Source organism: Pedobacter sp. 01N310 (genome assembly GCF_056399805.1).
In genome coordinates this window covers 57672-115342 of sequence record NZ_JBFTSB010000010.1, presented here as the reverse complement: position 1 = coordinate 115342, position 57671 = coordinate 57672, and the positions used below count along the sequence as shown (strand labels likewise).

Here is a 57671-nt window from a genome sequence, read left to right as displayed (position 1 = left end):
AACCAGCCCATGCATTTGGTACGCAATGCCAATAGCTTTAATCTCTTTAGGATTAAATAAGCTTGTCGAATTTAATTTGAGAATGGCTTGCTGAACATTTTGCCACCAATCATCGGGTGATTGTTCTGCCCAGCCCGATTGCAAAGATTTAATTGCTGTTTCCTCTTCCGGGTATTGTGCTGTCGCAATGTTTTTCTGTGAAGCTACATCAACAACTGCAACTTTTATAGATGAGGTTCCTAAATCAATACCTAATAAATACATGGTTTTAAATTATTTTAATATTTGGCTATGCAAACGGTTGCATAAAGATAGTAGTTAAAATATAAAACGCAAATTTTTGTAACATTTATTCCATTTTATGCAATCGGTTGAATTGAATGCTATTCCTAATTTAAACTATAATTGAATTATTTTAATAATTTATATTTTTGCCGTTACATTAAAATTAAATTATGGAAGAGATTACCTGGAATGATTTCGAAAAGGTAGAACTGAGGGTAGGCACCATTTTAGAGGCTTTCGAATTTCCAGAAGCCCGGCGGCCTGCCTATAAAGTTAAGGTAGACTTTGGCGAATTCGGCATAAAAATGAGCAGTGCGCAGATTACCAAACATTATTCTTTGGACGAATTACCGGGGAAACAGATTGTAGGGGTGATCAACTTTCCGAAAAAACAGATCGGAAAATTTATGTCCGAATTTTTGGTAACTGGTTTTGCTGACGAAAACGGTGATATCGTATTGACTGCCGTACAAAGTAAAGTTCCTAACGGGAGTAAATTGGTTTAGTAAACATACTTCCCATTTTCCCGCAGATTTAAAAAGATAAGACACGCAAATCGACGCAGATTTCTAAGCAATTTAAAATGTTAAATTCTGCGGCTTTCATCAGCGCCGATCTGCGGGAAAATAGCCCTGATTGAAGTGAAAAGACCGGAGTGAGGTACGAATGAGGACTTGTAACGGAAAGCAGGACTGAGGTAACCGATTAGCACTGTAACTGCGCTCCAAAAACCTAATCAGAAAAAGTTTACCTATAGACTTCAGAAGTTTCGCCTGACTGTTACCTTTGGAAACTTAGGAAGTCTTACCCTATATTTGCCACATGAGTTTTTACAACTTCGAAAATACCGACCCTGAAGAAGAGGATATCCATTATATGAAATTGGCTTTGGAAGAGGCAAAAAAAGCTTTGGCTGAGGATGAAATTCCCATCGGCGCAATAGTGGTTAGTAAAAACAGGATTATTGGTCGTGGCTACAATTTAACTGAGCGCTTCAATGATGTTACTGCGCATGCAGAAATGCAGGCGTTTACCTCTGCAGCGCAAACGATAGGCGGGAAATATTTAAGGGATTGTACCTTATATGTAACCATCGAGCCCTGTGTAATGTGTGCCGGTGCAAGTTATTGGACACAGATCGGTCGTATTGTGTATGGTGCCAGAGAAGAAAAAAGAGGCTTTATCTCCAAAAACGCAAATCTGCTGCATCCGAAAACGGTGTTAAAAGGAGGGATAATGGCAGAGGAATGTGCAATATTGATGAGGGATTTTTTTGCAAAGAAAAGGTAGAAGAGACGAGTTAATGGCTCATGGTTTATAGTTCGTAGGGAAACGGGCTATTTTACTATCGACCATCAACTATCGACTGAAAAGTTAATTTTTCATTAAAACTGTTGGTTATCGTCCTGAACCTTACAGCTTTTAAATCCTCCCAACTTTACAACAACAGCGCAGAAAACGATTTGATGATAATAACATGAACAAATCTTAACGTTCTAATGTTATATTTGCTACAAGAAACATTTTTAAATCTTTAAACATAAAACATTATGGCTTTTGAATTACCTGCGTTACATTACGCAACCGATGCATTAGAACCGCATATTGATAAAACTACCATGGAAATCCACCATGATAAACACCATCAAGCTTACGTTACCAACCTAAATAAAGCTTTAGAAGGTAAGCCAGAAGCGACTTCTAGCATCGAGGAAATTGTAAAACACATTTCAAAATTCCCAGCTGCTGTGAGAAACAACGGTGGAGGTCACTATAATCACTCTTTGTTCTGGAACATTTTAGGTCCAAATAAAGGTGGTGAGCCAACTGGCGATTTAGCTAAAGCAATTAACGAAACTTTTGGTTCGTTTGCTGATCTTAAAACTAAATTACAAGAAGCTGGTGCTACCCGTTTTGGTTCAGGCTGGGCCTGGTTATCAGTAGGTGCTGATAAAAAACTTCAGGTTTCTTCTACACCAAACCAGGATAACCCTTTAATGGATGTTGCTGAAGTTAAAGGAACACCAATTTTAGGTATCGATGTTTGGGAGCATGCATACTATTTAAAATACCAGAACAAACGCCCTGATTATTTAGCGGCAATTTGGAATATAATTAACTGGGATGCAGTTGCTGAGCTTTACAAAAAAGCTTTATAAGCTAAACATTCAATAAAATTTAAGAAAGTCCCGATGCAAATCGGGACTTTCTTGTTTTAAGATAATTAAGTAACTTCGCAGATATAAAATGTTCGAAATGAAAAGGCTTGTAATTTTATTTTTAGTTATTGTTGGTGTAAATGGATTGGTGCGTGCACAGCAAAATAAAGTGCCTACTCCAGGAGAAATTGCACAGAAGAATGTGGAGGATCTGGATAAACGATTAAAACTAAATGGCACACAAAAAAGCGTAATTTACAGCTTTACCTATAACCAGGCGAAAGAGCAGGCAGATTTAATCAAAAGACAACAGGCAGGCAACTCACGTGAAGAGGATGTAGATAAATTTTATAAGCTACAGAACGAAACATCAAAAAATATCCGCAATGTTCTAAGGCCAGAGCAGCAAACCGAATATGATAAAATCATTGAGGAACGTTTAAGTGGTAAAGGCCTTAAAGCAAAAAATAAGAAAAAGAAAAAAGGCGAAGAGGAAGAAGTGGAGAGCGATATTAAAGGATTGTTATCAGCACCTCCAGTAGGAAAACAAGATCTCTAAGCAAGCTAGTGTTTTTGTAATCGATTAATTCAATAACAAATGCCAGAGATAATCGTAGGTACTATTGTACTCGGACTACTATTGTCGCCACAGTTACTTGCAGGTTTTTTGGCAAAGCGAACAGGCCGGGATTTTTGGTTCTGGTTTTTGATTTCCTTTTTAATCCCCATTGTTTCATTAATTATTTTAATCTTTTTAGAAGATAAAAACCCCGCTGCATCAGGCTACAAACTGGCTGATCATGTAGATAGGGAGAAGGGGTTAGTTTCCGGAGCTGTGAAATAATCAATTTTATAGAAAAGTCGTCATTGCGAGTTACGAAGATAACCGAACGATTGAGCTCATGAAGACCTTTAAAAACAACTGCAAAAATGAATAATCTTAATGCACTCGCTACTAACGATCGTTGTAAGATTGCTTCGTCGGCTGAAAAAGCCTTCTCGTAATAACGATCATATTAAAAGCTTTCGAAGTTTTTCCATCGCTTCGCCCTTTTAAACTTCGCAAGAAGAACTAAATCCCAACAATATCTTTTTTCTTTTTTTGCTTCATGGCTTTTGGGATAATTTCTAAAATCTCATCTTTTAAAGCATTAAGCATCCGTTTTTTAATAAAGTTTTTATGGGTTACCAGGCTGATCTCACGCACAGGCTCAGGCGATTTAAAATGTCGGATTTTACTAGTTTGTTTTGTATTTAATTCTGCTATGGCCAGCTCAGGCAATAATGTTGCGCCACCGTTTAAATCGACCATTCTAACCAGCGTTTCTACACTGCCTGTATTGTATTCCAGTCCCTGCAATCTGTTGTTTTTTGTAGAGCGGCAAATGTTCAAAACCTGATTGCGCATACAATGACCTTCGTTCAAAAGCCAGATGTTTTCGTCATTCAGGTCTTCCGCATCAACGGCTTTCTTTTTATAAAGTTTGCTGTTTTTGCTGATATAGCTTACAAAGTTTTCGTAATATAATGGAATTTCGGTAATGTTCGGATCGGTAAGTGGGGTGGCTAAAATACCACAATCCAGTACACCTGTTTTGAGGTGGTGAATAATATCTTCGGTGGTATATTCCCAGATTAAAAGTTTTAATTCAGGATATTTATCCAACATGGCAGAAATTACTTCGGGGAGCAGGTATGGCGCAACAGTTGGAATTACGCCTATTCTTAGTTCGCCTAAAACATCCTGTTGCTGACTGCTGATCAGTTCTTTTATTTTTCCGCTTTCCTGTAAAATAACCCTGGCCTGGGCAATAATCTGGGCGCCAATTTCGGTCGGACTTACTGGCTGTTTGCTCCTGTCGAAAATTTTAACGCTGATCAGTTCCTCCAGTTTTTGCACCTGCATACTTAAGGTAGGTTGCGTTACAAAACATTTATCTGCAGCGGTAACAAAACTTCTGTAAGTATCTACAGCAACAATATATTCTAGCTGAACTAAAGTCATATAGTTAAAATTTATTTATCTGATCAAATATATAAATTCTAACTATATAAAATTAATGAATGAGCGAATTAGTGAGTGATTGAATGGAAGGATTAAAGCATTCTGTCATCCAACCCTTCTCTCATTCAATTATTTTTTAGTACCGGCTTTCAAAATCCTGATAAGCCAAAGCAATACCTTCGCGAAGTTCTATTTGATGTTTCCAGCCTAAATTATGAAGTTTGCTTACGTCCATCAACTTACGTGGTGTTCCATCAGGTTTGCTTGCATCGAATACCAATTCGCCTTCAAAGCCCAATACGTCTTTGATTAATAAAGCTAAATCTTTAATGGTTAAATCGTGTCCCGTACCGACATTGATCAAATGTGGTTCGTTGTAGTTTTGCATCAGGAAATAACAGGCGTCTGCCAGATCATCTGCAAATAAAAATTCGCGCATGGGCGATCCTGATCCCCAAACTACAATTTCTTTTTCGTTATTTGCTTTTGCCTCGTGTACCTTACGGATCAAAGCAGGTAAAACATGCGAATTTTGAGGGTGATAATTATCATTAAAGCCATACAAATTTGTTGGCATTACCGAGATAAAATTACAGCCATACTGATCGCGGTAGGCATCGCACATTTTGATCCCTGCAATTTTTGCAATGGCATAAGGCTCATTGGTGTGCTCTAAAGTTCCGGTTAAAAGGTAGTCTTCTTTTAAAGGCTGTGGGGCCATTTTTGGGTAAATACAGCTCGATCCCAAAAACATGAGTTTCTTAACGCCATTTACATAAGCATTGTGGATCACATTATTTTGTATGGCTAAATTCTCGTAGAGGAAATCGGCCCTGTATGTATTGTTGGCTACAATGCCACCTACCTTTGCTGCGGCAAGAAATACATAATCTGGTTTTTCTGCTGCAAAGAAATCGGTAACCGCCTGTTGGTTGCGTAAATCTAGCTCGCTCGAAGTTTTGGTTATAATATTCTCGTAACCCTCTTTTTGCAGTTTGCGGTAAATGGCCGAACCCACCATACCACGATGACCCGCAACATATATTTTAGCGTTTTTTTCCACGGTATTTTTTATAGGTTACAAAAATACGATTCCTAAATAAGAATGACATTAATCTTTCTGGCAAAAGAAACTTCGATTATTGATTTAATTGTATTTTTGCAGAAAAAAAACTTTTGGGTAAAGATAAACTTAGGCGTTTTGCAGAAATTGAAACATTTGCAAACGTATATCAATTAGAACAAGGAAAAACTTTAAAGGGAAACTGGGCTTCAGAACATTTTAAAAATACGAATCCCATTGTGCTCGAGCTGGCATGTGGAAAAGGCGAATATTCGGTAAACTTAGCCAGGTTATTTCCTGAAAAAAACTTTATAGGTATTGATTATAAAGGTAACCGCATTTGGAGAGGCGCAAAAACAGCTATTGAAGATGGAATTAACAACGTTGCTTTTTTAAGAATCCAGATTGAAAATTTATTGGAGTATTTCAACGAAGGAGAAATTGATGAGATCTGGATCACTTTCCCCGATCCGCAACCACAAGATAGCCGTGAGAAAAAACGTTTGACTTTCCCCGCATTCCTGAACCGTTATAAACTTGTTTTAAAACCAGGCGGCAATGTTAATTTGAAAACGGATAATGACCAATTGTATGCTTATACTTGCGAAAAGGTTGCAGAATTAGGATTGCCTGTACATAAAAATACCGATCATCTGTATACTTCAGAACTGGTTGATGAAGTATTGTCGATCAAAACCTATTACGAGAAAAAATACTTGTTACACGATAAAAATATTAATTATATTCAATTTTCTTTTGAATAATGGATACCAATTTTTACGAACAGGTTTATGAGATTGCCCGGTTAATTCCGAAAGGAAGGGTTACATCTTATGGGGCTATCGCGAAAAGTTTAGGTGCAGCAAAATCATCAAGAATGGTTGGACATGCCATGCTTTATGCCGGAACAGCCCATCCTGGTGTGCCTGCCCATAGGGTGGTAAACAGTAGTGGCTTGTTAACCGGAAAGTTTCATTTCAAGCCGCCCGAACTGATGGAGGAGTTGTTAAGGAAAGAAGGCGTTGAAGTGAAGGACGATAAGGTGGTGAACTTTAAAAAAGTATTCTGGAATCCGCTCGAAGAAATTACAGTATAACGGGTAAACTTCGTTTATAATCGGTAAGGGTAAAAATAATCAGAATCAATAAACCTAAACAGGCGTAGAAAATTTCGTCGGTTAAATTCCCTTTAAAAAGCGTAAAGGCTAAGATAACAAAGATAATACTAACAAAAAACTCAATAAGACCATGAAGTTTAAGGTTAATGATCTTAAAAATACCCCCGCTGAAATTAGTGGTTATCGTTAATAAAAAATGAATGATGCCCAATGTGTAAGCCAATGTTGAAGCGGTTTTAGAAAGACCAAAAATATCGGGCGAAGCCAATAAAAGCATTACCAATAGGTAATCTAAAACGGCATGAAATTTTGGAGATATCATTTTCATAATCAAATGTTTATATCCCTAACAAATAACAGTTAAAAAAGATTTTAAAATATGGGAAAGCTTGTAGAAGAATTTAATGGCTATCGTGAAAAAATGAACGATAGAATTATGGAGACGGCGAATACAAATATTAAACGATTTTTTGCGCTCGATACAACCTCCTATGCTGATGGAGCCTTAGATGTTAAAACGAAAGAGATGTTAGGCCTGGTAGCCTCGATGGTTTTGCGCTGTGATGATTGCATTAAATACCACCTCGGAAAATGTTTCGATGCAGGTGTAAATCATGATGAGATGAACGAAATTTTCATGATCGCCAATCTCGTGGGCGGTAGTATTGTAATTCCACATTACAGGAGAGCGGTGGAGTATTGGGATGAATTGAGTTTGGAGGCGGGAGTTTAACTCATTTTGTACAGAAGAATCGTCATGCTGAACTTGTTTCAGCATCTGCTTGAGAAAATTATCTCAAGATAAAGACCCTGAACTAAATTACCTACGGTGAGCTCGCTTAAGGCTCGGTTTACTGTGTAGCTTTCCGCTGCGCTACAGGTCAGGGTGACGAGCGTATTTTATTGATCGCCATTTTAACAGTTTGTAAAGAATATTTAATTTAAATTTTTCGAAAGGTGAAACTATGCAAGACTCAAAAATACGCTGTAGTTGGGCCGGAAACGATCCGCTCTATATCAAATATCACGATGAAGAATGGGGAAAGCCTGTTTATGATGATAAAATTTTATTCGAATTCCTGATTCTCGAAGGTGCGCAGGCTGGCTTAAGCTGGATTACTATTCTCAGAAGACGGGAAAACTACCGTAAAGCCTTCGCCGATTTTGATGTTAACAAAGTAGCCGCTTTTACCGAAAAAGATATAGAGCGCTTAATGAACGATGAAGGCATTATCCGTAATCGTTTAAAAGTTAACGGAGCCATTACCAACGCTAAACTGTTTATCGAAATCCAGAAAGAATTTGGCAGTTTTTCTAAATACATGTGGGCTTTTGTTCCAGGTGGCAAACCGATCCAAAATCAGATTGAAAAAATGAGTGATGTTCCGCCAAGAACTCAACTTTCCGATCAGATTAGTAAAGACATGAAGAAACGTGGTTTCAAATTTTTCGGCACCACCATCTGTTATGCACATATGCAGGCAACCGGCATGGTTAACGACCATTTGTTAAACTGCTGCGCAAGGTAATGTTTGCTTCAGCTACAATACACACGGATAGATTTTTATTGAGGCAATTTTGTTCTGACGATCTAGCATTTATTTTTGAAGGATTATCCCATCCTGATGTGATTCGCTATTATGGTGTGCGCTATGCAAGCCTAGAGGAAACCAATGAGCAATTGATCTGGTTCAATGACCTTCAAAAAAATGAAACAGGTATCTGGTGGGCAATCTGTGATAAAGAAAACCTTGGTCTCTTAGGTGCCATAGGATTTAATGATTTAAGTAAAACAGATCAAAGTGCTGAAATCGGTTTTTGGCTGTTGCCCAAACATTGGGGAAAAGGCATCATTAAAGAAGTAGCAAATCCCATTTGTAATTATGCCTTTGAGAAATTAGGCTTAATAAAAATCGAGGCTATGGTTGAAACTCAAAATGAAAACAGCAAAAAGGTACTCCAAAAACTTGATTTTGATTATCAGAAAACAATGGAGAACTGTGAAATTAAAAACGATAAGCTGATCAGTTTAGCCATTTATATAAAGCTAAAGCGCGATGATATGAGTTAAAAGATCTTGCAATCCTAAAATCTATTTTTAATCCTAGCTCTATTTCTTTGTGGCGTTATACTCCTTAACCCATTCTATTACATCTCTGCTATTAAAATCTGTCCCAGCTTCAACTTTAGCTTTTAAAGCAGGTTGGTCGCCCATTTTTTGCAATAAAATATTTTTAACTTCAGTTTTTTTAGTGTCTTCGGTTATTGCTTTCATAGGTACTTCCTGTAAAGGACCAGCACCTGGTTTTTCAATAAAGTAACGAACAATAGGCGCACCCGCTGGTCTCTCTGGTGCAGCATTACGGCCACTGCCGATGCTAATGCCTCCACCCATACCCATGCCACCATAACCACCGGTTCCTGTTCCAATACCAATTGATGGCCTGAATTTTACTTTTTTCTCTTTTACTGCAGGAACCAAGGTACCTCCGCCAAAAGAATAAAGATTAACCGTTCCCATTTCGATTACCTTAACAAAACGGTATTCGAAATTGCGCCCATTTGCAAAACCCTTGCTCACAAAGCTATCACCGTTCCAGAAGAAGTTCTTAACATCCTTAGCAGGCAAAATCACATCGGTTTCATCATTGGCGCTAATAAAAACCGAAAAATAATCGGTGCCCTTTATCGTTCCACGGATGACATCATCGTTGTTTTTAACAATAAAATCCTGAGCTGAAAGTTGATTTAGCGTAAGTAAGAAAAGAAAAACAGATAATAGAAATTTCATATGCTCAATTGCTTTTCACAAATAACGGAACTTAATTCCAAAACATACTAATTCAGATTAATTTTGATATTTCCTGTCGCTACATCAGGATGCTCTTTTTGAAAATTAATAAATGATTCTTTCATTTTATTTAAAGCATAAGCTTTTGTATTGACAATATTCTTGCCCAATGCATAAAACTTATTCAAAATATAAAGCTTAAACAAATAATTCTTTAGCTCTGGATCAGCTTGGGTATCAGTCATCACTTTACGCAGACTTTCCCGATCAATAAAATTAACCAGTCCGATATTACTGGCAATGTAGTTGGCAATCTTATTAATAGTTTCCTGTTCATTGCTAAAAGCATCTTTAGCAGCGTTAATATCCTCGATTGATTTTAGCTGTACGGCAATTTCTTTTGCCAAAACTTCTTTGTTAACAGCAATCAATCCCTTTGGAATATAAAATATAGAATCGGTTTTATAAGGATCAACAAAGAGAAATAGCGTATCTTTTGTAGTTGGATTTATCAAAGTATAACGATCTACAATACCTGTATTTGAATGTTGACTATTTCTTTTAGTAAAGTCGATTTTTGATCCATCAGGCCAGCGGTAAGAATTTTCGAGTTTGGCCATTCTTACTCTTAAATTATCCCGATCGGAAATGTTTTTAAAGGCACCACTGCCTATTGGCCGATCGATTGACGCGCCATAACCATCATTGGGTCCTTTTAGGTTTTCGAAAGTGATATAGGTAATCAAGGTATCGGATGGAAGCTGAGCCTTGGTTAAGCAGGCAGTCATGCAAAAAATTAAGGTAAAGAAAGTTTTCATAAAAGCGTTTTTTATAAATGATGCTTAAAGTAAGAGATTTCAATAAATAATTTATTTTTTTTTGTTGACAAAGCATTTTAGTGATATGACTAACTTTGGTTACTTTTATCATCCGATAAATCTGTTTGTCGGTATAACATTAATCGGTGTAATCACATGAATAAAAAACTCTTTCTCCTAGATGGTATGGCGCTGATGTACAGGGCGCATTTTGCATTAAGTAAAAACCCTCGTTTCACCTCAACAGGCATTAATACATCGGCAGTAATGGGCTTTACCAATACTTTGTTAGATGTTTTGAAGAAAGAAAAACCAACACACATTGCAGTTGTTTTCGATACCGAGGCGCCGACTGAAAGGCATACTTCTTTCGAAGCGTATAAAGCACACCGCCAGGCTATGCCGGAAGATCTGGCTGCGGCGATGCCTTATGTGATTAAATTAATTACGGGTTTTAATATTCCAGTGATTACCTCTGATGGTTACGAGGCTGATGATATTATTGGTACACTGGCCAAAAAAGCAGAGCAAAAAGGCTATCAGGTTTATTGTATGACGCCTGATAAAGATTTTGCACAATTGGTTTCTGAAAATATTTTTATTTACAAACCTGCTCGTATGGGTAACGATATGGAAATTTTGGGTGTAAAAGAAATATTAGCGAAATGGGAGATCGAAAATGTATTACAGGTAATCGATATTTTAGGATTATGGGGCGATGCGGTAGATAATATACCGGGCATTCCAGGCATAGGAGAGAAAACGGCAAAAGCATTGATCAAGCAATATGGCTCTATGGAGAACATTATTGCAAACTCCCATGAGCTAAAAGGTAAACAGCGTGAAAACGTAGAGAATTTTGCAGAACAAGGTTTAATCTCAAAAAAACTGGCTACTATTTTATTGGATGTTCCTGTTGAATTAGACGAAGCCAGTTTGGAACTCTGCGATCCGAGCCGCGATTTATTAGAACCGCTATTTACTGAATTAGAATTCAGGACTTTAGGTCGCAGGGTATTTGGCGATGAATTTTCGGTTACTACAGCACGCTTTCAGGAAGGTACGCAGACAGATTTATTCGGAAACCAAGCAGGCGAAGCCATTCAATATACCAATACGCTTGAAGAGGAACCAGCAGAAAAGCTTCCGGCTAAAACCATAGAAAATACTGAACACGATTATCAGCTGATTGATACTGCTGAGCAACGTGCAGATCTAATTAAATTATTGCTTGCCGAAAAACGGATCTCATTTGACACGGAAACTACGGGTACCGATGCAAACATGGCCGATTTAGTTGGTTTATCTTTCTCCATAAAACCACGCACAGGTTATTACATTCCGGTTCCGGCAGTGAGAGAAGAGGCTCAGGTTATTGTTGACGAATTTAGAGTCGTATTGGAAAATGAAGAAATTGAAAAAATTGGTCAGAATACCAAATACGATATTTTAGTGTTGAAATGGTATGGTGTTCAGGTGAAGGGTAAACTTTTTGATACCATGCTTGCGCACTATTTAATCGACCCTGATACCCGCCATGGTATGGATGTTTTATCAGAGAACTACCTTGGTTATTCACCGATCTCTATTACCAAATTGATTGGTGCAAAAGGCAAAAACCAAGGCACCATGCGTGATGTGCCTGTAATAGATGTGGTAGATTACGCGGCCGAAGATGCTGATGTGACATTACAATTAGCGCACATATTTGAACCAAAATTAAAACAACTAAATGCAGCCAAGCTAGCCGAAGAAATTGAGAATCCGTTGGTTTATGTTTTGGCAGATATAGAAAAAGAAGGTGTTCGTATTGATATCGAAACCTTAAAAGCTTATTCTAAAGAACTCGAAACTGAGATCATCAAGTTCGAACAGAATGTTTACGATAAAGCAGGAATTAAATTTAATCTTGCCTCGCCAAAGCAATTGGGAGAAGTTTTATTTGATAAACTTCAGTTAGATCCGAAAGCAAAAAAAACAAAAACCGGTCAGTACCAAACAGGAGAAGACGTTTTAATGGCCTTAGCAAGCAAAAGTGATATTGTACAGGATATTTTAGACTTCCGCCAGTTACAAAAACTCAAATCAACCTATGTTGATGCATTGCCTTTAATGGTTAACCCTAAAACAGGTAGAGTGCATACATCCTACAATCAGGCCGTTGCAGCAACGGGAAGATTAAGCTCCAATAACCCAAATTTACAGAATATTCCGATCCGTACCGAGCGTGGCAGGGAGGTGCGCAAAGCCTTTATTGCAAGGGATGAAAACCACATTTTGTTATCGGCCGATTATTCGCAGATAGAATTGCGCATTATTGCCGAAATCAGTAAGGAAGAGAATATGCTCGATGCTTTTAACAAAGGGATCGATATCCACACGGCAACAGCAGCTAAGGTGTATGGCGTAAGCATCGAAGAAGTAGATGGAACACAGCGCAGAAATGCCAAAGCCGTTAACTTCGGAATTATTTATGGTCAGTCTGCTTTTGGTTTATCGCAAAATTTAGGTATTCCACGTAAGGAAGCTGCCGAAATTATAGAACAATATTTTGCACAATACCCAGGGATTAAACGTTACATGAGCGATACCATGAACTTCGCACGCGAGAACGGATTTGTAGAAACCATAATGGGCAGAAGACGTTATTTAAGAGATATTAACTCTGCCAACCAAACCGTAAGGGGTTTTGCAGAACGAAATGCCATTAATGCACCCATTCAAGGTTCTGCAGCCGATATGATCAAGATTGCGATGATCAATATCCATAAAGAAATGAAAGCGCAGGGTATGCAGTCAACCATGACCATGCAGGTGCATGATGAGTTGGTGTTTGATGTGGTGAGATCGGAAAAGGAAGCGATGAAGGCAATTATTCAAGATAAAATGGCCAATGCCATTAAACTCACGGTACCCATTGTAGTAGAAATTGGTGAAGGAGATAATTGGCTGGCTGCACATTAAAATATGAAAGCAATCTTCTTATTTATGGTAAGTTACTTTATAGCACTCGGATGTATGGCGCAAAAAAGCGATACACTGGTTACCTATAATTTTGGAGGTAGCTCCACAAAAAAGGAAAGTGTAAGCGTATATAAAATTAACAAGAGAGATACGCTCGCATGGGTTAAAACTACCGCCGATAAAAACTTTGTTCTGCTTAAAAAAGAGACCTTTGCCGATGAGCAGCTAACGATACATAATGGAAACTATCAGGAGTTTTTGAATGGCAAACTCTTTATCCACGGACATTATGATAAGAATGCTAAAGTAGGAAAATGGATCATTTACGATTCTTTGGGCAACACGGCGCAAGAAATCCATTTCTTGAACAATAAGTTTGATGGTTTATATAAATCTTATTATGATAAAGAGCATATAAAAGATCAAGGTTGTTTTAGTCGGGGCCTAAAAACCGGGGAATGGAAATTCTTTTACCTCAACCAACAACTGGCAGCCAAAGAGCTTTATAATACAACAGGCGATTTAACAGACAGTGCGTATTTTGATCAAAACGATCGGCCAACGGTGAAGAAAAACATTTTAACCGAGCCAATTTTCAAGGGCGGTTATCCGAGGTTTTATAAATTCCTGGCTAAAAACCTTCGTTTTCCTGACCCCGATCTAACTGGCAGGGTAGTTTGTTCCGTAACGGTAAATACCGACGGCCGTTTATCAAACATCGAAATATTTTCCTCATCGCACGATAGCCTAAGTCAGGAAGCCATTAGGGTGCTCAAATTATCACCTCCATGGCTTCCAGGTACTTTGTTTGGTGAACCTATGGCTATGCAAACCAAAATTGCAATCAACTTTACAATTAACTGATGATTTCTTTTTTGATAACTGAACCATCCTAAACGGAGTTTATTTGGAAAGAAAAAGTAGATGTAAAATTAGTGCCCAGCAATGAACAACTATCGGAAGTTAGGGATATCGCTAACAAAAAAAGTTATAGCTTTATTCTCAAGAAAGTGAAAGTTTAATAATACCAAACCGTTTAATAAATTATTAAAAATTATTATCTTCATTAAAACTTCATATCAATTAATCAATTTTATATCAACAAATAACGAGTAAACAAAAATTAAGGATTATGAAACCTCTGAGTGAAAACGAAGAAGCTTTATGGTAATTAAAAAACAAATCTAAAAAACATGAAAAAATTATTGAGTTTAATCGCAATCGCAGCATTTGGTTTAACAACAGCATTTGCTCAGACACCAGCAACAGCTCCAGCAGCTAAAGCTAAAACAGTTGTTAAAAAAGAAGTAAAAACTACAACTGCACCAGTAAAAGCAGGTGTAAAACAAGAGGCTAAAAAAGTAGAAACTAAAACAACTACTACAGCTGCTAAAGTAAAAGCAGATGGCACGCCAGATATGCGTTTTAAAGAAAATAAAGCAAAGGCGGTAACTAAAGTTGCTGGTCCAACTAAAAAAGACGGAACAGCTGATATGCGTTACAAAGCAAATAAAGCTGCTGCTAAAAAGAATTAGGTTCAGGTTTATAATTTGAAGGGTCTCCAATGAAAATCGGAGGCCCTTTTTTTGTTTTAATGGTACCTGTTCGAAAGACACATTAGGTGCATTCAAAGAGATGTCGTCATCTCGACTGAAGCGCAGCGGAACGGAGAGATCTATCTAGACAGATTTAGCTTCGCTGAGCACTATGTGGTTCTCGACTACGTTGCACTCCGCTCGAAATGACGGTTTTCGTTGGTCGTGATTTGCAATCACAACCGTTCAAACGGTGGATTTGTAATCCGCACGAGACTATAAGTTTATCGTCTCACCAATTTCTGGCAACAATAGTGTTTTATTTTCGCGTTTAAATTTATCTAACGCAGCCTGAGTATCAATTTCGATTACCGGAAAGGTATTGTAGTGTACACCGATTACATGATCACAGTCGAAATATTTAGTCGCAACCAAAGCATCATCAACATCCATGGTATAATTTCCGCCGATAGGTAAAATGGCATAATCCAGGTTGTAAATATCAGCCAAAACTTTCATCTCGATGGTTAAACCTGTATCGCCTGCAAAGTAAATCTGTTTGCCATCCACTTCAAGTACAAAGCCTGCAGGATTACCTCCGTAACTTCCATCTGGCAAACCCGATGAGTGGGTTGCAGGCACCATGCGTACAGTTCCCCAATCAAACGTAAATTTGCCAAAATTCATTCCATGTACTTTTTCTACACCTTGTTTACTTGCCCAATCTACTACTTCTGGCATGGCAATAACTGTAGCTTGGGTTTGCTTGGCTAGTTCTACCAGATCGGCCACATGATCGCCATGGCCATGACTAACCAGGATATAATCGGCCTCAATGGCTTTAATATCTATATGTTTAGCTAATGGATTGTGCGATATAAACGGATCGAATAGTAGTTTTTTACCGGCTGCCTCTAACAGGAAGCAAGATTGGCCGTAATAGGTATATTTCATAATAATAGTATCAAGATTTGAGTCTCGAGTAGCAAGATCGATTCTTCTTAGGATAAACAGTTAAGTTAACTAATGGTTTTATTGCCCAAACATACCGCCTAAGCCTCCAAGCATATCTTGTGCTGATGCCTGCATTTCGGCGGCACTTACCTGTTCGGCGCTTGCCATAGCCTTATTAATAGCCGTTAACAAAAGTTCTTCTAATTCTTCCTTATCGGCATTTTTCAAAAACTCCTCATCAATGGAAATTCCGGTGATGGCCTTGTTTGCTGTAGCGGTGATTTTTATGGCACCATTTTCAACTTCGCCAAATACTGAGATCGTATCAAGGCGTTTTTTAATTTCCTCGGCTTTTTGTTGAGCCGCAAATAATTTATCGAACATAATCGTTTTGTTTTAGAATCAAACTAAATCCGGCCTAAAATCGTATTGGCTTCATCAAGAAAGCGCTCAATCTTTTTAGTGCCTGTAAAGCTTTTAAGGATTAAAGTGGTTGTTTTGTTTTTGGTAGGCAATAAAATCTCTGCCCTAACTTCGGTGCCCGAATAAATAAGATTGGTTGTTTTACGGATAATATGAAAACGGACCAGGTCATCAAATGGATATTCTTTTAATACGCGGCCGGCAAAAGTGGAACGGATAATTTTCCTCTGGCTTTTATCAAAACGGATGTTGGAGGTTGCTGCAAAAAGAAGCGCTAAGCCAATAACCGCCGGAAAATAGGTGAGTAATATTTTTTGAAAAAAACCTTCGTTTGTTAAAAAATCTGGGTTAAGCAATATCGCAACGGTAACTCCTATCAAAATCAATCCCATGATTAAGCTGCCTATCTTATTATCGCGCAATAGGTACACGCCACCCTCTTCTTTAAAAAACTGAAAGTCGTAAATAGTTTGTTTAGGAATTACCGGTGCATTTGCAAAAACAAGTTCATCGATTTTTGGAAGAACTTCCTGTTGAAATTGAATCAGATTCGGATTGGTAGCTTTGTTATAACCGCTGGAGACGATTATACCCTTGCCATGCCGGTTGCTTTTTTTAAACAGCCTATAATTATATCCACTACCCATGATTTCATAAGCCTGTACCGAAGCAATATCATCAAAGGGGATTGAACCTGTTGGCAAAAAACCGATCTTCTTATATAGAACCCTGCTGTTGCCATCAAAAATTACTTTTGTTTCAGCAATAAAAATCAGTAGTAACGGAATTAATAACAGGCAGCCATAATATCCAAGAGTGACACCAGCAGAATAGCCCTGTACCGATCTCGATAAAAAGAAAATAAAGGCCGCAATTAATACAAAAAATATAAGTCCAACTATCCTTAAATTTCTTTTCGGATAGATGATCAACATGCTTGACTCAATAATCCATTTAGTTTTTGCCATAAAAATTAATCTTCGTCAGAACCCGGCAAGCTTCCGTTGCCGTGGTAAGCCCCTTTACGGATAACCGGCATATTGAAATGTTTGTACAGCTCATCAAGATGCATCAAACTTCCATTAGTAAGGTTACCTAAAAATATGATTACAATATTTTTGTCTAAATCTCGCACATAAATATGACGGAAACCATGCCACCAACCCGTATGATAAACTACTTTGTCCATCTTCTCGCCATCGAATATTCTCCAGCCATAGCCATAGTTAAAATGGCCGTTTATAGGTTTATTGCGACCTACATACGCCGAATCGAGACTCTTTTTGGTCAGTAATCTTCCGTTTTTCAAGTATTTATCAAATAATACCAAATCGTGGACCGTGCTATAAATGCCTTTATCTCCAACAGGACCGTCTAGAAAATTCTGCGCAACAGAATATCTGAAACTATTGCGGTCGTGACCAACCACATCAACCGGAATTTTTTCATACTCAGTGGTGCTATATACATGCGTGTGCTTTAATCCAGCTGGTTTAAACACATGCTCCATCATGTACTGCGAGTAACGTTGTCCGGTAACCTTTTCTATAATGGCACCCAAAACCATAAAGTTCGAGTTGTTATAGTGAAAGCGGTTATCTGGTTTAGTGTATGGGTTTGGTTTCCGCTCAGCAATAACATTCATTACTTCCTGATTGGTTACGCCTTTTTTCATGTTTCGTTTTTCCTTACGCCAGATATCATCTATAAAGTACACATAGTTCATCATGCCGCTGCGGTGAGAAAGCAATAATTTCACCGTTATGCCCTCGTATGGGAAATTAGGATAGAATTTTTTTACATTATCGTTTAACGAAAGTTTTCCGGCTTCTACCAATTGCATAATGGCTGTACCGGTAAAGGTTTTGGTAATTGAAGCCAGCTCAAATTCTGAGTTGATGGTTAAGCTATCGCGATGCAGGTAATCGGCCCATCCAACGGCTTTTTCGTAAAGAATTTTTCCATCTTTGGCTACCAGCATATTTCCGTTGAAATTGAATTTCCGGTGTAGGTTATCTACAAAATCAGCAATCCATTTATCACCTTTTTGCGGATTATAAACCAATAGAAGGCTATCTGCTTTGTCGTCGTCTTTGGTGCGGATTTTTTTTTCAGCGGCCTTTTTCTCTTCAGATTTTTTGCTTGAACATGCGGTTAGTAAAGTTACAGAGAGGGCTAATGCTGAACATATATATCGAAAATTCATTTATATTAGGGATAGTGTATTTAAAACCCGAAAATTAAAGAATTTTAGACGGTTAAAACGAAAGAGTTTTACACATTTTCGCAATTTTGATTGTACCAGCATTCAAATAAGTGACCTTTACTTCCATAAACGGGGTCGCTGTCTGGATTTTTCACTTTGGCTATGGTTTCATCTGCTTCAGGCCGTTCTTCGGCTTTGCCATATTTAATATCGTAATCTGAGCCATTCGGGTATGCACCAACAACAGTGAAGTCGTCGGTTGAGTTCAGTTTTTTATGTGCCACACCCGCAGGGATAATAATTACATCGCCTTTATCCAGTTCTATACAAACACCATGTTCACCTCCAAACTGTACATCGGCCTTGCCACAAAATACACCCATTACTTCGTGCGTATTGCTGTGGTAGTGGTGGTAATCAAAAATACCATCAACCCAGGTATTGGTATAACCGTTCTGTGCGAAAACTTTCTTGATTACTTCTTCTGTATCATCAGGGTGCAACCTAAATGTACCTTTGTAAATCATTAACGGTAAAGTAGGATTGTTCGGGAAATTGCCATTCTCCTCTATTTTATGTGCAACTAAATAAGCTTCTTGTATCAATTTTTCTTTGTCCATGATTTGCGGGTGTTTTAATAGTTAACAAAGTAATGGGCAAAGGGTTTAGAGATCGCGATTTTTTCTCCCGCAGATCCAAGGAGATTACCGCAGATTGTGGTTCTTTTATCTATCTGCGTCGGTTGCGATATCTGCGGGAAAATTTGCATTTGGGTTTTCTCCCACAGATTTAAGAAGATCGACGCAGAGTCGCTTTCTTTTTCTTAGAATTTTGATAATTACAGAGATTATAATATTTTTAGTTAATCATCCTGATTTAAGAATAGCCATTAAATTTTTATACTATGGATGAGAATGATATCTCCTACCAGATTAGGGGTGCAATATTTACAGTTTACAATGCGTTAGGCCCTGGTTTGTTAGAATCTGTTTACGAAACGGTACTGGCTTATGTTTTAACCGAAAACGGCTTAGATGTTAAGCAACAGGTAAAATTACCAGTTGTCTTTGAAGGTATAACTCTTGATGCCGGCTATCGGATAGATTTATTAATAAACGATCTGGTCATTATCGAAGTAAAATCAGTAGAAACACTTGCGCCTGTTCACCATAAGCAGGTACTTACTTACCTGAAACTTTCTGGCTTACGACTTGGAATGCTTGTTAATTTTAATTCTTCAAACATATCACAATCAATCTGGAGAAAAGTGAATGGCCTTTAATAAATGTTTTCTATAGATTTAAGAAGATTAATGCAGATTTCAACTATTTTTATCTGTGCACTTTGCGATATCTGCGGGAAACAATTTGCTATTTGGGTTTTGTCCCACAGATTTAAGAAGATTCGCGCAGATTAAAGTTGTTGATATTCAGTACCAGAGATAAGAGACTTCCCAGCTAACTTTTAAGCGGTAATCTTTTTCCATAGCTTAACTGGCGCCAGATCCATTCGATGGGGCCATAATTATACCTCGAAAGCCACCATTTGCTAAAGTAAACCTGCAGCGTGTAAATAATAATCGCCAATATTAAATAAAAGCCTATTGGCATTGATGTCCAGATACCAAGACCAAAGCCAGAAAAAATAAGCAGGCCGATCAGGTTTTGTACCATATAATTGGTCAGGGTCATTTTGCCCATAACTGCCAAATTACCCAAAAAGGTTTTGCATTTACCTGAAATATACAGCCAGCAAATGGCGCTGGAAATAAATAACATGGTGCTTAAAATTAGCCAATAACGTATGTTATAATAATCCTTAACGTTCCACTTTAATTTATCGATAATAGGAAAATAGGCAGAAAGCATTAGGGTAACACCCAATGAAATCCAAAACATTTTTTTTACCAGCTTTATTTTGGTTGGCAATGCATTAAAGAAATTGATCTTGTACAGGCTAAAACCCCATAAAAAACAACAGAACATTACAACATGTACGGTATATAAGTACGGCTTACTGATCATTTGGGCAACATAGGTGCCTTTTAGTCCGAAGTACAGTACATCTACCAGGTGATTGCTCCTGTAGAGGTAAAACAGTTTTGTGATATCCTCGCGGCCAGTGTCGTGCAGCGAGTTGACAAAAGCACTTAATGCCGGAATAATCAACAAGAGCACCAAGCTTACCGCAAAAGTGGTTTTGGCCGAGCTTCGATAGAAGAATAGCAGTAACAGCCCTAAAATGGCATAATCTTTTAGAATATCGCCAAAAAACAATGCACTGTTAATTAATGCGAGCACCAGCAGCCAGAACATGCGACCTGCAAAAAAAGTATAAGGATTCTGCCCCTTATTGCCTATGTTGTTCATTAGAACAGCAAAACCGTAGCCAAAAAGCAAACTCAACATTGTCCACGATTTGGCTGCAAAAACTGTCTTTGAGAAATACATCAAGCCGTCGGTTAAACCATCTGGCTTGAAGAGAACAGAGTCTTTATCCAGTACAAAAAAATCATAATAATTCATCAAAACAACACCTAAAAGCGCCCAGCCTCTAAGTATATCAATAATCATCGTGCGCTGATTGAGTTGGATAGGTTGGCTTGATAGGGTATTCATACAGTAGAAATTAATTATCTTGCTTAAAGGCACGATAGAATATTTTATTAGAATTTAATGGTGCTTATTATAAAGAATGATGATGATGATGACAAAAAGGGGGATACACTACTGGTATCCCCTCAATTTTACTTCTGGCTTTCTGCCCATGTATCCATCTTCGCTTCAAAAACAGATAAGGGGAACGATCCATCTTTTAAAACCGCAGTATGAAAAGCTGCCAGTTTAAATTTCGGGCCTAATTCTTTTTCATATTTAGTTCTCAACTCTCTTATTTTCATTGCACCTGTTTTATAGCCTAAAGCTTGTGCAGGTATGCCCATGTAACGTTCAATTTCTGCTGTTGCACCTTCAGTGCTGATGGCTTCATTGTCTGTCATGTATTTTATGGCTTCTTCTCTGCTCATGTTTTTGGTATGGATGGCCACATCAACCACTAAACGGATTGCCCTATGCATTTCATCGCCCAAAGCGCCCATATGCTGGTAAGGATCTTGGTATAGGCCTAGTTCTTTACCTAATGATTCACAATATAATGCCCAACCCTCTACATAAGCATTATGTCCGCCAAAACGGCGGAAATTAGGAAGTGATTTATTTTCTTGCGTTAAAGAAATCTGATAATGGTGACCTGGAATTGCCTCGTGAAGAAAAAGAGATTCCATGCCCGAAGTGGTGTTAAATGTTTTAGCGTCTAAAATTGGCACATAAAAAATCCCTGGGCGAGACCCGTCAGCTGAACCTGGATTATACTCTGCACTGGCCGATGCTGCTCTGAAAGCTTCCGTTTGGCGGATTTCGAAAGGTGTTTTAGGTTCAACATCAAACATCTTTTTCAGATTGGGTTTCATGCGCTGGTGGATGTTTTCAAAAGCGGCTAAAACTTCTTTTGGTGTTTTATAAGGCATGAATTTTTTGTCTGTTTTCATATATTCGAAAAAAGCCTTCAAATCGCCCTTAAATCCAACTAAGTTTTTGATGCTATCCATTTGGCCTTTAATCCTGGCAACTTCTTTTAAGCCAGTTTGATAGATCTCCTCGGGCGTTTTATTGGTGGTAGTTTGTTGTTTAACCAGATAAGTGTACCAGGCCAAACCACCTGGCATGGCAGAATAGCCTGAAGTAGTTCTTGTTTTTGGTAGATATTCGTTCTGCAGGTAATCGCCCAGTTTTTTATAGGTAGGGATAATTACTTTAGTGATCGAATTGCGGTAAGCTTCTGTTAATTTTTGTTTATCTGCCGCAGAAAAACTTGCAGGCATTAATTTGATCGGCCCATAAAATAAACTTTCTTCGGGTGTAGCTACAACCATGCTCTGCATTTGAGGAATCATTTTAATCACCAATGCTTTCGGCAATACAATACCGGCGGCAGCACCTTTTTTAAAATTGCCAATGGCAGTATCGGCCCATATCGAAAATGCATCAATACGTTTTAACCAATCTTCATAATTTTTTACCGTTTTAAAAGGCTGAATACCCGTGCCAGCACCGAACTGACCAATGGTTAAAGGCAAAGCAAACATCTGGTTAAACGGTAGGTATTCGAAGTGATATTTAAGCCCTTCGATATTGATCTCCAACTGATCTTTTAAATAATCGAAAGATAATTTGTCGTTTGCACTTAGGCTTTCTCTATCGTATTTGCCCAGGCTATCTAAATAACGCTCGTTATAGCTTTTAAATTCTTTTATATAGGCTTGCGACCCATCGTTGGCTAAAAGGTCGTTATAACGCTCGTCGCCGATATAGGTGGCGTTAATGGGGTTCAGTTTTAATCCTTCCTGGTAGTATTGTTCGCACAATGCTGCAAAAGCTTTGTTTTCGGTGGTATTGTCTGAACTGCTTTTTTGTTTACAGGCGGTAAAAGCCGTAATACAGGCAGCAAAAAGAAATATCTTTTTCATTTATTTTGGGTTAAGGTTCTAATCAAAAATAGCAAATTATTAGCCATTTACGAGCGGCTCTCCTTAACGCAAAAAAGCCATCCCTTTTTAAGGATGGCTTTAGTATATGATCAGTATTAACTGAAAACTGTGAATTGCTAGCTGATTAAGCTAATAACCTGATTGGCTCTTCTAATAAACCTTTTAATGTTTGTAAGAACTGTGCTCCGGTTGCACCATCAACCACACGGTGATCGCAACCTAAAGTCAATTTCATTACGTTACCAGGAACAACAGCGCCGTTTTTAACAACAGGAACCTGTTGTATAGCACCTACTGATAAAATTGCACCATCAGGAGAGTTGATGATTGAAGTAAACTCATCAATCCCAAACATACCTAAGTTAGATACGGTGAAAGTAGAACCTTCCCAATCTGCTGGTTGTAATTTTTTAGCTTTTGCTTTACCGCCAAAATCTTTTACTTCTGCAGAGATGTGTGATAAAGATTTGCCATCAGCAAAACGCACTACTGGTACCAATAAACCATCTTCAACAGCCATAGCTACACCAATGTTGGTATGTTCGTTAAATCTGATTTTATCGCCACCCCATGATGAGTTAACAGCAGGGTGTTTTTTCAATGCAACAGCAACCGCTTTAATTACGATATCATTGAAAGAAACCTTAACAGGAGCAACAGCGTTGATTGCCGTACGTGCAGCCATTGCATTGTCCATATCAATGCTGATGGTTAAGTAGAAGTGTGGAGCAGTAAATAAACTTTCTGCTAAACGTTTTGCAATTACTTTTCGCATCTGCGAAACCGGAGCTTCAGTAAATTTAACTTCACCAACAAATTGAGGAATAACTGGTGCTGGTGCAGCAGCTTTCTCTGCAGCCGGAGCTGATGCAGATTCTGATTTTGCTGGCGCTGCACTTGGTTTAAAGTTTTCGATATCTTTTTTAATGATACGTCCACCTTCTGCACTACCTGCAACCTGTGCTAAATCGATCCCTTTATCTTTAGCAATTTTCTTAGCTAAAGGAGATGCTTTAACGCGGCTATCGGCGTTGTCTGCAGTTGTACCACATGATGAGGTTCTTGGTGTTTCAATTTCTGCAACATTTGCAGATTTTTCTTCTTTAGGTGCTTCAGCACTTTCGGCTTTTGGAGCCGGAGCTGAGCCGCCCGCTAAAATTCCACTCACATCAGTTCCTTCAGGACCAACGATAGCGATAATTCCGTTCACTTTTGCAGCAGCGCCTTTCTCTACACCAATGTGTAATAAAGTTCCGGTTGCATAGCCCATTACTTCCATAGTTGCCTTATCGGTTTCTACATCAGCAAGAACATCATCATCTTTTACTTTATCGCCAACTTTTTTATGCCATTCAGCAATAACACCTTCAGTCATGGTATCGCTTAATAAAGGCATGCGGATAACCGTAACACCTTTTGCTGCTAATTCTTCTTCGCTTAAGCCACCACCCTGAGCTGGTGCAGCTTCTTCTTTTTTCTCTTCAGCTTTTGGAGCTTCTGCGCCTTTTTCAGCTTCTAATGCTGCTTTATAATCTTCGCCTTCTTTACCAATAACGGCCATGATTGCATCAACGGGAACAGCTGTTCCTTCTTCTACACCTACGTATAAAAGAGTTCCATCCCAATAAGATTCCATATCCATTGTTGCTTTGTCAGTTTCTACTTCTGCCAAAACATCGCCGCTTTTCACTTTATCGCCCACTTTTTTATGCCACTTCGCCAAAACCCCTTCGGTCATGGTGTCGCTCATTTTGGGCATTTTAATTACATCAGCCATTATATCTAATTAATTGAAATCTTATTAATATTAGTCCATTACGTAAGGGTAGTCCTGTTGCATATATACATCTTTGTATAATTCTGATGCATCAGGCCAAGGAGATTCTTCAGCAAATTTTACTGCCTGATCTACAATTGCCTTTACTTTAGCTTCCACTTCTTCAATCCAGGCTTGGTCTGCATACTTTTCTTTAAGAATCGTTTCTCTTGCATGCTCAACTGGATCTTTTGCTTTATAATCTTCTAATTCTTCTTTGGTACGGTATTTTGCCGGATCTGACATCGAGTGACCACGGTAACGGTAAGTTCTCATTTCTAAGAAAGTAGGTCCTTCACCTTTACGTGCACGTTGGATCGCTTCGTCCATTGCATTGTGAACAGCAACCGGATCCATACCATCAACTGGCGCACATGGCATATCAAAACCTAAACCTATTTTATAAATATCGGTCATGTTAGTGGTACGTTGTACTGAGGTACCCATTGCATAACCGTTGTTTTCGCAAACAAAAATAACAGGCAATTTCCAAAGCATGGCCATGTTAAAAGTTTCGTTTAATGCACCCTGGCGCACAGCACCATCGCCCATATAACAAATGTTAACATTGTCAGTTCCTTTGTATTTTTCTGCAAAAGCAACGCCAGCACCTAATGGAATCTGACCGCCAACAATTGCATGACCACCGTAGAAGTTATGCTCTTTACTGAACATGTGCATTGAACCACCTTTACCTTTAGAGCAACCTGTAGCTTTACCGTACATTTCTGCCATAATACTATCAGCACTAACTCCTAAAGCTAAGGCATGAGCATGATCACGGTATGTTGTAATCATTGAATCACCTTTTTGCATTGCAGATATTGCACCTGCAACTACAGCTTCTTGTCCAATGTATAAATGACAAAAGCCACGTATTTTTTGTTGTCCGTATAACTGGCCAGTTTTTTCTTCGAATTTGCGCATAAGCAACATCGACTCAAACCACTTTAACCAGGTATCTTTATTTATTTCTACTGCACTCATTTTAGGGTATTTGTTTTTTGCGACAGCAAATCTAATTTTTTTATTGTAATTTTTGGCACTTTTTAGTGTAAAAACATCATAGTATTAGGGTTGTAATCAGATTTAACAGTTGTTTTACAATTAAATATAAACCCTGGCCGCCGATATCGATTTAACAGCGATTTCTTATAATTAAATCAACACCCTTTATCATAATATGGAATCAATTTATTCTGAAATTTAATTCTGTATATATGCTTATTCTCGTAATTTAAAATAAAATCGATTTATTCTTGTTTTGCGTACTGAAGTAAATCGTTTTTTGAGACAAGATGAATTTTTTAGGAGGTGTTTATCACAAAAAATGATGATGGGAAAATAAAAATGTTAATAACTTTCGTTTTTTAACGTCTAACATTTGGATAACATTTGTATAATTAATACTTTTGGTAACCAACAATAAGCCCATGTGGTGTACGTTAATGTGTAAGTGAATACCCAAACATAACTGTATAACATGATTAAAAAATTTTTGTTTTCTACTCTAATTGCTATTTGTACGCTCTCAGCCGCATTTGCGCAAACAAAAACAAAAGAATCTGGTAAAGAATTAAATGATCCCGACAACCTTGCATCACAATATTTTTCGCAGGTTATGGGTGTTGCGGTAGATGCAACTTCGAACTTAAAACTGTACAAGTTTATTTACGAATGGATCGGAACGCCTTATAGTTATGGTGGAAACACTAAAAGAGGGATCGATTGTTCGGCTTTCACTAAAGCGATTTATGATAAAGTTTTCAACACTACCATCAGAAGGAATTCGCGCGATATTTTTAGTATGGTGGATCCACTGTCTAAAGAAGATTTAAAAGAGGGCGATTTAGTTTTCTTTAAGATTAAAAGCAGAAGTATTTCACATGTTGGTATTTACCTTGGCGATAACAGATTTGCACATGCATCAAGTTCTCGTGGCGTAGTAATCAGCAACCTGAACGAGCCTTATTACAGCCGCTATTTTTACAAAGGCGGTCGCGTTTTAGAATCGTTTAAGAAAGAATTTACAGTAGAATAGTTCAGTTAACAGTTGGCCATTTTCGGTTGACAGTAAAAATATATACAATCCTCCTAAAGAAATTTTGGAGGATTTTTTTTTATACCATAAAATCAAGAATGAAGTTTTTCAATACCTTAATCCTTTCTTTCGTCGCAATAGTTATTTTAATTAGCTGCACGAGCAATAATGCACAGATTACCACGCCTGTAGCCAGGCAAGATACGTTAATCAGAAAAATAAAGGATACCATCTCCATTACTGCTGTTGGCGATATTATGCTCGGCTCCGCTTTTCCATCTAAAAGCAACCTCCCTCCTGATGATGCTGTAAACAGCTTCCAGGCGGTTGATAGTTTATTAAAAGGAGATATTGTTTTTGGAAACTTAGAGGGCTGTTTTCTCAACTCAGGCAATTCGAACAAATGTAATGACATTAACCCAAACAACTGCTATGCTTTTAGAATGCCCGAGCGTTATGCCGGGATATATAAGGATGCAGGATTTAATGTTTTAAGCATCGCCAATAACCATGTTGGTGATTTTGATGCCAGGGGAAGAAAAAATACGGCAAGGATTTTAGATTCGCTGCAGATCCATTATGCCGGGCAGGTAAACAAACCTTTTGAAGTTTTTGAAAAAGATAGTGTAAAGTATGCATTCTGTGCCTTTGCGCCAAACGAGAATACGGTATCGATTAATAAAATCGACAGTGCCAAGGCTTTGGTTGCCCGCTTAAAATTGATGGCCGATATTGTGATTGTTTCTTTTCATGGCGGTGGTGAAGGTGCAAGGTTTGAACATGTTCCCCGTAAAAACGAAATTTTTTATAAAGAGAACAGAGGTAATGTTTATGCCTTTGCACATGCAGTTATTGATGCCGGTGCCGATGTAGTGCTGGGGCATGGCCCGCATGTAACCCGGGCTGTTGAAGTGTATAAAAATAAATTCATCGCTTACAGCTTGGGTAATTTTTGCACTTATGGCATGTTTAGCTTAAAAGGCAATAATGGTATTGCGCCCTTGGTTCAACTAAAAATAAATGCGAAGGGCGATTTTCTATATGCAGATATTGTATCAGTTAAACAGGATATGATTAACCGTTTAACTCTGGATGATAATTATGGTGCCTTTAAACGGATTAAAGAATTGACAGATATTGATTTTATTGGCCATCAGCTAAAATTCGCTGATAACAGGATCAGTTTAAAAGATTAATCTTCTGCGACATCAATCTCAATTTATTTCAGAATATTTGTTGTATGAAAAAAGGATTAATACTTCATTATATTATAGGTATTGCAGCTGCAATTTTAGTATTGGCAGCAGCCTACTACATCAACCAAAATTCTGAGAACCTATTGTCTGCAGGAATTATTATCCTGGCGGGTTGCCTGGTTGCTTTTAGCCAGTACCAGATCATCAAGCACAAAAAGAAGCAATAGTATGATAGCAATTATATTACAGGCTACGAAAGCTGATAACTTTAAAGATGGGATCTATCTTGGTTTAGCCATCGGAGCTGCTTTGTATTGTTTGTACTATCTAAAAAGTTTAGGAGAAACCTAGTTTAACTTTCGTCCTTTGTGTTCTTCACCAAGCCAATTCCTGATACAAAGAATATAAGTCCGATGATGCCATAAACCATTAATCCCCTTGTATTTTCGCTGTGGCTTACAAAACCATAGCCAGCGTATATTAAACCAATTATACCAAGTACGGTTAAGATGGTTCCAAAAGTGCGTTTTACATTCATATGATTATTATTTAATAAGGTAAAGACAAAATATCATCGTTTTTGTTTTAAGGAAACAAAGAAGTCCATCTCATTGACTGAAATGGACTTCTTTTATTAAATGAAAAGGTAACTTACCAAACACCTAATCTGTTTGCCGGAGTTACATACATTTTTGCTGTTGCAGGAATATTGAATGCCTTGTAAAATGCTTCCATATTATAAACAGGGCCGTTTACTCGGAACATCTCCGGGCTATGCGGATCTGTTTTTAACCTTACACGCATACTTTCATCGCGGGTTTTGATTCTCCATACCTGGGCAAAGCTTAAAAAGAAACGTTGGTCAGGAGTAAAACCATCAACCTTTTTATCGCCTTTTCCTTGCTCAGTTAATTTAAAGGCATCGTAAGCAATGTTTAAGCCACCAATATCGGCAAGGTTTTCGCCCAATGTTAATGAACCGTTTACATGCTGATTATCCAACAGCGAGAAGTTGTTGTAAAATGTTTCTACTTTACCGGCCTTAGTTTTAAATTTATCGGCATCGGCTTTTGTCCACCATTCTTTTAAGTTGCCTACTGCATCGTACTGGCGACCTTGATCGTCAAAACCATGCGTCATTTCGTGACCAATTACAGCACCTATTGCACCATAGTTAATGGCGTCATCTGCGGTAAAATCAAAGAACGGGAACTGTAAAATTCCGGCAGGGAAAACAATTTCGTTGAAAGACGGATTGTAATAGGCATTAACCGTCGGTGGAGTCATTCCCCACTCGGTTTTATCAACGTTTTTGCCGAGTTTATCCATCATTTCTTTGTAGGCATGTTTACTCGCCGATTGAAGGTTTGCATAATAAGTGTTTTTCGAAACCTCAACATCATCATACTTTTTCCATTTATCAGGATAGCCGATTTTTTTGATAAATGCATTTAGTTTTTCTAAAGCTTTCTTTTTGGTTTCAGGTGTCATCCAATCTACCTTCTGGATTCTTTCTGCATATACTTTCTGTAAATTGTTTACCAGGGTTAACATACGCTCTTTAGCCTCAGGCTTAAAATACTTTTCGGCATATAACTGACCTAAAAGCTCACCTAAATTACGATCGGTAGCATTTACGATGGCTTTCCATCTTTCTGTTGGAGCCTGTTGACCATATAGCGTTTTGGAGAAAAAATCGAATTTAGCATCTCTGAATTTTTTGGTAAAAGCATTGGACGATCTGTTTAAAGCGTCAAATTTTAATTTTTCTTTCCAAATTTCGATAGGCTGGCTTTTTACCAGGGCTGATAAGGTTTGATAATATTTTGGCTGCCTTACAATAACGGTATCCGTACTTGCCCCCAATTTACTTAAAACAGATTTCCACTCAATGTTCGGCGTCTGCTTTTGAAAGTCAGCCACGGTCATTTTGTTATAATTTTTCTGTGGATCGCGCAGTTGAACAGGAGTAGAATGCGATTGCGCAATAGCTGTTTCCAGTTTTAAAATATTGTCGGCATATTTAGCTGCATTGGCAGAATCGCCTGCCAGGCTAAAAATTTTTGTGATGTATTTAATGTACTCGGCTCTGATTTTTTTTGCCTTATCATCCTGTTCTAAATAATAGCTGCGATCAGGCAGGGTGAGACCGGCCTGCGAAAATGACAAAGCATTTTTAGTGCTTAATTTATCATCTGGTTCTACACCAAAGCCCAATAAATCTCCCTCACCATCTTTATAGCCGTTGACAACAAAATTGATTAAATCCTTATCGTTTTTAATCCCATCTATTTTATTTAAGAGCGGCTTTATAGGTTCGATGCCCAATTTCTCAATGGTAAGGGTATCCATTCCACTGGTATAGAAATCGCCAACTTTTTGTTCAGTACTTCCTTTGGCAGCATTAGCTTTTGAAGCACTTTCAAGAATGCTGTTCAGATTTTTCAGGTTATCGTTATATAAAGTATAAAAAGAACCCCAGCCTGTTTCTGTTTTAGGAATTTCAGTGTTTTTCATCCATTTCCCATTGGCATACAGGAAAAAGTTATCGCCAGGTTTTACAGTGGTATCCATGCCGGCTTTATCGAAAAATTCGGTGCGTGCATTCACCACATCGGCATCTTGATGGCTTTTATTCTGGCAGGCAGCAAAAAGCAATACGCCGGCCGCCGGAAGAAATAATTTAGTTTTCATTGTATATAAGTTAGTTAGAAAAACTTAAAGCTACAAAATGCCTGATGTAGTTTGTATGAATTTTTTATAACTTCATAAAAAAATCTAATTATGCAATACACCATTTACATTATAGCTGTTGTAGGATTTATTATCCTGCTGAGCTCGTTTGTTACCGTTAAACAGGGAACCATTGCGGTCGTAACCGTTTTCGGCAAGTACCGCCGCCAGTTAAGACCGGGCTTAAATTTTAAAATTCCATTAATAGAGCAGATTTATTCTCGTATTTCCATTCAAAACCGCTCTGTAGAGCTGTCGTTTCAAGCGGTAACACAAGATCAGGCCAATGTATATTTTAAGGCGATGCTATTATATTCTGTGGTAAACCAGGATGAAGAAACGATCAAAAATGTAGCTTTTAAGTTTGTAGATGCGACCAACTTAATGCAGGCACTAATCAGGACCATTGAAGGTTCGATCAGGGCGTATGTGGCTACGCAAAAGCAGGCAAATGTATTGGCCCAACGCAACGAAATTGTACTTCACGTTAAGGAGCAGATCGATCAGGTTTTAGATGGATGGGGTTATCATCTTCAGGATCTTCAATTGAATGATATTACCTTTGATGAGGAAATTATGCGTTCAATGAGTCGTGTGGTAGCTTCAAACAACTTAAAAGCAGCGGCTGAGAACGAAGGGCAGGCATTATTAATTACTAAAACCAAAGCTGCCGAAGCGGATGGTAATGCGATTAAAATTGCAGCTACAGCCGAGCGCGAGGCTGCACAGTTACGCGGGCAGGGTATCGCTTTATTCCGTGCAGAGGTGGCTCATGGTATGAGTAAAGCCGCTCAGGAAATGGAGCAGGCCAACCTGGATATTTCGGTAATCTTATTTACCATGTGGACTGAATCGATTAAACATTTTGCAGAAAACGGAGATGGAAACGTTATTTTTCTTGATGGTAGTGCCGATGGCATGAATAAAACCATGAAAGAGATGATGGCCATGCAGTTGAATAAACAGACTGAACCAACGGCGAAGAAATAAGTGTTTTAAACCTACGAGGTCTTTTGTCGTGCTGTCGGATGTTGCCATCTGACAGTTAAATAGATTAAAAACAAAGATGGTTTAGTGTCAGATAGGAATATCTGACACCACCGAAATAACAAAAAGGCCGCTTTAGTTTTTGCTAAAGCAGCCTTTCCATAGAAATATTTCTTCTTAGTTATTCTTTGGCATCAAGCCTAAGTTCATCACATAGTTACCAGATTGTTGCATAAAATCGCCCATTACTTTTAACGATTCATCTTCAATAAAATCGAAAGCATCTTGCTTGGTAATTTTATCTCCTTTTTTAATGGCAGGTAATCCTCTTAATGCCCTTAATTCATTCTGTCTGGCAAGTGTTTTAGCTTCTTGTGCGTCGCGCTCAGCTTTAAGCTTTGCCTCATTTAAGGTGACAGAAACTTCATTGTCACGTTTTTTAAGATCGGCAATATCTTGTTTCAGGTACTTAAAATCCAATGAGTTTGCGATACGCTGCTCGCTGTTTTTAACCAACTGTGCTTTAACAGGGGTCAGATTCGCAACTGCTTTAAAGCTGGAGTTTGGAATAACGTCCCATGGTAAGGCAGATGATTCAGTATCTTCTCCAATTTTATCCATCGGATAAACTGAAGGGAAAACAACATCAGGTGTTACACCTTTATGCTGAGTGCTGCTTCCTGCAACACGGTAAAATTTGGCCATGGTTAGGTTAATCTGACCTAAGTTAATATCAGCCGGGCTTGCTCCGCTTGGCGATGTGCCAACGGTTTTGTCTTTAGAAATTAATCCTGCTACCCTTTGTAACATACTTGGGTTTACCAATTTGTTTAAATCGATAGAAGATTGAACGGTACCTTTACCATAAGTTTGGCTACCCATAATAATACCACGGCCGTAATCCTGTATTGCACCAGCGAAAATTTCTGATGCAGATGCGCTTAAACGATCTACAATTACACCAAAAGGCCCATCCCAGGTTACACCGCTATTTTCATCCTCGTCCACTTCAATTTTACCGCGTAAATCTTTCACCTGAACTACAGGCCCTCTATCTATAAATAAACCAGTTAAAGAGATCGCTTCAACTAATGAGCCTCCACCATTTCCACGTAAATCCATTACGATTGCATTTACCTTATCATATGTTTTTAACGAGTCGATTAGTTTTCTAACATCGCGGGTAGTGCTTTTGTAGTTTTTATCACCTGCATTTGCTGCTTTAAAATCCGCATAGAACGCTGGTAGGGTAATAATCCCGATTTTATAATCTTTGCCATTACTGTTAATGGTTTTAACTTTTTTCTTGGCAGATGTTTCTTCCAAAACAATTTTATCGCGAACCAATTCGATAATAACTGGTTTAGAAGACATTTCTTTTCCAACAGGGATAACTTTTAAACGCACCTTGGTTCCTTTCGGACCTTTAATTTTCGATACGGTGTTATCCAATCTCCAACCCACTACGTCAACAAATTCTCCATCACCCTGGGCTACAGCAATAATACGATCGCCAGCACTCAGTTGTTTTCCTTTAAATGCAGGTCCGCCAGCAATAATTTCTGAGATTTTAACTACCTCGTTTTCTAATTGTAAACGGGCGCCAATACCTTCGAAAGAACGGGACATATCTTCGTTAAATGCTGCTGCGTTGGTTGGGTTAAAATAATTGGTATGTGGATCAATAGATTCGGTAAAAGCATCCATCAAAATCTGGAATACATCCTGATTATTGGTTTTTGAAGTTTGCGACTGTAGGTTCTGATAGCGTTTAGTTAACGTTTCTACGTTCTTTGCTTCTGCTGTTCCAGCTAAATTTAAATTGATCAGTTCGTATTTAACACGTTTTTTCCAGGTATCGTTTAATGCTGCTGAAGAAGTTGCCCAAGGCTGCTTCTCCCGGTCATATACATAACTGTCGGTTTGATTAAAATCATATTTAGTTTTAATCTGTGCTAAAGAATAGGTAAAATATTCATTTAACCTTTTGGCATAGACGTTATAGATGAAAAACGGCCCGCTTAAATCGCCATTTTTGAAATCATCATCCAAAGTATATCTGTATTTTTCAAATTCTTTGATATCCGAAGCCAAAAAGTAATTTTTACCCTGATCTAAAGACTTGATATACTTATCTAAAATGATCGAAGATATAGAATCATTGATCTGAATTTTTTTATAATTATAACTCTCAATCAAATTTACAACCTCTTTTATAACAAGTTGTTGCTGCTCATCAGGTTTTACGTTGGTAACACCCTCAACCATTGGCTGAGTTTTAGGTGCAGCATGACAAGCAAGTACTGCCGCAGTAAAAATTACAAAAAATATTCTCTTTAACATCTCTTTAAATGATTTAAAATCCATTTCCAATTCTATATAGCCAATATGATACCATTTTAGCAAAAAAACAAAAAAGAGACAGCATTATTACCGTCTCTTGTTAAAACTTTATCAAATCTAACTAAAAGCTTTTTATTTAACAATTTCTTATGTAGAACGTTGAGCGTTATTTTTTGTTTTGATCGATACTCAAAATTTGACCAATTACAGACCTTTAAGGGCTATATTATTAGTGATGTAGGAAGATTTAAAGAAAAATAAGTATCTAAACTAGCTTGGGTTTACCTTTTTACTGGTGGTTTTGCTGGCGATCATTTCCCTGGCATCTTTGATTTGCGTTTTGTACTGGGTGGTTTTAATCGAGTTGGCAAGCCATTCGGCAGATTTCAGATCTCTCAGGGCAAGCGTAAAATCTTTCTTTTTGATTTTAACCTGAACAATGCCTAAAATAGATTCGATATATGAATTGTTGCTTTTTAGCTGTTTTGCCAATATACCCTGTTGGGTGTAAAACCACATCGATTGGGTATACTTGGTATTGGCCAGATAAACTTTGCCTAAAAGGTTATAGGTGTTCATTACTCCTGCTCTGTTTCCGGTTTTAGAATAATTTTTTAAAGCCACATTTAAAAGAATCTGCTCTGCATCAGTGAAACGGCCAAGTTGATAATGCATACTGCTCATCTTGATAACGGCCTGTCCGTACCTGTTGAAGTTTTTTACGGCATTATATTCGAAAGCGGCTTTGCCAAATAAGGTGAGGGCTTCGTTGAAATCGCCTTTTCGCTCTAAATCTTCTGCTTCCTCAAAAAAAGAATTGCCGTCTTCCAGGTCAAATTTAGATACCGCTATATTTATAGCACTACCGTTAGGTTCTTGGATCTCAGATTTATCTATATTTTGAGCTTGTAGTTGTAATGATGCAAAAAGGCCAATTAAAGCCAATACAATCTTGGTCATGCAACAAAAATAATACTTTAAATCTAATTTTAGCTAAATACCTGTAAATTAACATCAAAAGATGCCCAAACCATGTATGGATGCGAGTCGCAATGGTACACTTCGCCTGCTACAGAAATGCCTACAACGCCCGCAAAGCCATCAAAAGCTTTAAGTTCGGCAAAAGATTTATCTGATGCTTCCTTTAAAGAAAAACCATCGGTAACACGGGTTACAATTTTTGCGGCTAAGGCACCGCTTACAATATCTTCACCTACTCCGGTACAAGAAATACCTGCATATTGATTGGCATAGTTGCCTGCCACGGTTGCAGAGTCACTCACCCGGCAAGGGATTTCGAATCCTTTTCCCCCGGTGGAGGTTGCTGCTGCTAAATTTCCATCTGCATCGAGTGCTACACAGCCTACCGTTCCTTTATTGTTCTTTTGGTTTAATTTAGCTTCGTATTCTGATTGGCGCTGTGGGGTAATCGGATTGAAATATTCAAATCCATTTGTTCTGGCAAATTGCCGGGCACCATCACCACTAAGTACCCGGTCATCATATGTTAATAAACTCTGCGCAATCTGTATAGGATTTTTAACATCTTCTACATTAATTACACCACTAAATTTTTCTGTTTTACCATCCATTAGGGCTGCGCTCAACCTCACTTTTCCATCGCTTTGAATCTGCGAACCGATACCAGCGTTAAACAGTTCGTTATCTTCTAATAGCGCAACAGTATACACCACGGTTTCTAAAGCAGTATGTGTTTTCAGATACTCGTGTCCGAGCGTAACAATCGAAGCCAAAGCATCTTGTTTAGCCTTTTTCGTTTCCTGGTTGGTAGACGATTCGCTGAAGAAGCCGCCGTGTATGATTAATTTCATTTTTTTGAGTATTGTAGTAAATAAGTAGCGAGTATCAAGATTGGGTAAGTCCTAACTGAAAATCGCCCACTGTTAACTGCCAACTGAATTACCCTACCGGAACAACCTTTGGATGATGGATTACTAAGCTATGGTTTGTTAAATCATAAACGTCGCCATCGCACATTACATGTACCACCATGTTTTTAATTGAAACAGGCTGACCCATCTCTACGTCTGTTAAATTGGTATCGGCCATATTGCGGCCATCTACTAAAATTACCATGCCAGAGCCGATTGCTTCCATCGTATGGCCATCAGAGATGAAAAGCCCCGTATCTTCACCAAGACCAATCCCTAATATACCAGGATTGCTGGCAGCGGCATATAACAAGCGGCCAATTCTTCCGCGTTGAACAAAATGTGTATCAACAATAACATCATCAATAAAGCCTAATCCGCCGGTAATTTTAACCTCTCCCTTAAGCAAAGCATCTTTACTGCTACCCTGATAAATCATGTTTTTAGAGCTTGCGGCCGCCCCTGCAGAAGTACCGGCAATTACTACAGGTTCATTTCTGTATTTCTCTAGTAATATTTGATGGATTTTTGTTCCACCAAAAATTGAAGAAAGACGGAGCTGATCACCACCGGTAAAAATAATTACTTCGGCTGCTTTGATACGTTCATAATTTTCATCTGAATTGGCTTCTTCACGGTTGGTAATGTTAAGCACACCAACATTGTGCACGTCTAATTGTGCATAAGCCTTGATATATTCTTCACCAACCTTTTCGGGCATTAATGATGCTGTAGTGATGATCTCGAAGCGAGATTGAGTATCTCTTAATGATTCTGTAGTAATCCGTTTTAAAATTCCACGCTCAAAAAAATTCATATTCTCAGGTAGTCCGAATTGCGTTTCTGCGAAGCTACCTGTGTTTATTGCGCCACCAATGATGATGAGTTTACCTTTCGGAACCATTCTTTGTGTATTATAATTGTATCAAAAAACCCAAATATATAGGCTTATGATAAAAAACACGACTTTTTTTGTCAAGAATATTCAATTTATTAACAAACGTTAAAATATTATAACCTAAAATTAACAGGATTGTGCTTGAAAATAAAACAAATACACCTTAAAATTGATTTAGCTAAATGGAACGTCTAATTTCAAAATAAATGCATAATTTACCGTCATCAATTTTATTCTAAAAATTGAGTTAAAAAGGCTGTCCCAAACGCTTGTTTAAATAAAAAACGAACAAAACATTACATGAAGATATCAAACATACAAGTATTAAGAGGGCCAAACATATGGTCAATTAGCCGGAAAAAACTGATCCAGATGCGTTTAGATCTGGAAGATTTGGAGCAAAAACCAACTAACGTTATTGAGGGATTTAGTGAGCGGATAGAGAAATTGTTACCCAGCATGTTTACACATCGCTGTTCTAAGGGAGTTGAAGGTGGCTTTTTCACCCGGGTAAAAGAAGGGACATGGATGGGGCATGTAATTGAACATATTGCCTTGGAAATTCAAACTTTGGCGGGCATGGAAACTGGTTTCGGCAGAACCCGCCAAACTAAAACTGAAGGCATTTATAATGTGGTATTCAGTTATCTGGAAGAAAAGGTTGGTGTTTACGCTGCTGAAGCTGCAGTTAAAATTGCCGAAGCCCTGATTAATAACGAAGAGTACGATTTGGAGCACGACATCCGAAGGATGAAGGAAATACGTGAGCTGGAAGCATTAGGGCCAAGTACAGGTTCTATTGTGGAGGAAGCCGTAAGTAGAAGTATTCCATGGATCAGATTAAATAAAAGCTCTTTGGTGCAATTGGGATACGGTAAAAATCAGGTACGTTTTAGGGCTACCATGACCGAAAAAACAAGTAGCATCGCTGTAGATATTGCCAGCAACAAGGAAGAGACAAAACGTTTGCTTACCGAAGCTGCCATTCCGGTAGCCTCTGGAGTAACGATTTCAAATCCTGATGATCTGGAAGCATCTGTTAAAAAGGTTGGATTTCCTTTAGTTTTTAAACCACTTGATGGCAACCACGGTAAAGGTGCAACCATTAATGTGAAAACGATGGAAGATGCGGTTGCCGCTTTCGAATACGCCAAAACGTATTCGCGAAAGGTAATTATAGAAAAATTTATTACCGGTTTCGATTTTAGGGTACTGGTAATCGATCATAAAGTTATTGCTGCCGCACAACGCGATCCTGCACATGTTAAGGGCAATGGAATTCATACGATCCAAGAATTGATCGATAAGGAGAATGAAGATCCACGCCGTGGTTATGGTCACGAAAATGTGCTAACTGAAATTGCTGTTGACCGGGATACTTTGGATCTGCTGGCCAAAAAAGAATATACCTTAGAAACTATTCCCGAAAAGGGAGAAGTGGTTTATTTAAAATCTACTGCAAATTTAAGTACAGGCGGGACATCTATCGATGTAACTGACATTGTACATCCACAGAATATTTTTATATGTGAAAGGATTTCGAGGGTAATCGGATTGGATATCTGCGGTATCGATATCATGGCGCAAGACCTTACCCAGCCATTAACCGAAAACGGAGGTGTGGTTTTGGAAGTTAATGCAGCACCAGGATTCAGGATGCACCTTGCACCAAGTGAAGGCTTGCCTAGAAACGTAGCTGCATCGGTTATTGACATGCTGTATCCACAGGGAAAATTGTCACAGATTCCGATTATTGCTGTAACCGGAACAAACGGAAAAACCACTACTACACGGTTAATTGCGCACATTATCAGAAGTAATGGTAAACGTGTAGGTTTTACCACCAGTGACGGTGTGTATGTGCACAATACGATGCTAATGAAAGGTGATACCACTGGACCGGTAAGTGCTGAGTTCATTTTAAAAGATCCAACAGTTGAATTTGCGGTATTAGAAACCGCCCGTGGTGGAATTTTAAGAGCTGGACTGGGATTTAATGCATGTGATATTGGCGTAGTAACCAATATCCAGGAAGATCACTTGGGTATTTCAGATATCCATAATCTTGACGATCTGACACGTGTCAAAGCGGTTGTGATCGGGGCAGTGCGCCGTAAAGGTTGGGCAGTATTAAATGCCGATAATGGTTATTGCGTTCGCATTGGCAAAGATGCGCGCTGTAATGTTGCTTATTTTAGCATGGATGAAAATAATCCGGTGATTAAAGAACATTGTAGAAAAGGTGGAATTGCCGCCATTTATGAAAACGGATACATTACCATTAAAACAGGCGACTGGAAATTGAGGGTAGATAAAGCCACGCACATTCCATTAACTTTTGGTGGTTCCGTGAATTTTATGATCCAGAATGTGCTTGCAGCAACACTGGCAACCTATTTATGGGGCTATAAACCTGAAGATATCCGTTTATCGCTGGAAACATTTATTCCTTCTGCGGCGCATACCCCGGGAAGGATGAATATTTTCAGGTTCAAAGAATTTAAGGTACTGGTCGATTTTGCGCATAACCCTGACGGATTTAATGGCGTAAAAGGTTTCTTGCAAGGTGTAGAGGCAACCGAACATGTAGGTATTATTTCGGCAACAGGAGATAGAAGAGATGAGGATATTATCGAAACTGCCCGCATTTCTGCTCAGATGTTTGATAAAATTTATATTTGTCAGGAGAAATATCTCCGAGGCAGACAACAACAAGAACTGGTTGACCTGCTGGTAAAAGGCATCAAGGAAGTTGATCCGGATAAAGAGATCATCATTAACAATAAAAGCACCGAATGTTTGCAGATCGCGATCGAAACTGCTAAAAAAGGCTCTTATTTAACGATTCTAAGTAACACCATCGATAATACGATCCAGCGCGTTACCGAACATTTAGATCGGGAATTAGAGTCGTAATTCTTAACTGATTTAGTTCCTAAGAGATCGTCACCCTGACCTGTAGCGCAGCGGAAAGCTACGAAGTAAATTTATTTCAGGATCTTTAAAAAAAGATGCTGACCACGTAGTAGCTACAAGACAATTAAAAATGCTACTTCTACTTGTAAAATAAGTTCAGCATGACGGAACACCATAAAAAAACCTCCTCCGATAATAAATCGAAGGAGGTTTTTCTGTTTTTATCTCGGTCACTTATGCTTGAGCATCACGTAATCTTTTAATTTCATCATGCGATACTCTTAACGATGCTTTTTGGTCAGAGATTAAATCTCTGATATTTGAAGGAATATCCTCTTCCTCTAATGCCATTTTATATGCATTTTGTGCTGCATCTTCTCCAAACTCACAATTGTTTAAAACAGTTTTACGGTCGTGGCCGGTAAATAATGCCTTAACATCCATCCATGCCCGGTAAATTTTTCCGGAGTTTGTTGTTCCGGTTTCGATATCCTCACCCAATGCAGCTACTTCTGCAGCCAAAGCCATTTTATATTTTTGACTTTCGGCAATCATATTTAAAAATAGCGTTTTCAGATCGGCATCTCCATCCTTTAATTCCTGACGGGCTTTTTCATAACCTTCAATACGATCGTTATTAATTTGAACCAGATCGTTTAATACCTCTGCTGTTGCTGTTGTCGTTTTCATGTTTTTTTATTTTATAGTTTCGATGTATAAAAGCAACATGAACAATTAAAAAAAGGTTTGTCATTTTTTTTAATTGTCTACAACAGTGAGCTATATCAGCTTAATTATTTCTTTGAAAAGTATTGTGCCAGCTTTTCTTTAACAAAACGCCTAACACGGGTTACCATATTGCCTTTCCGTTTAATCAAAAAGCTTTTGATGGCTTTGTATGCGATGGGGTCTTCTGCTATTGTGGTCGGAAACTCAACAATGGGCTTGGGGTTGATAATTACGTTGTAGATATCATTTATTCCTGAGTGCACGCCAGTGCCATCATGGCCAATATTGTTAACGAGTGATTGCGATGGGTTAAGTGTGATGCCTCCTTTTAAAAAGATAGAAGCATACCATCTAATTGCCCAACTGTTGTTTTTTCCCTTCTTAAACGCTAACATCTGTTTCCAGAAGTTCATTTTATTGTCGATGGAAAATGCAGCTCTTTTCTTTTTATCAAACTGTTTTATAAGGATGTTAATATCTGGTTCGAAGTTTTTCCACGCCCTTCCCCATGTGGCCCAACCCCAACTTGTGGCCGCCCGGTAGAAAAACGATTGCGAAAGTTGATCTGATTTTAGAGGATACATGTAGGCCCCAATATGCATTACTTTTTCCTCTTCGCGGTAATGGCTTAAAGCATTGTTGAAATAGGCTAAAGTATGGGGAGAGGTAACCAGATCATCTTCAAAAACAATTACCTGATCGTATTCTGCTATTAATTGGGTTACCCCTGTAATTACCGAATTGGCTAAACCTGCATTTACCTTGCTTTCGATTACTTTAACCGATTTAAAACCTTCTGTTTTTTTGATGATTTTTCTTACTTCAGCAACTTTTTCTTTATCCTGATCTGTTTTGGCACCATCAGAAAAGATATACAAATGGCTTTGTGCTGCCAATTCATTTTGTTGCAGGAATTGTAACGTACGCTCGGTGTGCTGCGGGCGGTTGTATACGAAAAGTGCTATTGGGGCAAGGTTTTGCATTTTTGTTTTTTATCAATTAAGTTTATCAATAAACTGCTCAGTTTCTTCGTCATTTCGACTGGAGCAACGCGGAATGGAGAAATCTTTAAATTATGTTAAGAATCAAGCTATAAGATTTCTCGGCTTCGTTGCACTTCGCTCGAAATGACGATCGCCCTACTCCTAAAATATATGCAGATTATGGTCAGATTTTTTGGTTAACACCGTATAGGCATTGGCAAACTGTTCTTGCTTTTTCTTCCCAAACAAGTTACCCAAAGTTTTTTTAATCTGGTATTCCAGTTCGATTTTTAAGTTTTTAGAAAAAGTTTTAGGTGCTTTTCTATTAATAAACTCATTAAACTTTACCGTTTCTGGTGCAGTCATCGAAACTTTATCTTCTAGAATTTCTAAACCTTCACTCTGCAGCAAGAACCTCAAGGAAGTTGGGGTGTACATGTTAATGTGCCCATAATCCAGAAAATGTTTCATTCTTTGGTCTACACCAAAGCGATAATCTTTAGGTACTTCAACAACAATATATTTTGCTACCCTTTTCAATTCACGGATCAGGATCCTTTCGTGTTCTACGTGTTCTAAAACGTGCGCAAGAATAATCAGATCAAATGCATCATCTTCATAAGGGATTTTATACCCATCAAAAGTTTGTGCTTCTTTTAAACTGGCGAGGTTACGGTCTTTTATAATGTCGACACCACTTTGTGCAATTTCTAAAGCATACAGTTCTGGTGCGAAATGCCATTCATTTAAAAAATGTAAAATGCTGCCATCTCCGGCGCCAACCTCAAGCACTTTTTTAGGCTTTAACCCTTTGCAAACATCAACAATATTCTGTGCTTTATATTTTGCGCCAAGCATTCTCCATGCTACATCGCTATTGGTATAAAAATTATCGTAGGCCGTTTTTACTTCTTCGCTTAACATGATGCTTACTGATTTAAATACCTAAACAATTATCCGTTTTATAAAAAACTGAGGTTGCTTTTTCGTAAAAAAGGCCTGGTGAAATCCCACTGAAGCTGATTTCTTTGAAACCTTGAGCCTTTAAAAGCACACGGGCAGGATGATATACTTCACGTTCACTATCATCCAAAACTAATACTCCGCTTTCTGATAGTGCATCAGCGCTATATTTACAACAGTTTACACGGTCGCGCCCATCAACAATAATAATGTCGAATTTTTTATCGAGCAAGGTTGCTTTTTTGGCATATTCCCCATCTTTTTCCAAATGGCAGAATATCATCTCAGCATTGGCCGGACTTGTATTTTTTACTTTATCAAACCAGCCTTTATCGTGCTCTACAGAAGTTACCGAACCAGCCCTTTCAGCATAAAAAATAGTAGAACTGCCAGAGCCATATTCGAAAATATGCTGTGTTTTGTTTATGCGTTCTTTAATAAAATCGATAAACGAATAGGTTACCCATGGCAATGCTTTTCCTTGCCCGTCTACGGCCTGTTTTTTATCAAAAGCCGTAAACCAGCCAATGCTGTTCAGATAGCCTTTATGTCCGTATGATAATAATGCCTTAAGCCTGCTTGGCTTTGCAATTAATGTGGTTAATGCTTTAAGAGTACTCAACGTTTAAATATTTTTTGAAATGCGGTGACCAAAAATAATGATTTTAACATCATTATACCTTGTTGACGAAGTTTAGGGATAAATAGTATAAAAAAGGCCGAAATAAAGTATGCGATTACTGTAGCTATTGCTGTACCCATCATTCCCATTCTTGGGATAAGGATAATGTTTAAAATGATATTTACAACCGCCCCTATTCCTGTTCGGATAAAAGTTAGCCGGCCAAAATTTTCTGCTATTAAATACTGTCCGCTTGCTACACCAAGAAATATGAAGGCAGAACCCCAAACATGAACCGACAACACAGGTGCGGCATCAGCAAATTCTGGTTTAAAATAACTATAAATGAACGGCGAGGCAAAAGTTATAAAAATGGCAAAACTTAAGCTTAACCAAACCATTAAATCGTATAAATTCTGAAGTCTCTTCTGATAACGTTCCTTATCATCTCTCCTCGCATTTAAAATTGCAGGAAAGAGTGATGAAACGATAGCAACAGGGACGAAGTTTAAAGCCTCGCTAAAGTTGACCACTGTTGCATAAGCACCCGCCTCGGCTGTCCCTTTCGCACCTAAAATCTGCTTAAGCATAATCTGATCAATTTTCATATAAACTGAAACCATTATGCCAGAAATGATCAGTGGCCATGAAAGGGAGAAGAGTTTTTTAGCCAATGTTTTTTCAAATCTCCAATTCAGAATACTTCTATTTTTTCTGTTATAGGTAATAATATAGCCTATAGAAAGTAAAACGGTATCAAAAAGAAAAGCAAAAAAGAAATAGCTGATTGGCGAATTTGTGTAGATTAAAATAATTTTTATTGCAGCAGAAACTAGATTCCCAATAATCTGCACCTGCATAATGTATTTGGATTTTACTTCTGATTGAAAATAAGAATCGATTACAGTAAAAGATTGAAATACACCAACAAACGAAAGCAATAATATGAATTGATATTGGATGTCCTCAAGTGGGTAAATGAGCCATGCAAGTGAAATTAAAGGAATGCACATAAAACCTGCAAAAGCTTTCAACCCAAATGCTGTGCCTAAGATCTGATCCCTTTTCTGCGGAAACTGGTGAAGTTCTTTTACAATAAACTGATCTAAGCCGAGGCCCGCCAATGCTGCGAATAAAAAAACATAAGCGATTGATGTAGTGAGAATACCATTACCATACGACAGCAAATAGTTTGCAACCGCGATATTCGTTAGCATTTTTATTCCTAAACTGCCAACTTTCCCGATCAAAAGCATTCCTGTATTTTTAAAATACTTTATTAGTGCTTCTTGGTCAAAACCTTTTATGGCGGGTAATTTCATTAACGCAAAGATGTAAAAAAATGTGCGTTAAGTTAGGTGCTGAATATTCAAAATATTAAGTACACAATATATGTACTATTATTTCCCTTCACTTTTTGTCTCTAGCGCTTTTGTTTCTGTTGTTTTGGTTTCGGGTGTTGGTACAGGAACAGTATTTACCACCGGGGCAGGTTTGCTGTTTAAAGGTGCGCCTACAGCAATATCGCAGCGATGGTTGGGCTGGCCGTGAGGTGGGTTCAAACCCTTTCCTGTTTTTATCGCTAAAGTTTGTTTCACTACAGCAGGCTGTGTGGTCACTACTTGTGTTGGTTTGCTATCCAGGGGTGCCCCAATAGCTATGTCACACCTGTGGCCAGGCTCTCCATGTTTAGGATTAAGTTTTTTACCTGATGTATTTACCATAGGAGGCGCCGGAACAGTTACCGGTTGTGGAGTAGCGCTTTTTTGTGGTTGAACGGCGGCTGTTTGGTGTAATGGTGCGCCAACTGCTAAAGCACAGGTATGGCCGGCATCGCCATGTGGCGGATTGAAAATTAGGTTAGTTTTGGCACTTTGCGCTGCGGGTTGCGCAGTATTGCTTTTTTGAAGTCCCTGTATTCCCGTAGGTGTTGGAATAACAGCTTGAGCAGTTTCTTTCTTTTCGCTATTACAGGCGCAAAGTAGCGTTAGGGCTAACAGGTAAAAAGCGTTTTTCATGGGACTGAGATTAATTTACTCAAATATGGCGAAATTAATTTAGGTCTAAAAACTCTTTTCTATTCTTTCTAGCTGCTTGAGGTGATGTTTTAAATGAATTTCGATAAACCTTAGCCATTGTTTGGCATTTAGATAACCTAGTCGTGGGTGTTTTGTTTTACAATTGGCTTTTGCATGGGCAATTAGAGGATAATTATCATCAAGACCTTTTTCAAACTCTAAAATAAAATCGAGGGCTTCTGTTTTGCTGATTTTTTTAACACGATCGGCCAGTCTTTTCGGAACTTTATACTTTTTTGACGGCGGCAGGGTGCCTAAAAGCAAAATCAGTTTTACAATAAAAAGTGTGGGTTTGTTTTCACCTTTACCACTTGCTGCACGTTCAAGTGCAATTAAGGAGAGCAGGCTTGAATCGAAAATATGCGAATATACTTCGCTGTAACTCCATCCGGCGATGGGTGGCGTGGTTTGAAAAATATCCTCGGAATAGTAAGATAATTTCGATTTATAGGCATCAACAATTTTATGTATCGATGCCTTTATTTTTGCAGCCGTCATTTAATAAAGATAAGCTGAATTACTGTTTCTCCAAATATTTTAAGAAATCGTCTTTATAGTTGAAAAATTCGAATGTTTCGGCGATTGTAAAATAATTTTGTGGATCTACAACCGTTTGATAGAGGCTTTTGGCAGTTTTTAAACGTTCAGTATCGAAAGTAAATGCTTTGAGTATGAGTTTGCATTGACTACTGGAAAATGAAGCTTTCTTATTTACCGCGTTGATGAGCCCCACCCTTTCATTGTCAAAACTTGATTTTTTATAGCTGGTATAAAATTCTTGAAAAGCTTCAGGCGATAATAGCCTATAGTTTAGGTCCGCTAGAGTTGGTTGAATAGGGCCTGTATTGAGATCTCCCGTAGAACCATAAAAATCATCAAGAGCGTATTGATTGTTGCGAAACAGGCTAAGTTGTTTAATTACATTGAGCCTGCCGTTATCGTAACCTAAAATGAGACGCTCCTGTGCATTTACGTTAATCCGCTCTCTTAGGATTAATCTATCGCCTTGCATTATAGACAACTCGGGTTTAGAATTATATACATCGTAAAAACGAAATCTGCCAGTAGCTGACCCCACCACTTCATCGTCTAAGTATACTGTATACTTGCCCGGTTTGGTAATTTGCAGAAATACTTCGGCAGAACTGCGGTTGTTTTGAGCGAAACTTAGGGTAGCAAAAAGCATTGCCAATCCTAAAAAGATGGTTTTCTTCATTTTAATTAAGGTTTCATTTGTGTGTGTTTTTAAACTAATGCCAAACTAATGCCAAAACCAAACAAAAAAGGGTAAAACTAAAAAAGTTTCAATAATTCTTCGAGATGTATAATTTCTTTCTGCACATCACCAGGTTTTTCCTTTTGTAAAGGATTGAAAAATATAGCCTCCATACCAAAATTTAAAGCACCATAAATATCAGCTTCAAGGCTATCACCGATCATAATACTTTCTTCTTTTAAAGCCTTTGCTTTATCCAATGCATATTCAAAAATAATGGGGTTAGGTTTATTTACACCCACATCTTCTGAGATAATTACGTTTTCGAAATAAGGATTAAGATTAGAGAGGTTCATTTTGGTTAAGGTTGTTTCCTTAAAGCCATTAGAAATAATATGTAGGGTATATTTTTGCTGTAGGTAGCCCAAAACATTTTCTGCCCCATCGAACAAATTGGTTTTGGTGGGTGAGATACTTACATAATCGTCCTCAAATTGATGAGGTACCGCATCAGGGTGAATACCTAATTGAATGAATGTTTTGTTAAACCTTTCCGATCTTAAAAAATCTTTGGTAATTTTCCCCAAATGGTAATCGGCCCATAGCTGATGGTTATTTTCGGTATATATTGTAATAAAATCGGCACACGATTTTAAGCCAAGCTCCTCTAGTTTATAGGTTTGGTATAGCTCATCTAATGTTTCTTCGGCATTGCGATCAAAATCCCAAATGGTATGGTCGAGGTCGAAGAAAATGTGCTTTTTCATGAGTATATATATTAGCTGCAACGGTGATGAAGCTATCAGATTTTTCTAATCCCTACGTGATTTGAAAAATCATGATGGTTTCATGAGTGATGATTTTCACAAAGGTAGCCTAATGATTTTTGATTTATAAATAATCGGCAACTTTTGCATTTAATTCCTCAATAAGTTCGTCATCCATATACTGATATTCATCCGGGATATGAAGTGTAACAATTTCCTTATCGTAGGTTTCTTCAGGAAAACGTTCAGTGATCCTTTGCTTATGCTTTTTCTCCATCACAAAGATGAGATCGGCCCAGATGATCAATTTTGCATTAATTTTAATCTTAGCAGATGGCGCTGTTCCCGCTGACCTTACCTGATGATCGGGATGGTTTTTATAGATATTTTCCGCAGTGGCACTACGCCATTTATTTCTACTGCATATAAAGAGTATGTTCACTGGTTCTTGACTTAGGACTAAAAACTAAACCTTCTCTCCGTAGGCCAGATCGCCTGCATCGCCAAGTCCAGGTACGATATAAGATTTACTGGTCATTTCTTCGTCGATTGCTCCCAGCCAAAGTTTTGCTTTAGGCAGATTAGCACGTACATGTGCAACGCCTTCTGTACTGGCTATTGCGGCAACGATATGAAGTTCTGCAATTTTATAGCGGTTAATCAATTCTTTACAGCACATCACCATGCTTTGTCCGGTTGCCAACATTGGGTCGGCCATAATCAAAACTTTTCCTTCTAAATCTGGGGTAGAAATGTAATCCATCTGGATTACAAAATCGCCGCTTTTCTTTACTTTTCGGTAGGCAGAAATAAAACAGCATTCGGCTTTGTCGAAGATGTTAAGCAAACCTTGTTGAAGTGGCAACCCGGCTCGGAGTATAGTAGCTAAAACGGGCTGTTGAGTTAAAACCTCACAGGACGATACACCCAAAGGGGTTACGATTTCTTGAATGGTATATTCTAATGATTTGCTGATTTCGTAGGCAAAAAACTCACCAAGCCTTTCCATGTTTTTGCGGAAACGCATCGAATCTTTCTGAATGTTCTCATCCCGAAGTTCGGCAATAAAGGTATTGGCGATAGATTTTATCTTGCTTACATCAAAAATCATAGTAATGTTTCCGGTATCTTATAGGTTTATTCCTTGGGACGTTTAATTACTAAAATTAGCAATTTTAAGCCGGATAAATTAAATTAAAATCAATTTCCGGCATAATCGAGCATTTCTTTAAAGAGCGACTTTAGTTTTTTGTATTTCGCATTTGAAGATATACTTTTTAGACTCCAACTGCTGTAAAAGGTGCCGTTTACCACCTTCACTGCATCGATATATTGGTGTATTGTTTTAGTGGCTGCCTCACGTGTTAAAAACTGAAGAATATAATCGGTGAAGCAGTAAGAATTAACGATTAAAGGGGTTACTTTTTCGAGCTGAAGATCGTACCAGTTAAATGGCGTACAGGTTCCGGCCCTAAAGCCCGGTACATTACTATAACCCATAGAATAATCGGAAGTAATACCGGAATTAAGAATATTTAAATAGCAAATGGGGAATTTTAATACTTCTAACTGCTGACTACTTACAGGTGCAGGGTTTGGGTTGATTTTTTTGAGCTTAACAAGGCCTTCTTTAATCTCGAGCATTTTTTGCTTATCGCTGGCACAAGGTCTTAATAGCCCAACTGATTGATTGTTAAGTATTTTTGAAACGCCATTTATCCTAATGTAATTTATCGGCACATCAGGGAAATCGACAAAATAAAGAGGATTATTTTTTTTTGAAGAAAATAGCTGGTTTACCTCATCTAAAACCTGCTCATTATTAATCCCTACCCCTGTTAACCTGTCAAATTTCGAGCTCAGGTAATTGTTATCTTTTTTAAAGATAGCACTGAAAATAAATTTGGTCCTATTTAATAATCCCTCGGGCAAGTTGGGCAAAATATTGAAGTGAACGGTTGGCTGGTGCTGAAAATTCTTTTCGTGGAACTTAAAATGTGGATGCTTTTTTTTGATCAAACTTTTAATGATCAATGCCCATTCATCAATAATCGGTTTATCTAAAATCTTCCATTTGTGCTGATGGCTTTTTGATGGCCTAAATTCTTCTTCATTTTTTTTGGGATAAAAATATTCCTCATACCGGCTTAATATAAAAAATGAGGCAGCAAAAACATCAAATGGCAAGGCTGATTGTGTAACCGGAAAAGGGGCCTGATATTCGCCAAAAGGAATAGTTTTTGGCTTAATTTCTTCTAATTTGTTGGAGAAGAGTAAAGTGGTACGCTTAAAAAAAAGTTCCTCACCCAGTGGCTCTTCGCCATAACTGATTTTGACATGCTCGCTCTGTAGAAAATATTGGCTATTGCCTGTAAATTCCAATTCTGTTTTAAGAATATCTTTAAAAATAAAATTAAAGATATATTTTATCCGAGGCGTTAATATATTGGAGAAGATGATTAGATGCATAACTTATTTTAACAACACGGTATTTAAAAAAAGATTACAAGAAATATTTCTCAGCAGATATTAACTTAAATAATATTGCCTTCTAAAATTAACGGTAATTTAACATTAAGCCGTAATTTAATACAAAAATTACAATTAAAAGTTTGCTGTGAACTTTTTTTCAGGGTAAAGGATTTTTGTGCTTTTACGGTTAGGGCCTTTTACAATATGTACAATGCTCATCTGATCATCAAACATATCATATAAAATAGTGTTGCTCACCTCAACCGATTTTAAGGAAAGAATTTTCTCTACCTCAAGATAAATATTAGTAGCTTCATGATCGATCTCAAATCCGATGTAGTTCATTGAAGCCGCTTTGCCATTGGCTTTTAGCTGTAAATGAGAAAGTAGATATTTTTTCACCAATTCATCCATTGCCTTCTTCATATTCGGATTGCTCAGATCGGTTTTCTGTTTGTATAATTTGGCTAAAATTGCCTCAAAGTCGTCAGAAAAGATTTTACAGCTTACTTCTAAGGTTTTATCCTTGGCATTAAAGTTTACTTCAGTTGTGCTTACATGCAAAGGGTGTTTTATTCCTGCTCCAACAGAAAAAAAAGCAACACACAAAAGCAAAAAACTATATTTTAATTTACGCATCAACATATTAAATCTTTCCTTAAAAGGGCAAAGTTAACACATAATCTTCTACTTGTTAAATGTAATTAAGGTGTTATGTCCACATTGTTCTAAATGTAAGTGCCTGAAATTTAAGCGGGCAAATATTTTACTTAGTTTCTTATGGGATGGATGAACATGTGTAAGCTTAATATTAAAATTTTCATTGAGCCAATAGCTCATTTTAATGGCCAATTTTCTAAAACCCGATTCTTTTGCAAGTTCTTCCTGAAGAAATTTCTCATTGTTAACCACAATAAAACCGTAGCCGTTTTCTTTGATTAAGTTGTAGATACATTTTGCAAAACGGTAATCGTTAATGCAATAATACCAACATATGCGGTTAAAAATAATATCGAACTTGCCATGGGCTTCTTCTAAATAGCCCAATGAAAAATTTACTGTTATATTTTGGTCCCGAGCTTTTGCTCTTGCTATTGTTAAATAATTCTGGCTGATGTCGTGCCAGGTAACTTTTGCGCCCCTTTTGGCAAATTCGATACTATATTGCCCGGGCCCGGCCCCCAGATCAAGTAAAGTTTTGTTTTCGAAACTGCCTAAGTGGGTTTTTATAAAATCTATTACCTTGCTGTCAATTTTTTTATATTCATTAGCCGCATATTTTTCAGCAAAAGCTTTTGGAACAGGATCGAAACCTTTTTCTGGTTTTTGTAAGTGATATTTAAGCCAAAGCATAGTGTTGAATAGAAGACCAATAGTTATAGTACCAAGTTACTGTATTGGCTATGTATATTAAACAACAATTTATGTTTACAACTGTAAACCCAGTTGTTTGCGATAAAACTTCGCCAAAAAGTACTAAATAACTTAAAGAATAGTAACAAATTTGGTATTTAGACTTTTGTTTACAAGATATTTGGGGTTTTTGTAATTAAAAATATAATTTTAGCTATTGTAAACTATTTCATTCTCAATAGTTAGCTTATTATTCATGCCGTTACAAGATTTTATCTTTTATTTTAAATTGGGTTGGGCGCATATCATCAGTGATGATGCTTTAGACCACCAGCTGTTTATTTTGGCACTGGTTGCCATTTACAGTTATGTCAATTTAAAACAGGTGCTCATATTGGTTACGGCTTTTACCATTGGCCATTCCTTTACCTTACTTTTAAGCGTATTGGATATTATCCGGTTTGATAGTAAATGGGTAGAATTTTTAATTCCCTGTACCATTGTAATTACCGCAATCAGCAATTTGTTTAGAAAGAATTTTTCCTTAAAATCAATTAAGATCAATTATTTTTTGGCACTTGGTTTTGGTCTTATTCATGGAATGGGCTTTGCAAACTCCATCCGGATAATGCTGGCCAAAGATCAGAATATTGGCTGGGGCCTATTTGGGTTCAATGTAGGCTTGGAAGCCGGCCAGGTTTTTATGGTAATCATCATTCTTTTAATTACCTTTTTAATTTTTAATTATACCCGCATAAAGCGTATGAACTGGGTTTTATTTATATCAGCAGCCGTATTTAGCCTGGCTTTAAAAATGGCTTTAGAACGAATTCCTTTTTAATAAACCATATCATGAATAAACTATTTCCTTTAACCGGCCTGCTATTCTTTTCTGGTAGCCTGGCTATGGCCCAAAATACTCAGAATAACCCAGGGAGTAACCATGGGAATAAGTTTGAGCAGTTGGGCACCATTTTACCAACACCTAATGAACAACGTACAGCGAGCGGAGCGCCTGGTGTTAAATACTGGCAGCAACGTGCCGATTATAACATCAAATGCGAGCTGGATGAAAAAAATCTGTTGTTAACCGGATCTGAAACGATCACTTACACCAATAATTCTCCTGATCCATTAACTTATATCTGGTTGCAGCTTGATGAAAACGAGCATAGCACGGATCGCAATGCGAATTACCAGGATGCGACTAAAATGCCTGCTACCGGAACCACTAAAAATTTAGATCAGTTAAGTGTAACAGGAAATAATGGTTTTGGTATAAATATTACCAAATTAACCGATGCAGCCGGTAAAAACTTACCCTATACGGTTAACAAAACCATGATGAGGGTAGATTTGCCTGTAGCGCTGAGAAGTGGGCAAAAATTTATCTTTAATATCGATTGGAACTATAAAATTTCTGATCGGATGAGTGTTGGTGGCCGTGGAGGGTATGAGTTTTTCCCAACCGATGGGAACTACCTGTTTACCATGACCCAGTGGTACCCACGCTTATGCGTATATAGCGATTTTCAGGGATGGCAGAACCATCAGTTTACGGGTAGAGGCGAGTTTGCCTTAACCTTTGGCGATTTCAAAGTTCAAATGACTGTTCCGGCTGATCACCTGGTGGGTTCAACGGGGGAATGTATCAATTATAGCGCTGTTTTAAATCCAACTCAATTAAGTAGGTATAATTCTGCTAAAACTGCTGCTGCGCCTGTAGAAATACAAACCTTGGCTGAAGCTAAACTGGCAGAAACCAAAAAATCTACAGCTAAAAAAACATGGGTTTTTAATGCGAACAATGTCCGCGATTTTGCGTGGACATCCTCACGTAAGTTTATCTGGGATGTCATGCCTCAAAAAATTCAGGCCAATAACAATACCGTAATGTGCATGAGTTTTTATGGAAAGGAAGCGTACAACCTTTACAGTAAATTTTCTACCCGTGCGGTAGCGCATACCATTAAAACCTATTCAGATTTTACCATCCCATACCCTTACCCTGTTGCACAAAGTATCGAAGCCGCAAATGGAATGGAGTACCCAATGATCTGTTTTAACTATGGTCGAACAGATACGGATGGGACATACAGCGAAAGCACTAAAAATGGGATGTTAGGTGTAATTATTCACGAGGTTGGACACAACTTCTTCCCGATGATTGTAAATAGTGATGAACGCCAATGGACCTGGATGGATGAAGGACTAAATTCTTTTGTTGAGTATTTAACCGAAGAACTTTGGGACAACAAATTTCCAAGTAAAAAAGGACCGGCATATACCATTGTAGATTACATGAAACTCCCAAAGGATGAGCTGGAGCCAATTATGACCAACTCTGAAAACATTACCCGTTTCGGTCCAAATGCGTATTCGAAACCTGCTACCGGTTTAAATATCCTTCGCGAAACCATCATGGGACGGGAACTTTTTGATTACGCATTTAAAGAATATTCGAGAAGATGGGCTTTTAAACACCCTGAACCTGCTGATCTTTTCCGTACCATGGAAGATGCCAGCGGCGAAGATTTAGATTGGTTTTGGAGAGGTTGGTTTTACGGAACCGATCCCTGTGATATATCTTTAGATAGCGTGAAATTTGCGAAAGCCGATTTCCCTAAAGATTTGCCAGAAGCTAAATCGAAAATGGTTAAAATTGATAAACCTGCCGTTAATGCCTTTGAAGATATTTCGAAAATCAGAAACCGCGAGGACAAGAAAATTAATTTTTACGTAGATAAAACTCCTGCAGCACAAGATTTCTACTATAAATACGATAGAGGAATGGTTACTGTTGATACCACTGTTGCTACTAAAACAGAAACTGCTGCAACTCTAGAAGCTGTTCCTTCAGCAGAGCAGGACCAATATGGCAACAAATTTATTTACGAACTGAGCTTTAGCAATAAAGGAGGCTTGGTAATGCCTATCATTGTTGAGTTTACCTATAAAGATGGAACAAAGGAAATAGACCGTATTCCAGCGCAGATTTGGAGGCACAATGAATTGAAAACAGCTAAGTTTTACGTTAAAAATAAAGAAGTAGCCTCTATTTTAATTGATCCTTTACGTGAAACTGCAGATATCGACACCTCAAATAACACTTGGGGCGGTAAAGCAAAAGAAAGTAAGTTTAAGGTATATAAAACCAAAGTTGGTGGGGCAGTAAGAGGCCAGTCGGTTGGTAAAAACCCAATGCAGGCCGCAGCGGGTAAATAATCGCATTGTCATCCTGATCGATCGTCATTTCCGTAGTTCTCCAAAGGAACTCCTTTGGAGGAGAAATCTTTAAGCTGATGACATTACGATTCTCGCTTTCGCGAGGATGACCCCAAATCCCTATTGAATTTTTCAATGGGGATTTTTTATTGAATGAGGTAATGCTAAGAATCAACCTAGTAAATCAAAAGTTTAACTTTGGATTTACTAGGTTCGTATGCCTTTAATCTGTCTAAAAGGCTATTTGAGTATTGAAGGTTATAAAATTCTGAAGGGAATAAATTTCTTATTACCCCCAACTTTCCTGACTTTCCCCTGTTTTAGATTTTGCAGCCTAAATCGTACATTTGATTAGCCCATGAAATTTAAAATCACCTCAGAATATCAGCCCACCGGAGACCAGCCAAGTGCGATAAAACAATTGGTAGATGGCGTAAATGCCAATGAACATTATCAAACTTTACTAGGCGTTACGGGATCGGGAAAAACATTTACGGTAGCTAATGTGATCGAACAGACGCAAAAACCTACCCTGATTTTGAGTCACAATAAAACTTTGGCAGCGCAGCTTTACGGCGAGTTCAAAAATTTCTTCCCTGAAAACTCGGTGAATTATTTTGTTTCTTATTACGATTATTATCAGCCTGAAGCTTTTATCGCATCAAGCAATACTTATATCGAAAAAGACCTGAGTATAAACGAAGAGATTGAAAAACTCCGGTTACGCACTACCTCTTCGTTAATGAGTGGCAGACGCGATATTATCGTGGTATCATCCATCTCCTGTATTTATGGTATGGGTAATCCCGAAGATTTTTCCCGGATGGTTTTCCGTTTTGGCGTGGGCTTAAGGATTTCGAGGAATGCATTTTTGCATAGCTTGGTTGAGATTTTATATTCGAGAACTACAACAGACTTTAAACGTGGAACCTTTAGGGTTAAAGGCGATACTGTTGATATTTATCCGGCCTATCTTGATCATGCTTACCGCATTTCTTTTTTCGGTGATGATATTGAAGAACTTTCCTCGATTGATCCGGTTTCCGGAAAAACCATAGAGAAATTAGAAGACATGGCCATTTATCCAGCCAATCTTTTCGTTACCCCGAAAGATAGGTTCAATTCTTCCATTTGGGGAATACAGGAGGAGCTGGAAATCCGTAAAAACCAGCTAATTGCAGATCGACATTTGTTGGAAGCCAAACGGCTGGAAGAACGTACCAATTTCGATATCGAAATGATGAAAGAATTGGGTTATTGTTCCGGTATCGAAAACTACTCACGTTTCTTCGATGGAAGGCAGCCCGGCATGCGTCCTTTCTGTTTGTTAGATTATTTTCCTGAAGATTATTTAATGGTGATCGATGAAAGCCATGTTACCGTTCCGCAGATCAGGGCCATGTACGGTGGCGATAGATCGAGGAAATTATCTTTAGTTGAATATGGTTTCCGTTTGCCTGCTGCACTGGATAACAGACCTTTAAACTTTAACGAATTCGAAGCGCTTGCCCCGCAAACCATTTATGTAAGTGCAACTCCGGCTGAATATGAATTGGAAAAATCAGAAGGTGTGGTAGTAGAGCAGGTAATTAGACCTACAGGTTTGTTAGATCCTGTTATTGAGATTAGACCTGCCATTAACCAGGTCGACGACCTTCTAGATGAAATAGATATTACCATAAAAGAAGGTGGCCGTATTTTGGTTACCACATTAACCAAACGTATGGCTGAAGAATTAACTAAATATCTTGATCGCTTAAATATCAAGACCAGGTATATCCATTCTGAAATTAAAACCCTCGAACGGGTAGAGATTCTTCGTGGTTTACGTTTAGGAGAATTTGATGTGTTGGTTGGAATTAACCTTTTGCGCGAAGGTTTGGATTTACCAGAGGTTACTTTGGTTGCTATTTTAGATGCGGATAAAGAAGGTTTCTTACGGTCTGAAAAATCGTTGATCCAAACCATAGGCCGTGCGGCCCGTAACGATAAGGGCCGTGTAATTATGTATGCTGATAGCATTACGGATAGCATGGAGAAAACCATATCAGAAACGAACAGACGTAGGGATATACAGATTGCTTATAACCTTGAACATGGCATTACACCTAAAACTGTTGGTAAATCAAGGGAAGCGATTTTAGAGCAAACATCTGTCCTTGATTTCTCTCAGAAAGCAAGCGATAACAAAGCCAGGGCTTATGTAGAAAATGCCGAAATCAGCATTGCCGCTGATCCAATTGTACAATATATGGGTAAAGCAGAGCTACAAAGAGCAATTGATACTACGCGTAAGGATATGCAAAAAGCAGCAAAAGATATGGACTTTTTGCAAGCGGCAAAACTGCGTGACGAAATGTTTGCCCTAGAGAAAATGTTTAACGAAAAATTCGGTAAGTAACGATTTGGTTTTAAAGCATGATTTTTAGATAATTTAGCCTACAATTGCTTTAAACAAGTTATCTAAAAATCATTCAATGAAATCTTTTAAACTAGTAACACTGATCGTACTCGGTGTCATGGGGCTAAAAAGTCATGCCCAAAATGCTACAGCAATTTCCCTCCCGCTTGGAGGTAATGCCTACAGTTCTCTCCATCAGGATTCAGAAAGAACATTATCCAACAGGGGAATCATAAACTGGTCTAATCCAAAAGAATATTTTACAGCTTATTTTAGGGTTTCTAAACCTGGTACCATAACGATATCGTTAAGCGATAAGCCTATAGTTGATGGGCAATCAGTTCTGGAATTCGCCATCAACAATCAATCTAAAAAGGTAAGTTTCGATGAAACCAAAACTTTTGATGGTAAGATTGGCGAGTGGACCATTAAAGATACTGGCTACGTTGCCTTAACCATTAAAGGAATAAGCAAAACTGGAATGAAATTCCCTTCAATACAAGCCTTATCCGTTAGTGGAACAGCTACTGAAGGCAAAACGGCTTATGTTAAAAACAACGAAGGCAACTTTTTTCATTGGGGCAGGCGTGGGCCATCGGTTCACCTCAACTATCAACAACCTGAAAATGTAAACGCAGCGTGGTATTATAACGAAGTAACTGTACCAAAGGGTGAAGATATTTTAGGCTCTTATTTTATGGCTAACGGATTTGGTGAAGGCTATTTCGGTATGCAGGTAAATAGTCCAACCGAACGGCATATCTTATTTTCGGTATGGAGTCCTTTCAATACCGACGATCCTAAAAGTATCCCGGAATCGCACAAGATTAAAATGCTAAAGAAAGGCGAAGGTGTACATACGGGAGAGTTTGGCAATGAAGGCGCTGGCGGTCAGAGTTACCTGAATTATATGTGGAAAGCAGGAAATACCTATAAATTCTTGTTGCATGGGGTACCTGGAAAAGATAGCCTAACTACCTACACTGCTTATTTCTTTGCACCTGAAACCAATAAATGGCAATTGATAGCCAGTTTCACCAGACCGCAGACTAAGACCTATTTAAAGCGCTTCCATTCATTTTTAGAAAACTTCTCACCTGTACAGGGCGACCTATCGCGGAAAGTTTTGTTTGATAACCAATGGATCTGTGATGATAAAGGAACATGGACCGAA

At 38.1% G+C, this 57671-nt stretch carries 59 protein-coding genes (2 of these 59 cut by a window edge); 24 read left to right on the top strand and 35 right to left on the bottom strand.

Features of this window, described 5'->3' with window-relative positions:
- Positions 1 to 264: the 5' end (the start) of a xylulokinase gene (locus AC1DNH_RS19040; protein ID WP_477579032.1), read on the bottom strand. Its footprint begins 1221 nt before the window's first position; 264 of the gene's 1485 nt are visible here — the first part of the coding sequence; its start codon is at positions 262 to 264; the stop codon falls past the left edge of the window.
- 191 nt (positions 265 to 455) lie between these two features.
- Between AC1DNH_RS19040 and AC1DNH_RS19035 the strand changes: the two genes are divergently transcribed.
- The 5 genes from AC1DNH_RS19035 (at position 456) to AC1DNH_RS19015 (ending at position 3288) form a co-directional block, all read left to right on the top strand.
- Positions 456 to 791 carry a tRNA-binding protein gene (locus AC1DNH_RS19035; RefSeq protein WP_057930747.1) on the top strand — a complete coding sequence of 112 codons (336 nt, stop codon included), beginning with the start codon at positions 456 to 458 and terminating at the stop codon, positions 789 to 791.
- Positions 792 to 1107: 316 nt separating this feature from the next.
- Positions 1108 to 1575: a nucleoside deaminase gene (locus AC1DNH_RS19030; protein ID WP_215165794.1), complete on the top strand. Its 468-nt coding sequence runs from the start codon at positions 1108 to 1110 to the stop codon at positions 1573 to 1575.
- Between the two features lie 260 nt (positions 1576 to 1835).
- Complete coding sequence (locus tag AC1DNH_RS19025; protein WP_477579034.1) at positions 1836 to 2444, top strand: superoxide dismutase; 609 nt, start codon at positions 1836 to 1838, stop codon at positions 2442 to 2444.
- A 97-nt stretch (positions 2445 to 2541) separates the two neighbouring features.
- Entirely contained in the window at positions 2542 to 3003 is a 462-nt protein-coding gene (locus AC1DNH_RS19020; RefSeq protein WP_477579036.1) for a hypothetical protein, read from the top strand.
- Between the two features lie 39 nt (positions 3004 to 3042).
- Positions 3043 to 3288, top strand: a complete 246-nt coding sequence (locus AC1DNH_RS19015; protein WP_477579038.1) for a hypothetical protein — start codon at positions 3043 to 3045, stop codon at positions 3286 to 3288.
- Positions 3289 to 3516: 228 nt separating this feature from the next.
- Here the strand turns inward: AC1DNH_RS19015 and AC1DNH_RS19010 are convergent, their stop codons facing one another.
- Together AC1DNH_RS19010 and fcl are read right to left on the bottom strand one after the other, a co-directional pair.
- Positions 3517 to 4449 carry a hydrogen peroxide-inducible genes activator gene (locus AC1DNH_RS19010; protein WP_215165801.1) on the bottom strand — a complete coding sequence of 311 codons (933 nt, stop codon included), beginning with the start codon at positions 4447 to 4449 and terminating at the stop codon, positions 3517 to 3519.
- 136 nt (positions 4450 to 4585) lie between these two features.
- The gene (fcl, locus tag AC1DNH_RS19005; protein ID WP_256449200.1) at positions 4586 to 5512 is read right to left on the bottom strand and encodes a GDP-L-fucose synthase; all 927 of its coding nucleotides are present in this window, start codon (positions 5510 to 5512) and stop codon (positions 4586 to 4588) included.
- Positions 5513 to 5625: 113 nt separating this feature from the next.
- On the opposite strand from fcl, the gene trmB reads away from it, so the two are divergent.
- Both trmB and AC1DNH_RS18995 read left to right on the top strand, forming a co-directional pair.
- Complete coding sequence (trmB, locus tag AC1DNH_RS19000; RefSeq protein ID WP_477579041.1) at positions 5626 to 6276, top strand: tRNA (guanosine(46)-N7)-methyltransferase TrmB; 651 nt, start codon at positions 5626 to 5628, stop codon at positions 6274 to 6276.
- Positions 6276 to 6608 (top strand): MGMT family protein, encoded by a 333-nt coding sequence (locus tag AC1DNH_RS18995; protein WP_477579042.1) that lies wholly within the window; start codon positions 6276 to 6278, stop codon positions 6606 to 6608. Before trmB ends, AC1DNH_RS18995 begins: the two co-directional genes overlap by 1 nt.
- Here AC1DNH_RS18995 and AC1DNH_RS18990 read toward each other — a convergent pair.
- Positions 6598 to 6957, bottom strand: a complete 360-nt coding sequence (locus AC1DNH_RS18990; RefSeq protein WP_477579044.1) for a hypothetical protein — start codon at positions 6955 to 6957, stop codon at positions 6598 to 6600. The two genes, AC1DNH_RS18995 and AC1DNH_RS18990, sit on opposite strands and share 11 nt — an antisense overlap.
- 51 nt (positions 6958 to 7008) lie before the next feature.
- On the opposite strand from AC1DNH_RS18990, the gene AC1DNH_RS18985 reads away from it, so the two are divergent.
- The 3 genes from AC1DNH_RS18985 (at position 7009) to AC1DNH_RS18975 (ending at position 8700) form a co-directional block, all read left to right on the top strand.
- Complete coding sequence (locus AC1DNH_RS18985) at positions 7009 to 7362, top strand: carboxymuconolactone decarboxylase family protein (protein ID WP_029274957.1); 354 nt, start codon at positions 7009 to 7011, stop codon at positions 7360 to 7362.
- Positions 7363 to 7594: 232 nt separating this feature from the next.
- On the top strand, positions 7595 to 8158 hold the full coding sequence (locus AC1DNH_RS18980; RefSeq protein WP_477579048.1) for a DNA-3-methyladenine glycosylase I: 564 nt from the start codon (positions 7595 to 7597) through the stop codon (positions 8156 to 8158).
- Positions 8158 to 8700, top strand: coding sequence for a GNAT family N-acetyltransferase (locus AC1DNH_RS18975; protein WP_477607636.1), 543 nt, complete (start codon positions 8158 to 8160; stop codon positions 8698 to 8700). Before AC1DNH_RS18980 ends, AC1DNH_RS18975 begins: the two co-directional genes overlap by 1 nt.
- A 39-nt stretch (positions 8701 to 8739) precedes the next feature.
- Here the strand turns inward: AC1DNH_RS18975 and AC1DNH_RS18970 are convergent, their stop codons facing one another.
- Positions 8740 to 9420 (bottom strand): hypothetical protein, encoded by a 681-nt coding sequence (locus AC1DNH_RS18970; RefSeq protein ID WP_477607634.1) that lies wholly within the window; start codon positions 9418 to 9420, stop codon positions 8740 to 8742.
- A gap of 47 nt (positions 9421 to 9467) precedes the next feature.
- Positions 9468 to 10238, bottom strand: a complete 771-nt coding sequence (locus AC1DNH_RS18965) for a hypothetical protein (RefSeq protein WP_477607632.1) — start codon at positions 10236 to 10238, stop codon at positions 9468 to 9470.
- Positions 10239 to 10394: 156 nt separating this feature from the next.
- Between AC1DNH_RS18965 and polA the strand changes: the two genes are divergently transcribed.
- The 3 genes from polA to AC1DNH_RS18950 all read left to right on the top strand — a co-directional run bounded on the left by polA (position 10395) and on the right by AC1DNH_RS18950 (position 14737).
- On the top strand, positions 10395 to 13202 hold the full coding sequence (gene polA, locus AC1DNH_RS18960) for a DNA polymerase I (RefSeq protein WP_477607630.1): 2808 nt from the start codon (positions 10395 to 10397) through the stop codon (positions 13200 to 13202).
- 3 nt (positions 13203 to 13205) lie between these two features.
- A complete protein-coding gene (locus tag AC1DNH_RS18955) occupies positions 13206 to 14066 on the top strand; it encodes an energy transducer TonB (protein WP_477607628.1) in 861 nt (286 codons plus the stop codon).
- A 329-nt stretch (positions 14067 to 14395) separates the two neighbouring features.
- The gene (locus tag AC1DNH_RS18950) at positions 14396 to 14737 is read left to right on the top strand and encodes a hypothetical protein (protein ID WP_029274964.1); all 342 of its coding nucleotides are present in this window, start codon (positions 14396 to 14398) and stop codon (positions 14735 to 14737) included.
- Positions 14738 to 15013: 276 nt separating this feature from the next.
- Here the strand turns inward: AC1DNH_RS18950 and AC1DNH_RS18945 are convergent, their stop codons facing one another.
- The 5 genes from AC1DNH_RS18945 to AC1DNH_RS18925 all read right to left on the bottom strand — a co-directional run bounded on the left by AC1DNH_RS18945 (position 15014) and on the right by AC1DNH_RS18925 (position 18940).
- On the bottom strand, positions 15014 to 15691 hold the full coding sequence (locus AC1DNH_RS18945; protein WP_477578856.1) for a metal-dependent hydrolase: 678 nt from the start codon (positions 15689 to 15691) through the stop codon (positions 15014 to 15016).
- 78 nt (positions 15692 to 15769) lie between these two features.
- A complete protein-coding gene (locus AC1DNH_RS18940) occupies positions 15770 to 16075 on the bottom strand; it encodes a YbaB/EbfC family nucleoid-associated protein (RefSeq protein ID WP_057930731.1) in 306 nt (101 codons plus the stop codon).
- Between the two features lie 23 nt (positions 16076 to 16098).
- Complete coding sequence (locus tag AC1DNH_RS18935; protein ID WP_477578854.1) at positions 16099 to 17082, bottom strand: hypothetical protein; 984 nt, start codon at positions 17080 to 17082, stop codon at positions 16099 to 16101.
- Positions 17083 to 17087: 5 nt separating this feature from the next.
- Positions 17088 to 18320, bottom strand: coding sequence for a serine hydrolase domain-containing protein (locus AC1DNH_RS18930; RefSeq protein ID WP_131029486.1), 1233 nt, complete (start codon positions 18318 to 18320; stop codon positions 17088 to 17090).
- Positions 18321 to 18388: 68 nt separating this feature from the next.
- Complete coding sequence (locus tag AC1DNH_RS18925) at positions 18389 to 18940, bottom strand: cupin domain-containing protein (protein ID WP_477578852.1); 552 nt, start codon at positions 18938 to 18940, stop codon at positions 18389 to 18391.
- Between the two features lie 284 nt (positions 18941 to 19224).
- On the opposite strand from AC1DNH_RS18925, the gene AC1DNH_RS18920 reads away from it, so the two are divergent.
- Complete coding sequence (locus tag AC1DNH_RS18920; RefSeq protein WP_477607624.1) at positions 19225 to 19602, top strand: GxxExxY protein; 378 nt, start codon at positions 19225 to 19227, stop codon at positions 19600 to 19602.
- Positions 19603 to 19777: 175 nt separating this feature from the next.
- Here AC1DNH_RS18920 and AC1DNH_RS18915 read toward each other — a convergent pair whose 3' ends face one another.
- The 4 genes from AC1DNH_RS18915 to pdhA all read right to left on the bottom strand — a co-directional run bounded on the left by AC1DNH_RS18915 (position 19778) and on the right by pdhA (position 25669).
- Positions 19778 to 20938, bottom strand: coding sequence for a DUF418 domain-containing protein (locus AC1DNH_RS18915; RefSeq protein WP_477578848.1), 1161 nt, complete (start codon positions 20936 to 20938; stop codon positions 19778 to 19780).
- 128 nt (positions 20939 to 21066) lie between these two features.
- Positions 21067 to 22845 carry a DUF885 domain-containing protein gene (locus AC1DNH_RS18910; protein ID WP_477578846.1) on the bottom strand — a complete coding sequence of 593 codons (1779 nt, stop codon included), beginning with the start codon at positions 22843 to 22845 and terminating at the stop codon, positions 21067 to 21069.
- 145 nt (positions 22846 to 22990) lie between these two features.
- Positions 22991 to 24643: a 2-oxo acid dehydrogenase subunit E2 gene (locus AC1DNH_RS18905; RefSeq protein WP_477578844.1), complete on the bottom strand. Its 1653-nt coding sequence runs from the start codon at positions 24641 to 24643 to the stop codon at positions 22991 to 22993.
- A 30-nt stretch (positions 24644 to 24673) separates the two neighbouring features.
- Entirely contained in the window at positions 24674 to 25669 is a 996-nt protein-coding gene (gene pdhA, locus AC1DNH_RS18900; protein WP_029274973.1) for a pyruvate dehydrogenase (acetyl-transferring) E1 component subunit alpha, read from the bottom strand.
- A 496-nt stretch (positions 25670 to 26165) separates the two neighbouring features.
- On the opposite strand from pdhA, the gene AC1DNH_RS18895 reads away from it, so the two are divergent.
- The 4 genes from AC1DNH_RS18895 (at position 26166) to AC1DNH_RS18880 (ending at position 28270) form a co-directional block, all read left to right on the top strand.
- On the top strand, positions 26166 to 26723 hold the full coding sequence (locus AC1DNH_RS18895; protein ID WP_029274974.1) for a C40 family peptidase: 558 nt from the start codon (positions 26166 to 26168) through the stop codon (positions 26721 to 26723).
- A gap of 98 nt (positions 26724 to 26821) precedes the next feature.
- Positions 26822 to 27919 (top strand): CapA family protein, encoded by a 1098-nt coding sequence (locus AC1DNH_RS18890; RefSeq protein ID WP_477578842.1) that lies wholly within the window; start codon positions 26822 to 26824, stop codon positions 27917 to 27919.
- Positions 27920 to 27963: 44 nt separating this feature from the next.
- A complete protein-coding gene (locus tag AC1DNH_RS18885; protein ID WP_307525163.1) occupies positions 27964 to 28146 on the top strand; it encodes a hypothetical protein in 183 nt (60 codons plus the stop codon).
- A 1-nt stretch (position 28147) separates the two neighbouring features.
- Complete coding sequence (locus AC1DNH_RS18880) at positions 28148 to 28270, top strand: hypothetical protein (RefSeq protein ID WP_477578839.1); 123 nt, start codon at positions 28148 to 28150, stop codon at positions 28268 to 28270.
- Between the two features lies 1 nt (position 28271).
- On the opposite strand, the gene AC1DNH_RS18875 is transcribed toward AC1DNH_RS18880, so the two are convergent.
- On the bottom strand, positions 28272 to 28457 hold the full coding sequence (locus tag AC1DNH_RS18875) for a hypothetical protein (protein ID WP_029274977.1): 186 nt from the start codon (positions 28455 to 28457) through the stop codon (positions 28272 to 28274).
- Positions 28458 to 28570: 113 nt separating this feature from the next.
- On the bottom strand, positions 28571 to 30613 hold the full coding sequence (locus AC1DNH_RS18870; RefSeq protein ID WP_477608460.1) for a M13 family metallopeptidase: 2043 nt from the start codon (positions 30611 to 30613) through the stop codon (positions 28571 to 28573).
- Positions 30614 to 30703: 90 nt separating this feature from the next.
- Here AC1DNH_RS18870 and AC1DNH_RS18865 point away from each other — a divergent pair, with 90 nt between their 5' ends.
- Entirely contained in the window at positions 30704 to 31642 is a 939-nt protein-coding gene (locus tag AC1DNH_RS18865) for an SPFH domain-containing protein (protein WP_477608458.1), read from the top strand.
- Positions 31643 to 31816: 174 nt separating this feature from the next.
- Here the strand turns inward: AC1DNH_RS18865 and AC1DNH_RS18860 are convergent, their stop codons facing one another.
- The 4 genes from AC1DNH_RS18860 to AC1DNH_RS18845 all read right to left on the bottom strand — a co-directional run bounded on the left by AC1DNH_RS18860 (position 31817) and on the right by AC1DNH_RS18845 (position 36778).
- Complete coding sequence (locus AC1DNH_RS18860) at positions 31817 to 33982, bottom strand: carboxy terminal-processing peptidase (RefSeq protein WP_477578430.1); 2166 nt, start codon at positions 33980 to 33982, stop codon at positions 31817 to 31819.
- A 270-nt stretch (positions 33983 to 34252) separates the two neighbouring features.
- On the bottom strand, positions 34253 to 34942 hold the full coding sequence (locus AC1DNH_RS18855) for a hypothetical protein (protein ID WP_477578432.1): 690 nt from the start codon (positions 34940 to 34942) through the stop codon (positions 34253 to 34255).
- 29 nt (positions 34943 to 34971) lie between these two features.
- Positions 34972 to 35814: an isoaspartyl peptidase/L-asparaginase gene (locus AC1DNH_RS18850; RefSeq protein WP_477578433.1), complete on the bottom strand. Its 843-nt coding sequence runs from the start codon at positions 35812 to 35814 to the stop codon at positions 34972 to 34974.
- Between the two features lie 88 nt (positions 35815 to 35902).
- On the bottom strand, positions 35903 to 36778 hold the full coding sequence (locus AC1DNH_RS18845) for a cyanophycinase (RefSeq protein WP_477578435.1): 876 nt from the start codon (positions 36776 to 36778) through the stop codon (positions 35903 to 35905).
- A gap of 294 nt (positions 36779 to 37072) precedes the next feature.
- Here AC1DNH_RS18845 and cphA point away from each other — a divergent pair, with 294 nt between their 5' ends.
- Positions 37073 to 39688, top strand: coding sequence for a cyanophycin synthetase (cphA, locus tag AC1DNH_RS18840; RefSeq protein WP_477578437.1), 2616 nt, complete (start codon positions 37073 to 37075; stop codon positions 39686 to 39688).
- A 234-nt stretch (positions 39689 to 39922) separates the two neighbouring features.
- Here the strand turns inward: cphA and AC1DNH_RS18835 are convergent, their stop codons facing one another.
- The 14 genes from AC1DNH_RS18835 to AC1DNH_RS18770 form a co-directional block, all read right to left on the bottom strand.
- Positions 39923 to 40378 carry a PA2169 family four-helix-bundle protein gene (locus tag AC1DNH_RS18835; protein ID WP_477578439.1) on the bottom strand — a complete coding sequence of 152 codons (456 nt, stop codon included), beginning with the start codon at positions 40376 to 40378 and terminating at the stop codon, positions 39923 to 39925.
- A gap of 104 nt (positions 40379 to 40482) precedes the next feature.
- A complete protein-coding gene (locus AC1DNH_RS18830; RefSeq protein ID WP_477610185.1) occupies positions 40483 to 41400 on the bottom strand; it encodes a glycosyltransferase family 2 protein in 918 nt (305 codons plus the stop codon).
- Between the two features lie 162 nt (positions 41401 to 41562).
- On the bottom strand, positions 41563 to 42324 hold the full coding sequence (locus tag AC1DNH_RS18825) for a class I SAM-dependent methyltransferase (RefSeq protein ID WP_477578445.1): 762 nt from the start codon (positions 42322 to 42324) through the stop codon (positions 41563 to 41565).
- Between the two features lie 13 nt (positions 42325 to 42337).
- Complete coding sequence (locus AC1DNH_RS18820; protein WP_477578447.1) at positions 42338 to 42985, bottom strand: class I SAM-dependent methyltransferase; 648 nt, start codon at positions 42983 to 42985, stop codon at positions 42338 to 42340.
- Positions 42982 to 44307, bottom strand: a complete 1326-nt coding sequence (locus AC1DNH_RS18815; RefSeq protein ID WP_477578448.1) for a flippase — start codon at positions 44305 to 44307, stop codon at positions 42982 to 42984. The genes AC1DNH_RS18820 and AC1DNH_RS18815 overlap by 4 nt, the downstream gene beginning before the upstream one ends.
- A gap of 78 nt (positions 44308 to 44385) precedes the next feature.
- A complete protein-coding gene (locus AC1DNH_RS18810) occupies positions 44386 to 45003 on the bottom strand; it encodes a hypothetical protein (protein WP_477578450.1) in 618 nt (205 codons plus the stop codon).
- A gap of 45 nt (positions 45004 to 45048) precedes the next feature.
- Entirely contained in the window at positions 45049 to 45561 is a 513-nt protein-coding gene (locus AC1DNH_RS18805; protein ID WP_477578452.1) for a DUF1569 domain-containing protein, read from the bottom strand.
- A gap of 19 nt (positions 45562 to 45580) precedes the next feature.
- The gene (locus tag AC1DNH_RS18800; protein WP_477578454.1) at positions 45581 to 46279 is read right to left on the bottom strand and encodes a DUF4476 domain-containing protein; all 699 of its coding nucleotides are present in this window, start codon (positions 46277 to 46279) and stop codon (positions 45581 to 45583) included.
- 77 nt (positions 46280 to 46356) lie between these two features.
- Positions 46357 to 47046 (bottom strand): YjjG family noncanonical pyrimidine nucleotidase, encoded by a 690-nt coding sequence (locus AC1DNH_RS18795; protein WP_477578456.1) that lies wholly within the window; start codon positions 47044 to 47046, stop codon positions 46357 to 46359.
- Positions 47047 to 47170: 124 nt separating this feature from the next.
- Positions 47171 to 47488, bottom strand: coding sequence for a low molecular weight protein tyrosine phosphatase family protein (locus tag AC1DNH_RS18790; RefSeq protein ID WP_477578457.1), 318 nt, complete (start codon positions 47486 to 47488; stop codon positions 47171 to 47173).
- A 24-nt stretch (positions 47489 to 47512) separates the two neighbouring features.
- The gene (gene upp, locus AC1DNH_RS18785) at positions 47513 to 48157 is read right to left on the bottom strand and encodes a uracil phosphoribosyltransferase (protein WP_477578459.1); all 645 of its coding nucleotides are present in this window, start codon (positions 48155 to 48157) and stop codon (positions 47513 to 47515) included.
- Between the two features lie 89 nt (positions 48158 to 48246).
- Positions 48247 to 49515: a DUF7033 domain-containing protein gene (locus AC1DNH_RS18780; RefSeq protein WP_477578461.1), complete on the bottom strand. Its 1269-nt coding sequence runs from the start codon at positions 49513 to 49515 to the stop codon at positions 48247 to 48249.
- 135 nt (positions 49516 to 49650) lie between these two features.
- On the bottom strand, positions 49651 to 50157 hold the full coding sequence (locus tag AC1DNH_RS18775; RefSeq protein ID WP_477578462.1) for a DUF6702 family protein: 507 nt from the start codon (positions 50155 to 50157) through the stop codon (positions 49651 to 49653).
- Positions 50158 to 50205: 48 nt separating this feature from the next.
- Entirely contained in the window at positions 50206 to 50871 is a 666-nt protein-coding gene (locus tag AC1DNH_RS18770) for a class I SAM-dependent methyltransferase (protein ID WP_477578464.1), read from the bottom strand.
- Positions 50872 to 51127: 256 nt separating this feature from the next.
- Between AC1DNH_RS18770 and AC1DNH_RS18765 the strand changes: the two genes are divergently transcribed.
- From AC1DNH_RS18765 to AC1DNH_RS18750, 4 genes are all read left to right on the top strand, one after another.
- Positions 51128 to 51712 (top strand): HupE/UreJ family protein, encoded by a 585-nt coding sequence (locus tag AC1DNH_RS18765; RefSeq protein ID WP_477578466.1) that lies wholly within the window; start codon positions 51128 to 51130, stop codon positions 51710 to 51712.
- A gap of 11 nt (positions 51713 to 51723) precedes the next feature.
- Positions 51724 to 54096 (top strand): M1 family metallopeptidase, encoded by a 2373-nt coding sequence (locus tag AC1DNH_RS18760; protein ID WP_477578468.1) that lies wholly within the window; start codon positions 51724 to 51726, stop codon positions 54094 to 54096.
- Between the two features lie 358 nt (positions 54097 to 54454).
- Positions 54455 to 56497, top strand: a complete 2043-nt coding sequence (uvrB, locus tag AC1DNH_RS18755; protein WP_477578470.1) for an excinuclease ABC subunit UvrB — start codon at positions 54455 to 54457, stop codon at positions 56495 to 56497.
- A 76-nt stretch (positions 56498 to 56573) separates the two neighbouring features.
- A protein-coding gene (locus tag AC1DNH_RS18750; protein ID WP_477578472.1) for a DUF3472 domain-containing protein crosses the window boundary here: on the top strand, positions 56574 to 57671 show its 5' portion. The gene runs 195 nt beyond the window's last position; 1098 of the gene's 1293 nt are visible here — the first part of the coding sequence; its start codon is at positions 56574 to 56576; its stop codon lies off the right edge, out of view.

Excerpts from the sequence above, each read along its gene's own strand:
- AC1DNH_RS19035 (WP_057930747.1), top strand. The coding sequence starts at position 456 with ATGGAAGAGATTACCTGGAATGATTTCGAAAAGGTAGAACTGAGGGTA.
- AC1DNH_RS19030 (WP_215165794.1), top strand. The coding sequence starts at position 1,108 with ATGAGTTTTTACAACTTCGAAAATACCGACCCTGAAGAAGAGGATATC.
- AC1DNH_RS19025 (WP_477579034.1), top strand. The coding sequence starts at position 1,836 with ATGGCTTTTGAATTACCTGCGTTACATTACGCAACCGATGCATTAGAA.
- AC1DNH_RS19020 (WP_477579036.1), top strand. The coding sequence starts at position 2,542 with ATGAAAAGGCTTGTAATTTTATTTTTAGTTATTGTTGGTGTAAATGGA.
- AC1DNH_RS19015 (WP_477579038.1), top strand. The coding sequence starts at position 3,043 with ATGCCAGAGATAATCGTAGGTACTATTGTACTCGGACTACTATTGTCG.
- AC1DNH_RS19010 (WP_215165801.1), bottom strand. The coding sequence starts at position 4,449 with ATGACTTTAGTTCAGCTAGAATATATTGTTGCTGTAGATACTTACAGA.
- AC1DNH_RS18995 (WP_477579042.1), top strand. The coding sequence starts at position 6,276 with ATGGATACCAATTTTTACGAACAGGTTTATGAGATTGCCCGGTTAATT.
- AC1DNH_RS18990 (WP_477579044.1), bottom strand. The coding sequence starts at position 6,957 with ATGAAAATGATATCTCCAAAATTTCATGCCGTTTTAGATTACCTATTG.
- AC1DNH_RS18985 (WP_029274957.1), top strand. The coding sequence starts at position 7,009 with ATGGGAAAGCTTGTAGAAGAATTTAATGGCTATCGTGAAAAAATGAAC.
- AC1DNH_RS18980 (WP_477579048.1), top strand. The coding sequence starts at position 7,595 with ATGCAAGACTCAAAAATACGCTGTAGTTGGGCCGGAAACGATCCGCTC.
- AC1DNH_RS18975 (WP_477607636.1), top strand. The coding sequence starts at position 8,158 with ATGTTTGCTTCAGCTACAATACACACGGATAGATTTTTATTGAGGCAA.
- AC1DNH_RS18970 (WP_477607634.1), bottom strand. The coding sequence starts at position 9,420 with ATGAAATTTCTATTATCTGTTTTTCTTTTCTTACTTACGCTAAATCAA.
- AC1DNH_RS18965 (WP_477607632.1), bottom strand. The coding sequence starts at position 10,238 with ATGAAAACTTTCTTTACCTTAATTTTTTGCATGACTGCCTGCTTAACC.
- polA (WP_477607630.1), top strand. The coding sequence starts at position 10,395 with ATGAATAAAAAACTCTTTCTCCTAGATGGTATGGCGCTGATGTACAGG.
- AC1DNH_RS18955 (WP_477607628.1), top strand. The coding sequence starts at position 13,206 with ATGAAAGCAATCTTCTTATTTATGGTAAGTTACTTTATAGCACTCGGA.
- AC1DNH_RS18950 (WP_029274964.1), top strand. The coding sequence starts at position 14,396 with ATGAAAAAATTATTGAGTTTAATCGCAATCGCAGCATTTGGTTTAACA.
- AC1DNH_RS18945 (WP_477578856.1), bottom strand. The coding sequence starts at position 15,691 with ATGAAATATACCTATTACGGCCAATCTTGCTTCCTGTTAGAGGCAGCC.
- AC1DNH_RS18940 (WP_057930731.1), bottom strand. The coding sequence starts at position 16,075 with ATGTTCGATAAATTATTTGCGGCTCAACAAAAAGCCGAGGAAATTAAA.
- AC1DNH_RS18935 (WP_477578854.1), bottom strand. The coding sequence starts at position 17,082 with ATGGCAAAAACTAAATGGATTATTGAGTCAAGCATGTTGATCATCTAT.
- AC1DNH_RS18930 (WP_131029486.1), bottom strand. The coding sequence starts at position 18,320 with ATGAATTTTCGATATATATGTTCAGCATTAGCCCTCTCTGTAACTTTA.
- AC1DNH_RS18925 (WP_477578852.1), bottom strand. The coding sequence starts at position 18,940 with ATGGACAAAGAAAAATTGATACAAGAAGCTTATTTAGTTGCACATAAA.
- AC1DNH_RS18920 (WP_477607624.1), top strand. The coding sequence starts at position 19,225 with ATGGATGAGAATGATATCTCCTACCAGATTAGGGGTGCAATATTTACA.
- AC1DNH_RS18915 (WP_477578848.1), bottom strand. The coding sequence starts at position 20,938 with ATGAATACCCTATCAAGCCAACCTATCCAACTCAATCAGCGCACGATG.
- AC1DNH_RS18910 (WP_477578846.1), bottom strand. The coding sequence starts at position 22,845 with ATGAAAAAGATATTTCTTTTTGCTGCCTGTATTACGGCTTTTACCGCC.
- AC1DNH_RS18905 (WP_477578844.1), bottom strand. The coding sequence starts at position 24,643 with ATGGCTGATGTAATTAAAATGCCCAAAATGAGCGACACCATGACCGAA.
- pdhA (WP_029274973.1), bottom strand. The coding sequence starts at position 25,669 with ATGAGTGCAGTAGAAATAAATAAAGATACCTGGTTAAAGTGGTTTGAG.
- AC1DNH_RS18895 (WP_029274974.1), top strand. The coding sequence starts at position 26,166 with ATGATTAAAAAATTTTTGTTTTCTACTCTAATTGCTATTTGTACGCTC.
- AC1DNH_RS18890 (WP_477578842.1), top strand. The coding sequence starts at position 26,822 with ATGAAGTTTTTCAATACCTTAATCCTTTCTTTCGTCGCAATAGTTATT.
- AC1DNH_RS18885 (WP_307525163.1), top strand. The coding sequence starts at position 27,964 with ATGAAAAAAGGATTAATACTTCATTATATTATAGGTATTGCAGCTGCA.
- AC1DNH_RS18880 (WP_477578839.1), top strand. The coding sequence starts at position 28,148 with ATGATAGCAATTATATTACAGGCTACGAAAGCTGATAACTTTAAAGAT.
- AC1DNH_RS18875 (WP_029274977.1), bottom strand. The coding sequence starts at position 28,457 with ATGAATGTAAAACGCACTTTTGGAACCATCTTAACCGTACTTGGTATA.
- AC1DNH_RS18870 (WP_477608460.1), bottom strand. The coding sequence starts at position 30,613 with ATGAAAACTAAATTATTTCTTCCGGCGGCCGGCGTATTGCTTTTTGCT.
- AC1DNH_RS18865 (WP_477608458.1), top strand. The coding sequence starts at position 30,704 with ATGCAATACACCATTTACATTATAGCTGTTGTAGGATTTATTATCCTG.
- AC1DNH_RS18860 (WP_477578430.1), bottom strand. The coding sequence starts at position 33,982 with ATGTTAAAGAGAATATTTTTTGTAATTTTTACTGCGGCAGTACTTGCT.
- AC1DNH_RS18855 (WP_477578432.1), bottom strand. The coding sequence starts at position 34,942 with ATGACCAAGATTGTATTGGCTTTAATTGGCCTTTTTGCATCATTACAA.
- AC1DNH_RS18850 (WP_477578433.1), bottom strand. The coding sequence starts at position 35,814 with ATGAAATTAATCATACACGGCGGCTTCTTCAGCGAATCGTCTACCAAC.
- AC1DNH_RS18845 (WP_477578435.1), bottom strand. The coding sequence starts at position 36,778 with ATGGTTCCGAAAGGTAAACTCATCATCATTGGTGGCGCAATAAACACA.
- cphA (WP_477578437.1), top strand. The coding sequence starts at position 37,073 with ATGAAGATATCAAACATACAAGTATTAAGAGGGCCAAACATATGGTCA.
- AC1DNH_RS18835 (WP_477578439.1), bottom strand. The coding sequence starts at position 40,378 with ATGAAAACGACAACAGCAACAGCAGAGGTATTAAACGATCTGGTTCAA.
- AC1DNH_RS18830 (WP_477610185.1), bottom strand. The coding sequence starts at position 41,400 with ATGCAAAACCTTGCCCCAATAGCACTTTTCGTATACAACCGCCCGCAG.
- AC1DNH_RS18825 (WP_477578445.1), bottom strand. The coding sequence starts at position 42,324 with ATGTTAAGCGAAGAAGTAAAAACGGCCTACGATAATTTTTATACCAAT.
- AC1DNH_RS18815 (WP_477578448.1), bottom strand. The coding sequence starts at position 44,307 with ATGAAATTACCCGCCATAAAAGGTTTTGACCAAGAAGCACTAATAAAG.
- AC1DNH_RS18810 (WP_477578450.1), bottom strand. The coding sequence starts at position 45,003 with ATGAAAAACGCTTTTTACCTGTTAGCCCTAACGCTACTTTGCGCCTGT.
- AC1DNH_RS18805 (WP_477578452.1), bottom strand. The coding sequence starts at position 45,561 with ATGACGGCTGCAAAAATAAAGGCATCGATACATAAAATTGTTGATGCC.
- AC1DNH_RS18800 (WP_477578454.1), bottom strand. The coding sequence starts at position 46,279 with ATGAAGAAAACCATCTTTTTAGGATTGGCAATGCTTTTTGCTACCCTA.
- AC1DNH_RS18795 (WP_477578456.1), bottom strand. The coding sequence starts at position 47,046 with ATGAAAAAGCACATTTTCTTCGACCTCGACCATACCATTTGGGATTTT.
- upp (WP_477578459.1), bottom strand. The coding sequence starts at position 48,157 with ATGATTTTTGATGTAAGCAAGATAAAATCTATCGCCAATACCTTTATT.
- AC1DNH_RS18780 (WP_477578461.1), bottom strand. The coding sequence starts at position 49,515 with ATGCATCTAATCATCTTCTCCAATATATTAACGCCTCGGATAAAATAT.
- AC1DNH_RS18775 (WP_477578462.1), bottom strand. The coding sequence starts at position 50,157 with ATGCGTAAATTAAAATATAGTTTTTTGCTTTTGTGTGTTGCTTTTTTT.
- AC1DNH_RS18770 (WP_477578464.1), bottom strand. The coding sequence starts at position 50,871 with ATGCTTTGGCTTAAATATCACTTACAAAAACCAGAAAAAGGTTTCGAT.
- AC1DNH_RS18765 (WP_477578466.1), top strand. The coding sequence starts at position 51,128 with ATGCCGTTACAAGATTTTATCTTTTATTTTAAATTGGGTTGGGCGCAT.
- AC1DNH_RS18760 (WP_477578468.1), top strand. The coding sequence starts at position 51,724 with ATGAATAAACTATTTCCTTTAACCGGCCTGCTATTCTTTTCTGGTAGC.
- uvrB (WP_477578470.1), top strand. The coding sequence starts at position 54,455 with ATGAAATTTAAAATCACCTCAGAATATCAGCCCACCGGAGACCAGCCA.